Below are 56,508 nucleotides of genomic sequence, written 5' to 3'. Positions count from 1 at the left end.
CCGCAGGTGCCGGTCACGGCCTTTGTCGAACAGAGCCTGACGCGCTTCGTCGAAGCTTTTGCGAGACGGCCGGCAGGCTGACAACTGCGGCAGTGGCGTGCTCACCGGTCTGTCAAATCGCCGTGAGATGGCCGTGCGGTGGATGACGGCGGCGCAAGCTGGTCTTAGATGCTGATCCATGATCAGATTTGTCGCAGTCCTCGTTGCCCGCATCGCCACTTTGGCACTCGTCGTCTCGACGCTTGTCGGCTTGCCGGTCGCGGCTCAGACGCCATCGCCGATTTCGGCCTTGCTGGACGAACTGGCATCACGGTCAGAGCTTGATCCCCTGAAGACCGTGATCGTCGCCCGCGACGGCAAGATCGTCGCTGAGCGTGGTTACGGCCGCAACCGCGTGACGGACTCGACAAACATCAAGTCGGCGTCGAAATCGATCATCTCGGCGCTGGTCGGCATCGCCATCGACAAGCGGCTGCTCGAAGGTCCGGAGCAGAAGATCGCGCCGATCCTGAAGGCGGACCTGCCGGCCTCGCCTGATCCGCGCATCAACGACATCACCATAGGTCATTTGCTTTCGATGCAGGCCGGGCTCGGCCGTCTCTCGGGCCCGAACTATGGGCGATGGGTCGCCAGCCGGAACTGGGTGCGCATGGCGCTTGCCCAGCCCTTCGACGACGATCCGGGTGGTGAGATGCTCTATTCCACCGCCTCGACCCATCTGCTTTCGGCGATCCTGACGAAGGTCAGCGGCAAGTCGACCCTGGCGCTCGCGCGCGCGTGGCTGGGGCCGCTCGAGGGCTTCCGCATCGGGGCCTGGGATCGCGATCCGCAAGGCATCTACCTTGGCGGCAACCAGATGGCGATGAGCCCGCGCTCCCTGCTTGCCTTCGGCGAACTCTATCGCAATGGCGGCCGCACGGCGTCAGGCCAGCAACTGGTGCCGGAAGGGTGGGTCGCGGCCTCCTGGCAGCATCGAACCAATTCGCGCTTTTCCGGCGACGAGTACGGTTATGGCTGGTTCGAGCGCCAGATCGCCGGTGAAGAAGTGCATTTCGCCTGGGGTTATGGCGGCCAGATGCTCTACATCGTGCCGAACCTGGATCTGACGGTGGTGATGACATCGGCCGAAAGTGGGCCGTCGGCCCGCAACGGCTACCGCGACGCGCTGCATCTGGTGCTCGGCGAGATCATCACGAACGTAAAGGCCGATCCGGAAACGGACGGGTGACGCGGCTTCGGCGGCGCTGGCTCGACGCCGCTCCGCGCCAAGCCAGCAACGGCTCCACGACGCCGAGCAGGCATTCGATCGCAGCTTCATTCTTCAGCGCCGCCTCAGACGCTTCGAATTCCGCGAGTTCGATGCCGGCGATCTGCTCTTTCGGGATCGCCGCGAAGATGGCGCGCAAGGTCTGCGGATAGAGGCCATCGCCGATCGCATAGGCGGCCGGCACATGCTTCGGCTCGAGCACGTCCCAATCGACATGGATCCAGACCGGCGCATCGCCGATCAACGAAAGGATGACCTCCGGCGTCGCTTCTGTCGGCGAAAGGATGCACACGCCTGCCTGCCGCAGCAAATCCATCTCCGCGGGGTCGATGTCGCGCGCGCCGACGATGACGACCTTTGCCGGGTTCAGCCCGCTGCCGTGGCCGCTCTCCCAGAGCCCGCAGGCGGCAGCCAGCACCATGCCGCCGAGATAGCCGCTTTCGGTGGTCTGCGGCGTGTTGAAATCGCCATGGGCATCGAACCAGAGCAAGACCGCATCGGCGCGTTCCCGCGCGACGACCGGCAGTGTCGCAAGGCTGGCGGAGCAGGTATTGGCGATGAAAAGTGGTTTGTTGCCCCGCGCAAGTGTTGCGGCAATCGCCGCCTGCAAAGCGGCCAGGGTCTCCCCGGCCTCAGGCAGGCTTGCCGACCAGTCGTCTTCCTTTGCCGGTGACGGGCTGCCGATAACGGTCGGCTGCAGCCCGGTGCGCTTGCTCAGCGCTTCGGCCGTCAGGGCCGCCCCGGGGATAGCGCCGGGAGTTCTGTCGGCGATGCGTCCCTGGGAGATGAGGAGTTCGTAGGGCACGGGCATTCTCCTTGCATTTTCGGTGGGCGTTAACGCCGGTATTGGGCGCACCTGCAAAGCCCGCCTGTTTCAGCGTTTTCGAGGGGATCTGCGGGATTGGTTTGAAAGGGAAGCCTCGACGATATCGATATATCTATGTAGATATATCGATATCGCGCCGCGATCGCAATTTCATCGGGGCGAGCGTTGATGCCATTGCCGTGCACAGGGCGACGCGGGTCGCGGCGATCGCCAATGTCGCTCGGCCGTTTGGCGCGGCGCGGGCGCCGCGGAAATTTCAGAGGTGACAGGTGCTTGCCGCAATCTATGTCGCGGCAAGCGATTTCGTTTAAATCGGCAGCTGGTGCACTTAGCCGGCAAAGCCTTCAATGACGATCTTGCCCTTGGCAGCGCCGGTTTCGATGCGGCGATGCGCTTCGCGCAGGTTCGCCGCGTTGATCGGCGACAGCACCTCGGCAAGCGTCGTCTTCAGCCGTCTGGCATCGATCTCGTCGGCGACGAAGCTCAGCAGACGATGCTGTTCGATCATGTCGGGCGTCTGGTGCATCGGGCGGGCGAACATGAACTCCCAGTGCAGGCTCGCCGCCTTGGTCTTCATACCGGCCATCGGCATCGGCACGTCGGTGTTGTCGATCGAAACGATGCCGCCTTGCGGCCGGATCAGCTCGACAGCGTCGTCCCAGTGGCGCATGTCGTTGAAGATGGCGATGTGGTCGACATGGGGAAAGCCGAGCGCGCGGACCTGCGCGACCAGCGGTTCACGGTGGCTGACCACGTGGTCGGCGCCAAGTTCCTTGACCCAGGCGATGGTTTCCGGCCGCGAGGCGGTGGCGATGACGGTGAGGCCGGCGCGCTTTGCCAGCTGGATACCGATCGAGCCGACGCCGCCGGCGCCACCGACGATGAGGATCGACTGGCCGTGGTCGGCGCCGTCCCGGTCGATGCCGAGCCGGTCGAAGAAGGCCTCATAGGCGGTGATCGTCGTCAGCGGCAGGGCGGCCGCTTCCGCAAAGGACAGGCTCTTCGGCTTGCGCCCGACGATGCGCTCATCGACCAGTTGATATTGCTGGTTGGATCCCGATCGAGTCAGGTCGCCGGCGTAGTAGACGGCGTCGCCCGGCTGGAACAGCGTCACATCAGCACCGACGGCCTCGACCACGCCGCTTGCGTCCCAGCCGAGCACGCGCGGCGTTTCCTCGACCTTGTCCTTCGGCGCGCGCATTTTCACGTCGACGGGATTGACCGCGACGGCGCGGACCGCGACCAGGATATCATGCCCTTTGGGCTCCGGCTTCGGGAGCTCGACATCGAGGAAACTCTCCGGGTCGGAAACCGGGAGATAGCGGGTGAGGGCGACAGCTTTCATGAGTTGCTCCTTTGTGGGGTGAAGAGGTGTGATTGCCGCGGTCATGCCACGCGCTCGAGTGCCGGATAGCTAGAGTAGCCTTCGGCGCTGCCGCCGAAAAGCGTGGCCCCGTCGAAGCTTGCGAGCGGCAGCCCGTCTTTCAGTCGGCGTGGCAGGTCCGGATTGGCGATGAACGGGCGGCCGAAGGCGACGATGTCGGCAAGACCGGCGGCAAGGATCGCCTCGGCCTTCTCACGATCATAGCGGCCGGCGACGATGATGCGGCCGGAATAGGTGGCGCGTAGCTCGCGGCGGAAGTCGTCGGGGATGACGGGCGCATCGTCCCAGTCGGCTTCCACCAGATGGATATAGGCAAGGCCGATGCGGTCGATTTCGCCCGAGGCCCTCAGGATCGTTGGGATGATCTCGTCGTCCTTCATGTTGCGCTGGGTGATATAGGGCGACAGCCGGATGCCGACCCGGGAGGCGCCGATCTCGCCGGCGACCGCCTCGGCGACCTCGACCAGGAAGCGGATGCGGTTTTCGGCCGGGCCGCCATAGCGGTCGTCGCGCCGGTTGGACGAGCGGCGCAGGAACTGGTCGATCAGGTAGCCGTTGGCGCCATGGATCTCGACGCCGTCAAAGCCGGCTTCGATGGCGTTGGCCGCCGCCTGGCGGAAATCTTCGACGATGCCGGCGATCTCGCTCAGCTCCAAGGCGCGCGGCAAGGGGCTGTCGACCATCGCGCCGATGCCGGTTTCTGGATCGGCCACCCAGACCTTTGCGTCCGGCGAAATCGCAGACGGTGCGACCGGGCGTCCGCCGTCGTGGAAACTCTCATGGCTCATGCGGCCGACATGCCAGAGTTGCAGCATGATGCGGCCTCCGGCCCGGTGTACGGCGTCGGTGACGAGCCGCCAGCCAGCGATCTGCGCGGGAGAGTGGATGCCGGGTGTAAACGAGTAGCCCTGGCCCTGCGCCGAGATCTGGGTGGCCTCGGTGACGATGAGGCCGGCCGAGGCGCGCTGGGCATAGTACTCGGCCATCAGGGCGTTGGGCACATTGCCCGGCTGGCTGCTTCGCGCCCGCGTCATCGGCGCAAGCGCGATGCGGTTGGGTAGGGTCAAGGACCCGAGCGGGATCGGAGAAAAGAGCGATGGCATGGTGAGATCCTTTGTGAGGGGCAGTCGCATAGCGGCAGGGCCAAGCACGGGGAGGCACGTCAGTTGATCAGTGCGCCGCCTTCGATGTCGATGACCGAGCCGGTGACGAAGGGATTGTCGATGGCGAAGAGATAGCCGCTGGCGATATCTTCCGGTTGCCCGGCGCGGCCGGCAGGCAGTGTTGCAGCGGCGCGATCGAACATCGCGTCGCGCGCCTCGCCGGCCATGCCGGCATAGGCTTCCGTTCGCGTCAGGCCGGGGCTGACGACATTCACCCGCAGCGGTGCCAATTCCTTGGCCAGCACCTTGGCGGTTGCTTCGAGTGCCGCGTTCATCGCCGTCTTGACGACGGTGCCCGGCACCGTTCGGCGGGCGAGAAAACCCGAGGTGAAGGTGATCGTACCGCCGGGCCGAATGCTCTTGGCCGCCTCGCGGGCAAGCAGGATCGAGCCCCAGTACTTGACGTCGAAGGCGGCCTTGGCTGCTTCGAGGTCGATATCGACGACGGTGCCGCCCGGCGCCGAGGAGCCAGCCGTGACGATCAGGTGATCGAACGGACCGAGCTGTTGGAAATAGGCGGCCACTGCCGCGGCATCGGCAAGATCGAGACCGGTGGCGCGGCTGGCGATCTCTACCCGACCCGGGCGCTCGGCAAGCGCCTTGGCGACGGCGGCGCCGATACCGCTGGTGCCGCCGATGACGACGGAGACGGTGGTGTCAGTGAAAGTCATGGTCATTCTCCGGAGGAAGAGTGGGAAAGGGTTCGGAAAAGACGGCTTCGAGCAGCGGTCCGCCGGGCGCGCGCAGGAACAGCCGCCGCTCGCCGATGTCGGCAAGGTCCATCGTCGAATAGGGAATGGCGAGCCGGTCGAGCTTGGCGCGGAAGGCGGCGTAGCCTTCGAACCGGAAGCCGACATGATCGATCGCTTCGGCCGCACGCTCGAAGCCCACGCCACGGCTGCCGATGAGGTGGACGATCGGCTTGCCTCCGGCATAGAGCCAGCAGCCGGGGATTCGGCGGATAGCTGCCGGACGCTCGCCGACGGTCAGGTCGAAGACCGTCTCGAAGAACGCGCGTGTGGCGTCGATATCGGTGGTGCGGATGGTGACGTGGTCGATGTGCATCACGCGTCTCCTTTCGCCAGCAAATTTAGCGCTTGCGGCGCATCCGGATAATTGGCTTATTTCTAAAATTATATTTCGGAGAAAGCGAAAGATGCTGCTCGACAATCTGGCTCTGTTTCTTCTGATCGTCGAAAAGGGCGGGCTTTCCGCCGCCGGCCGCGAGAAGGGGTTGTCGCCAGCCTCCGTCTCCGAGCGGCTGGCAGCTCTCGAGGCCCACTATGGCGCTGCACTTCTGAAACGCACGACGCGGGCGATCAGTCTGACGGAGGAGGGCCGCCTACTGGTGGACGGCGCCCGCCGGCTGCTGGCGGAGGCCGACGAACTGGAGAGCGGCATCCGGTCGGGCACGCGCACGATCTCGGGGCCGATCCGGCTGAGCGCGCCTGAGGATATGGGGCGGCGCTACATCGTACCGATCCTCGATCGCTTTCTCGCGGAGCACCCCGATGTGACGGTGGATCTCAATCTCACCGACGGTTACCTCGACCTGGTCGGCCAGGGCATGGATTTCGCGATCCGGCACGGCGTGCTTGCCGACAGCACGCTGAGGTCTCGGTCGCTCGGGGAGAACCGGCGCGTCGTCTGTGCGGCGCCGTCCTATCTCGAAGCTATGGGCCGGCCGGAGCATCCCGACGATCTCTCCCGCCACGACTGCATCGTCATGCGCTTCGGCGCCAATCTCGACCGCGAATGGGCCTTTCAGGTGGATGGCAAGCCGCACAAGGTCATGGTGCGCGGGCGTCGCGTCGCCAATGACGGCGGACTGGTGGGGGCGTGGTGCAGGGCGGGGCACGGCATCGCCCTGAAGTCGGTGTGGGACATCGCCGAGGACCTGGCCTCCGGCGCGCTGGTCGAGCTTCTCAAGGATTTTGCGGTCGGCGAAACCGGATTGCAGATCGTCTATCCGCCGGCGAGCGTCCAGCCACGCCGGGTGCGGCTGTTGATCGAGCGGATCGCTTCGGAACTCGGTTCGATCGAGACTGTCCTGACGCGCATTGGAGACGCATAGGGCCGGCGCCACGTCCGCCCGTGGCCGCTGCCGACGTGGCGGTCGTGCAACAGTATCGCCCCCCGTTTTCCTATGCGGCATGCCAGCGCATTGCGGTCGCGCGTGGCTTCACTTATAAAACATGAGTAACGCATTCAACATAAGCGGGGGCGCACGGCGCCACCGCTGGTTCCGGCGGCGGCCGCGCGGCTCCCGCGATGGAGAGGCAGATTGATGACCGATGCGATGGTGCAGGGGCTCCACGAACGGGAAGAGGGCAGGATACGCCGTTTCTTCAGCCGCCGCCTCAGAAGTCGCGAGGATGCCGTCGACGCCACGCAGGAAACGTTCATGCGCATGCTGGAGGCATCGCGCTCGACGCTGATCGAGAACCCGCAAGCCTATCTGTTCCAGGTCGCGCGCTCCGTCGCGCGGGTCGCCGCCGAGCGCACCGCGCGCGAGCAGGCGCTGTTCGTTGCCGACGAGGACGGCAGGGAACATGCCGAAGACAGGCCGATCCAGGATCGCATCGTCAACGCCCGCCAGTGCCTTTTGATCATGGCGCGCACCATCGAGGGGCTTCCGAACCGTTGCCAGCAGGTCTTCATCCTCAGCCGCCTGCACGGCCTCAGCAACGGCGCGATTGCCGAGCAGCTCGGCATATCGAGAAACATGGTCGAAAAGCACATCATCCGGGCGCTGCTCGAATGCCGGAAAATACGCGCCGAAATTATTTTCTGAGCCGACATCAGGCAAAACCATCCATTCAACTCTAAGATGATGGGAGCGATTCTTTGGGACCGCCCGAAGGCATTTTCAGTTCGACCGGAAGACAGGAATGAGTGGCGATCGCCAGACAATCGATGACAGCGTTCTGCAAGCGGCTGCCGGCTGGGTTGCGCGACTGCAGTCCGAGGATGCGACCGTTATCGACCGCCAGGCATTCGAGCGCTGGCTCGACGACCATCCGGATCATCGGGCGGCCTACGAAGAACTGCGGGCATTGTGGAGCGATCTCGGCGAGGTACCGATCCCCGAAGGGCGGCTCGGGCAGTTGCGCGCACAGCGCCGCCGCCGCGTCGGTGGCTTTGTCGGGCTCTGTCTTGCCGCAGGCGTCGCGATCCTGTCGCTGGCGACGCCCTATGGCGCCCGTTGGCGCGCCGACTACTACACCGGTGTCGGCGAGGTCAGGCGCATCGCGCTGGAGGACGGGACGCAGGTGGATCTCAACACCGACACGGCGCTCGTCGTCCGATATGATCAGGGGCAAAGAAAGGTGCGGCTGCTGCGCGGCGAGGCGTTCTTTGCCGTCGCAAAAAATCCGCAGAGGCCCTTCGTGGTCGAAGACGGCTCGATCAGCGCGACGGCGCTCGGAACCCGCTACTCGGTTGGCGCGACGGGGGCGGACCGAGCGGCCGACGTTAAGGTGGAGGAGGGCCGTGTCGAAGTCGAGGCGGCCGGGCAGAAAGCCATCCTCGGCGCCGGCGAAGCGGCAACGATCGACCGGCAGGGTCGCCTCTTCCTGACGAAGACGGATGTTGCCGCCGGGACGGCCTGGCGCGACGGAAAGCTTGTCTTCTCCCGTCGGCCGCTCCGTGAGGTCCTTTCGACGCTCGAGCGCTACCGCCGCGGCCGGATCCTGCTCATCGACGAGAAGGCCGGCGCGCTCGAAGTGTCGGGCATCTTCGATCTGCACGATACCGACGACGCACTGAGCGTTCTCGAAGCCAGTCTGCCGCTCCGTGTCTTGCGGCTCTCGGGCCTCATGGTCCTCGTCCAGTCGCGTTAGGTTGACGCCGGCGGCAAGGCGGTTTCACGCCTTACAAGAATCTTTTCTGACAAAAATCGTCCGGTGACGTCAGGAGAACGCGCTCCCCACACTCTTAGTCAGCAGTGGCGGCGCTGCACCTGGTTCGAGGTGGCCCGCCCGGAGTTGGAGTAGGGGATCTCGGATGAGAATTTTGCAGGGTCGTGGATCGCGACGCCGGTCTTTTGCATGCTTGGCGCTCGCCAGTGTTTCTTTCATCGCCTGCGCGAGCGCAGTGCAGGCGCAGGCGACGGCGGCACCGTCCGCGATCACGGCGTCCAAAGCGATCTCCGTTCCCGCGGGCTCCCTTGAAACGGGCATTCTCAAGCTCGGCCGGCAGGCCGACCTGCGCCTGCTCTATCCGAGCGCGCTCACCAGCGGCAAGGTGACCAAGGGCGTTGAAGGCAGGCTCGCGACCGAGGCGGCGGTTGCGCAACTGCTCGACGGGACCGGGCTTCGCTTCCGCATCGTCAGCGCAACGACCGTGCAGATCTTCGATCCGGCGGACGCGACGATCACCACCGGCGCCGTCGTCAGGGATGGCGCAACGCAACTGGAAAAGATCACCGCGACCGGTGAGCGGACCGGCGCCGAAGGCATCGTCGAGACCGACGGCTACGTGGCGAAATCCGCTAGGATCGCCACCAAGACCGATACGCCGGTCATGCAGACGCCGCAGTCGATGTCGGTGATCAGCCAGAAACAGTTGCAGGACCTGAAGCCCCAGAACCTGATGGAAGCGCTGAATTATACACCCGGCGCCCGCGTCGGCCAGTACGGCGCCGAGCCGCGCTTCGATGCCTTCAAGGTGCGCGGCATCGACCTGACGCTGACCGGAATCTTCCGAGACGGCTTGCGCCAGATCGCAAGCCCCAACGGCCTGTTCCGGCTGGAGCCCTATGGCGTCGAGGCAATCGCCACGTTGCGCGGCCCGGCCGCCTCCATCTACGGCGCCAGCTCGTCTGGCGGTATCGTTGATATCGTCTCGAAACGCCCGACCAGCGACCCGCTGCGCGAGGTCGAGGTGCAATACGGTTCCTTCGGTCGCGTGCAGGGCGCCTTTGACGTTTCCGGACCGCTCGACGACGAAGGCACCATGCTCTACCGCATGACCGGTCTTGCGCGCGACGGCCGCACCGAGATCGAGGCGGTGAAGGACGACCGCCTGTTCATCGCACCCGCCTTCACCTGGCAGCCGGACGAGGGCACCAAGTTCACGCTGCTTGGCGAGTACATGGATTCGACCACCGGCGGCACCTGGGGCTACCTCAACCGCTACGGGCCGGACGGCAAGTCGATCGGCGCGATCCCGACCTATGGCGGCGACGCCCGCTTCAACGATTTCACCCAGAAGCAGGCGCGCATCGGCTACGAGCTGGAGCATGAGCTCACAGACAGCGTCACGCTCTTCCACAAGCTGCGCTACTCCGACATTTCGACGCGGCAGGAATGGGTGTTCGCCAAGTATCCGGGCCTGACCGTCGAGGACAACAGCGGCCTTGCCAGCGACACCTATCTGAAGTTCGACTTCGACACGGGTGCCGCTGCGCACCAGCTGATCGCCGGCATCGACTACAGCTACATGAAGTACACCTCGCAGCAGGGCAGCGGGCCGGATCTCTTCACCGACGACTTCACCTATGTGCCGAAGCTGACTTCGACCCAGAAGCAGTCGCAAAGCGGCATCGGCATCTACATCCAGGACCAGATCGAGTATGAGGCCTGGCGCCTGACGGCGGGCCTGCGCCACGACTGGGTGGACAACAAATATTCCGTCGACGGAAGGCGCTTCAACCGCGACGACAGCGAGACGACAGCGCGCGCCGCCCTTGGCTACGTGCTGCCGAATGGCATGATGCCCTATGTCAGCTACGGGACGGCCTTCGTTTCCAACCCGGGCGTGATCCTCAATCTAGGCGGCACCGATACGCCGGCGATGCCGACGCTCGGCAAGCAATGGGAGGCGGGCGTCAAGTACGAGATCCCCGGCCAGAACACGACGATTACGGCCGCGGTCTTCAACATCGACCAGGAAAACGCCACCGTCTACGAGACGTCATCGGGTCTCAACCTCCTGCGCCAGCTCGATCTGAAGTCACGCGGCTTCGAGCTCGAGGGCACGGCCTCGCTCGACAACGGCTGGAACTTCATCGCGTCCTATTCCTACAACGACGTCGAAATCACCAAGCTGACGTCGGAAACGCTCGGCAACCAGCTGAACTCCTCGCCCTACCACATGTTCTCGCTGTGGGCGGACTACGAGGTGCAGTCCGGACCGCTCGAAGGGCTCGGCGTCGGCGCAGGCTTGCGCTATGTCGGCTCGAGCTTCGGCGACAACGTCCACACGCCGGTCCTCAACAACCAGGCGCGCACATTTGTCGATGCTTCGGTGCGCTACGATCTTGGCGCTGCCAATCCGAACTTCGAGGGCGTGCGGCTTCAGCTCAATGCGACCAACCTCTTCGACGAAGTCGAGCAGCTTTGCACAACGGGCTTCTGCTACTTCGACGAAGGCCGCAAGGTCGTCGCCAGCCTGCGCTACCGCTTCTGATGGCGTCGGAAAAGGCAGTCCAGCCAAGGCCGTCGCCGGCCGCGATCTTCTTCGCGGTCGGTGGGCTCTATGTCGCGCAGAGCGTGATCGGCGGGCTGACGATGCTCGGCCTGCCGGCGGTCTTGCGGACGCAGGGCCTCCCGCTCGACCAGATCGGCCTCGTCTATCTGACGGTGCTGCCCTGGGCGCTGAAGTTCCTCTGGTCGCCGCAGGTGGAGCGTTTCCGCCTGCCGGTGGTCGGTCGCAACCGCTCGGCGGTCATCATTGTCGTCGGCGGCACGCTGTCGGCGCTGATGCTTACGGTTCTCGGGTTCATCGGCCCGGAGCGGCTCTTCCCCGTTCTCGCCTGCCTCGTGTTCATCGCGCTCTTCACCTCGACCGTCGACATCGCCTGCGACGGTTTTGCGGTCGAGACGCTCGCCGAAGAGCATCACGGTTGGGGCAATGCCGCCCAGGTCGGCGGCTCCTATGTCGGCTCGGCGATCGGTGCCGGCCTGTTCCTCGTGCTCGTCGATCGGCTCGGCTGGGCCCCGGCGGTGTGGATCATGGCCGCCGTCGTGCTGGGGCTCGGTCTGCCTTTCCTGCTCGGGCCCGGTTCGCGCCCGACGAACGAGGCGCGCAGCCACACTCCGTCGCTCAAGGCCGCGCTCGCCCGGCCGGAGGTGCGCAAAGGCCTTCTGCTCGCAGCGATCTATGTGTCCGCGCAGAAATGGGGCCTTGCCATGCTCGGCCCTTTCCTGATCGACTACGGGTTCGATCTCGCCTCTGTCGGTATGCTCAATGGTGTCGGCAGCATGCTCGTCGGCTTCGGTGGGGCCTTGTTCGGCGGTCTGCTCGTGCGCCTGTGCGGTACCGGTGCCGTGCTGATCGGCGCGCTGCTCCTGCAGGTGACGATGCTGGTCGCCTTCGCCTATGTCGGCGCCTCCGGGGATGTCTCGCGACCGCTGGTGATGACGCTTGCGGTTGCCAGTTCCTCCGGCGTCATGGCGATCGGCTTCGTCGCGCTCTATGCACAGTTCATGGGCTGGGCCGATCCGCGCCAGGCGGGCGTCGATTTCACTCTGTTCCAATGCATGGACAGCCTTGTCAGCATGGCCGGGGGCTTGGGCGCCGGCTGGATCGCCGAACGGTTCGGCTATTCCGCCTTCTTTATTTGCGCGGCAGGGGTTTCAACGGTTGCGGTGCCGTTGCTGGCGTTCCTCGTGCGGCCGCCGATGCGGGCCGACGCGCAGCGCGCCTTGCCCTGACGCCGGCGCTCCCTGATGTACACGGGCAAGGGACCGGTTAGGGCGCGGATGCACGTGCTGGCCGGTTGCGGAACTGTCGGCGATAGCTGGCTGGCGAGATGGAGAGGGCGCGGGTGAAATGCTGGCGGAAGGAGACGGTGGAGCCAAAACCCGCCATCTCCGCTACGTGATCAACCGAACAGGAGCCGGTCTCCAGCAGGCGCTGCGCCACCGCCAACCGCTGCGCCAGAAGCCATTGCGTGAACGTCGTTCCCGTCTTCTTGCGGAAGTGCCGGGTGAAGCTGCGGAGACTCATGCCGGCGTGATCGGCCAGCCGTTCGAGCGACAGTGGCTCGTCGAGATGTTCGATCGCCCAGGTAATCGTCGCTGAGAGCGGGTCGCCGCTGCCGGGGGCAGGGAGCGGCGCTTCGATATATTGCGCCTGGTCGCCGTGACGATGAGGTGCGACGACCAGCCGGCGGGCGATGCGGTTGGCGATCTCGGCGCCGTGGTCGTTGCGCACGATGTGCAGGCAGCAGTCGATCGCCGCGGCCGTTCCGGCGGACGTCAGGATATCGCCCTCGTCGAGATAGAGCGCGTTCCGGTTCAGCGCGACCTGCGGGTAGGCGCGCTCGAATTCGTCCGCCCAGGCCCAGTGCGTCGAGGCCGCCCGGCCGTCGAGCAGCCCGGCTTCGGCGAGCACGAAGGTGCCGAGGCAGAGGCCGACGAGCCGGGCGCCACGCGCGTGGGCGTCGCGCAAGGCCCCAAGCAGGCTTTCCGACGGACGGCTGCCCGCATCGTTCCAGGCCGGCACGATGATCGTGTCCGCTTCCCTCAGGCTCGCGAGATCGTGCTCCACCTCGATGCTGAAACCGGACATGGTGCGAACGGTACCGGTCTTTTCTCCGGCAACCACAAGCCGGTAACGTGGCGCGCCGAGCTTCAACAGGTCGTCGCCGAAGACGATGCAGGGCACCGAGAGGTGAAAGGGGCTGATGCCCTCGAAGGCGACGATGGCGACGGTGTGCATGTGCTGGCCGATACTCAAGCAATGAAGTTGGCCGGAACCTATCACATATTGTCATTCAGGCCACTTTCGTGATGAGGCCGCTTTGACGATCTTCGCGGGCGTCGAAACGCGAAAGGAACCTCCGATGACACAACACCCGACCATCCGTACGATTGCCGGTGCCGCTGCCCCCGCCAGCCTCGATCCCAGGAAGACGGCGCTGCTGGCGATCGACTTCCAGAACGAATATTTTGGCGGCCGCATGCCGATCCCCGATGGCGAAAAGGCGCTCGCCAATGCCAAGCGGTTGATACAGCGCGCCGATTCCGATGGGATGAAGGTCTATCACGTCAAGCATGTCACGCCGGCTGGCAGCCCGGTGTTTGCCGAGGACAGCGAGACTTCGGCGTTTCACCGGGACATTCAGCCCGCCGCCAACCATTCGGTGGTGCGCAAATCCTCCGTCAGCGTCTTTGCCAGCACGGATCTCGGCACCCAGTTGAGGCAGGCTGGCGTCGATACGCTCGTCATGTCAGGGCTGATGACCCATGCCTGCGTTGCCGGTGCAGCGCGTGATGCCGTGCCGCTCGGCTTCAACGTCATCGTCGCTTCGGATGCCTGCGCCACACGCGATCTCGATACGGGCGAAGGTGACATCGTTCCGCATGCGCTGCTGCATCGCGCATCGTTGGCGACGATCGATGACACCTTCGGCGATATCCTGACGACCGATCAGGTGCTGGCGCTGGCGCGCCGGTCCTGATTGAGCAGCGCAACCGGGTCTGTCTGGAGCGCGCTCTTCTGAGAGGTCGCATTCGGACAGAATGGGTCGCCCGACCTTGCTAGGCGGAACCGCGCAGCATGATCTCCGCGCTCAAGAGAATGCGCTCGTCCTCGGGGAAGGCGCCGCCGTCGTTGGTGGTTTCCCCGAGCTTGAACAAAAGCAGTTCGATCGCCAGACGACCGATCTCGTTGTAGTTCTGCGCCACCGTCGTCAGCGGCGGGCAGGTGTAGCGCGACAGCGGATGGTCGTCGTGGCCGGCGACGCGCAGATCCGCATCGGCGTCGCGCCCGACCTTGAGGCCCGACTGGAAGGCGGCGGCAATCACGCCGAAGGCGACGCGGTCGTTGGCGCAAAGCACCGTCCTGGTTGGAAAGCCGCCGGAGCCGAGGATGCGCAGCGTCTCGTCGAAGCCGAATTTTTCGAAATCCCAGGCGGCATTCGGCGTGGTTTCGACCAGTGCCGGCTCCATCTTCAGCTGCTGCATCGCTTCCAGATAGGCGTCGCGCCGGGCCATCGCGTTGTTGTTGACCGGCGGCATGCCGAAGTAGCAGGGCGGGCTGCCGGAGCGGCAAAGATAATCGACCATCAGCCGGAAGCTCTGGCGGTTGTCGGTGCCGACGAAGGAGGAGCTGTCATCGAGCGGCGAGTCCACATAGATCAGCGGAATGCTGGCGCCGAGCGCCGTCAGCGTCCGGTGGTGCGACTGCACGCCGAGCGGCGCGATGATGGCGCCGGCGACGTTCATCGACTTGAAGGTCTCGATCGCCCGCTCTTCCATTTCCGGCCGCCCGTCGGAGGAGAGCACGAAGGCAAGGAACCTTGCCTGGTTGGCGATGTGTTCGATCCGGCGCGTCAGCGCCATGTAGAAAGGGTCGGTCGAGTTCGGGACGATGACGCCGAGGATGTTGGTGCGGCGGCGGTTCAGGTTGACGGCGAAGATGTTCGGGCGAAAACCCGACTGCTTGATCGCAGCCTCTATGGCATCGCGGGTCTTCTTGCGGACCGAGCCTGGATCATTGAAGTATTTCGAGACCGTCGGGCGCGACAGGCCGACGAACTCCGAAAAATCCTCCATGGTCTTGATCTGTCTGTCCACGGTCGCTGTGCCCCATATTGTTTTGATTTCGTTTATAGGTTCATTTCGAGGGGATAGGCAGTACCGGCTCGCAAATATTCACCGAACAGAGGGCCGGGCGCTAAGCGCGGCAGGCCCTGAAGTAATCCTCGAGAACCCGATCGACGGCAGCAAGTGCCAGCGGTTTTGCTTGAGCCGCGACTTCACCGTCGCGCACGCGCTCGTAATTGCCGGGGAGATACTGGCTGATCAGCGTTTCCGCGATGACGACGCCGTCAAGCAGTGCCAGAAGTTCTTCGACGGCTGCCGCGACCTTCGGATGCGGCCAGTAATAGCGGATGCGGTCGCTATAGGAGAAGTGCCGCTGCAGCCGCTGGGCCTCCGCCGAGCCGTGGTAATACTTGCCCCAGTTGGCCGGCTCCTCGCGCATCACTTCCTCGGTGACGGCCGCCAGCGTCTGCTTGCGCGCCTCGGGGAAAAGGAAGGCGGCGATCTGGTCGAGGCCGTAGAGTGCCTCGCGAAAAGCGAAGGTCAGGCCCGGGCCGACCTTGAGAATGGCAAAGCCGTCGGAAACGAGATCGCGCAGCGCCTCTGGTGTCTGGTAGTCGGTCGAATGCGCTTCGAAGACGACGCCGTCGAGCTGTTTCAGGCTGGCGCTGAGCTTCGCCGCTTTCGCCCGGTCATAGGCGATCACGTTCTCGTTGCCGAACTCGACGCCCGGCTGGACCACTGCGCCGACGACACGTCCGAAGGCGTCGGCAGCGCCGGCCTTTTCAAACGCCTGGCGATGAATGGAGACGGTCTCGACCGCCGCCTCGGGTGCGGTGACTTCCAGCGTGTCGAGCTCTTCCAGTGCGCCGCCCGGAACCGGCACTTCGGTGCCGATGATGTAGACGGGAGCGGTGTGGTTTTCGCCGCGAATAGCGGCTTCGGCGGCAGCCGCCAGCCGCGCGGCGCGCTCCGCCGTCACCGCATCGGGCAGAGCCACCGGCTCGCCGGCGCAGCCCATGCTGGTATCGAGATGCAGCTTGGTGAAGCCAGCCTTGGCATAGGCTTCGATCATCGTCTCGGCCTTGGCCATGGCCTCTTCGGCCGCAAGGTGTTTCCACGGGTTGGGGCCGAGATGGTCGCCGCCAAGAATGATCTTTTCCTTCGGGAAGGCGACACGATCGGCGATCCCGGCGACGAAGCGGGTGAAATCGGCGGGCGTCATGCCGGTATAGCCGCCGTCCTGGTTGACCTGGTTGCAGGTCGCCTCGATCAAAAGCGCGGCATCTTCCTTCAGCGCCCGCAGCATGGCGGCTTCGATTACCAGCGGGTGGGCCGAGCAGACGGAGGGTATGCCGCGCGGGCCGGGGCGTTCGGACCAGCGGGCGATGTCGATCAGAAGGTTCTGTTGCATGGCGGTCAGCCCTTTTTCGCGGTGATGAAGGTTTCGAGATCGGCGCGCGTCGATGCGCCTTCCATAGGGCCGGAAATCATGACGGCGCGCGCGCCCGAGGCATTGGCGAATTCCAGTGCTTCAGCGGGCTTGGCTCCGTTCAGCCAGAAGGTGACGAAGGTCGCGCCGAAGCAGTCGCCGGCGCCGGTCGGGTCGATCTCCTCGACCGCAAAACCCGGATGCGAGAGCGTCGTTTCACGATCGAAATAGCTGGCGCCTTCGGCGCCGCGCTTGACGACGACGACCTTGATGCCGGTGGCGAGCAGTTCGGCAACGGCTTCCGCTTCGGTCTTTGCTTGCGTGAACAGGAAGAGTTCCTGTCCGCTCGGCAGGAAGACGTCGGTCTTGGCGAGCACCGCCTGCAGCGCCTCGCGCATGCCCGGGCTGTCGAGGATTTCCGGCCGCAGGTTCGGGTCGAAGGAGACGGTGCCGCCGGCCGATTTGACGATCTCGATTGCGGCGATGATGCTCTCGACCACGCTTGGAGCGTAGAGCGACGAGCCCATCACGTGCAGGTGGCTGCAAGTTCCGACCAGCGCCCGGGTCGCCTCGTCGAGCCGGATCGTGCCGCAGGCACTGTGGCGGATGTTGAAGACGAAGGCGCGGCTGCCGTCGGCGCGGTAGCGCACGAAGGCGCTGCCGGTGGTGCCGAGCGGATCGACCGCGATACCCGAGATGTCGACGCCATCGGCCTTGAGCCGATCAACGTTGACGTGGCCGAAATCGTCGTTGCCGACGCGCGAGATCATTGCCGCTGGCTGGCCGAGCTTGCCGACCTGGTCGATGAAGATCGCCGGCGCACCCGAGGGGTAGGGGCCGATCAAAGGGGTCGCCTGGCGAAAGCCGTCGCCCTTTTCGGTGGCGATGATCTCCACGAGAATTTCGCCGATCGTCAGTATCTTGTGCATGGGTATGTTCTCTTCGGAAAGATCAGCGCTTTGCCTGCTTGGCGCGGACGTCGAGCCAGACGGCGATCAGGATCACCAGGCCCTTGACGATGAGCTGGTAGAAGTAAGGGACCGACAGCATGTTCATGCCGTTGTTCATGACGCCGATGATGAGCGCGCCGATCAGCGTGCCGACCATGGTGCCGACGCCGCCGGCAAGCGAGGTGCCGCCGAGGACTGCCGCCGCGATTGCGTCGAGCTCGTAGCTCATGCCGGCATTGGTCTGGGCGGAGAACAGGCGGGAGGAGAGAAGCACGCCGCTGATCGCCGCCATCACGCCCGAGATCATGAAGATGGTGATCTTCAGCCGGTCGACCTTGATGCCGGAATAGACCGCTGCCTCGCGATTGCCGCCGGTGAGGTAGGCGCGGCGGCCGAAGCTCGTCTTGCTCAAAAGGATGTGGTTGACGAGGAAGAGCACGGCGACGACCCAGATGATGATCGGCAGGCCGAGGAAGCTTTCGGTACCGATGGCGGTCCAGGTCGAGTTCTCGATCATCGCCGGCGCGCCGTTGGTCGGCAGGCTGACCATGCCGCGGTAGATGCCCATGGTCGCGACGGTGACGATGAAGGATGGCAGCAGCAGCTTTGCCGTCAGTACGCCGTTCAGCATGCCCATCAGGGCGCCGGCAAGAAGCGTGATGGCGAGCGCCGGCGCGAAGCCGAGGCCGAAGGCGAAACATTGCGCGCCGACCATGCCCGCAACCGCAATGATCGAGCCGACCGAAAGGTCGATCTCACCAAGCAGGATCACCCAGGTCATGCCGAAGGCGGCGATCGCCACCACGGCCACCTGCTGCAGGATGTTCATGAAGTTGACGACCGACATGAAGCGCGGGTTGAGGAAGGAGAAGATGACGCAGAGCATCACCAACGACAAAAGGATGCCGCCATACTGTTTCAGGGCGCGCAGGAAGGCGGCCTGGAGTTCGGATTGCTGCGTCATGATTTAAATCCCGTTGCGTGCGCCATGATCGTTTCCGGGTTGAGTTCGGCGCCGGAAAGCGTTGCGCCGATGACGCCCTCGTGCATGACGACGACGCGGTCGCTCATTCCCAGCACTTCCGGCAGCTCGGAGGAGATCAGCAGGATCGCCGTCCCCTCGGCCGCCAGCTGGCGGATGATCTTGTAGATTTCGAACTTGGCGCCGACATCGACGCCGCGAGTGGGCTCGTCGAGGATCAGCACCTTGGGCCGGGTCAGCAGCCACTTGGCGAGCACGATCTTCTGCTGGTTGCCGCCGCTGAGCGAACCCGAGGGCGTGTCGAGCGAATGGGTCTTGATCGCCAGCCGGCCGACTTCCTGGGCTGCCGCCGTGCGTTCGGCGCGGCTGCGGGTGAAGCCGAGCGGGCCGGTGAAATCGGAGAGCGCCGCCATCGAGATGTTCCAGCCGACGCTGTGGCTGAGGACCAGGCCCTCTTCCTTGCGGTTTTCGGTGACGAAGCCGATGCCGCGGGCGATTGCCTCTGCCGGCGAGCGGAAGCGGACCGGTTGCCCCTCGAAGCGCACAGTGCCGGTCGCGGCCCTCATGCCGAAGAGCGCGTTCATCACCTCGGAGCGGCCGGAGCCGACGAGGCCGAAGAAGCCGAGGATTTCACCGGGCCGGATGTCGAAGGAGATGTTTTCGAACTCGCCGTCGCGGGTGAGGCCGTCGACGGAGAGAACCGGCGTGGCATCCGGCTTCTGCTCGTGTGCCGCTGGCGGATAGATTTCGTCCATGCGGCGGCCGACCATCAGCGCGATCAGCGTCTCGATGGTGACGTCGTCGCGATCATGGGTGGAGACATATTCACCGTCGCGGATGACCGTGATGTCGTCGCTGAGCCGCATGATCTCTTCCATGCGGTGCGAGATGTAGATGACCGCGACGCCACGGCTCTTCAGCCGCGCGATGATGTCGAAGAGGATCTCGGCTTCGCTGTCGCTGAGCGACGACGTCGGCTCGTCGAGAATGACGACTTTGGCCTCGTGGCTTAAGCCCTTGGCGATCTCGACCAGCTGGCGCTGGGCGATCGAGAGATTGCCGACCTTCTCGCTGACATCGATCGGCAGGCCGAGATCGGCGACGATCGCGCGGGCCCTGACGACCAGTTCCTTGTCGTTGATGAAGCCGAAGCGGCGTGGCTCGCGGGTGGCGAGAATGTTTTCGGCCACCGTCAGATTGCTGCAGAGGCTGAGTTCCTGGAAGACGATGGCAAGACCGAGTGCGGCGGCATCCTGCGGATTGCGCGGCTGGTAGGGGCGCCCATCGAGGGCGATTTCCCCCGAGGTCGCCTCGTGAACCCCTGCGAGGATCTTCATCAGCGTCGATTTGCCGGCGCCGTTTTCGCCGAGCAGCGTGTGCACCCGGCCGCGGCGAACCTTGAGGCGCATGCCCTTCAGCGCCGCGACCTGGCCGAAGGATTTGGTGACGTTGTCGATTTCGAGAATGGTATCGCTGGTCGAACCAAACATGGCGGCCTCCTTCAGGTCAGCCGAGAGCAGCGCCTCCGGCCAGAGGACGGAAACGGACCCTGATGGGTTGCCGCCGCCCCTGAGGTGAGGCGGCGGCTGTCCTGGGAGGACTTACTTCGCGGTGTAGACGCCGGGGACGATCGGCTGTTCGGCCGGCACGGTCTCGCCGGCGGCAACCTTGACGGCGGTGTCGACCGCCTGCTTGCCCATCTGGTCCGGGAACTGTTGGATGACGCCGACCATGACAGGGTTCGTGTCGACGGCGTCGCGCGCTTCCTTCATGCCGTCAAAGCCGATGACCTTGACCTGGGATTCGAGACCCGCAGCCTTGACCGCAACGGCAGCGGCAAGGGCGGCATCGTCGCCGAAGCCGAAGATGCCGGTGATATCAGGATTGGCCTGCAGCATGTTCTGGGCGGCGGCCAATGCTTCGGCGCGGGTGATGCCGGTCTGGATCGCGACGATTTCCATGTCCGGATGCTTGGCGATCGCTTCCTTGAAGCCGTTGACACGGTTTACCACCGACTGGACCGTCGGATAGTCGATGACGGCGACCTTGCCCTTGTTGTCGAGAACCTTGGCCATCAGCTCGCCGGCCTTGACGCCGCCGGTGAAGTTGTCGGTGCCGATATGCGACGTGACGGTCGCGCCATTGGCCGGAACGTCGACGGTGATCACCTTGATGCCGGCCTTCTCGGCTTTTTCGATCGCAGCGCGCACGCCCTGGCTGTCGACCGGCGAGATGACGATGACGTCGACGCCCTTGACGATGAAGTCTTCGACATCGGCGAGCTGCTTGTTCAGATCCTGGTTGGCGATCGAGACCTCGAGCTTGACGTTCTTGGCTTCAGCCTCGGCTTTCATCGCGTCGGCGAGCTCGATGTAGAACGGGTGCTGCTGGGTCAGAAGCGACGCGCCGATGCCGTCGGCAAAAGCCGAGGAGGCAAGGAGCGACAGCGCCGTGCCGGCGACGAGAGATTTCAGAATGCGGGACAAGTTCATGGTTTCCTCCCTGGAAACGGCGCGGGCCTTCTTGTGTCTCAGCCAAGCTGGCGAGGCCCTCCCACCGCCGTCTTGGTGAGGCCGTAAAAATCATAAAAGTTTTCGCGCGTCAACTTTTAAAAATACACGAACAAAATATTTGGAGCGCAGTGTGGAAATTTTTAGGTTGCGGCGGTCGTCCTTTCAGTCCTTTTGCGGGTGGCTTGTCTTTCCGCAGCCTTGCGCCAGATTTCATGACAAACGGCAAAGGAGACGAGCCATGGCTGAGACCGGCAAGACGGCGTTGGTCCACATTCTCGGGCGGGTGCAAGGCGTCAGCTTCAGGGTCTGGACGCGTGACGAGGCGCGCAAGCTCGGTCTGGTGGGATGGGTTCGAAACGAGGCGGACGGGTCGGTAGCCGCCTTGATCAGCGGCCCGGAGGACGCGGTCACCCTCATGCTCGAGCGCCTGCATGACGGGCCGCCGGCGGCATGGGTTTCAAAGGTGGTTGCCGAATTTGTCGAGCCGCCTGAGCACGTCGGTGACTTTCGCATCACCGAATAGGCCGGGATTGGTTTTTGGCGCCGGGTGGCGTTAGCCTGCCGAAACCGTTGACGGCCGGCCATAGGCGCGCAGGAACGTCTTTACCGCCCTGCGGGCGCTGATTTCCAGCTCTGCTTCGCTCGGCGTTTCACCGAAGAGCCCACCCATCTGCAGGTCGGCCTTGATCAGTGCGATGAACTGGCGCGCCGCGAGGTCGAAATCGTCGATTTCGAGCGGTGCGATGTGGGCAAGGCGCGCAAACAGCGCCGCCAGCGCCCGATCGGTCTTGCCGGGTCCTTGCTCCCGCCAGAACTGGAAGAGATGCGGATAGCGGTTGCCCTCGGTCGAGATCAGCTTCTGGATGAACTTGGCGTCCTGGTTGCAATTGCAGTTCTTGTTGAGGCGCACGGCAAATTCGGCCAGGTCTTCCTCGAGGTTATCGCCGTTTTCAGGAAAGGTCGCGAGGATGGAGAAAAGCACGCCGTTCACGCGATCCATGATGTCCTGGATCACCGCCATGAACAGCGTCTCTTTCTCGCGGTAGTGATTGTAGATGGTCTGACGCGAGACACCCGCCTCAATGGCGATTTCGTCGATGCTGGCGCCGGAAAAGCCTTCCCGACAGAAAACATCGGCCGCGGCCTCCAGGATCGAGAGGCGTTTCGCGAATTGCCCTTTCTGGGGGCGAGCGTCAGCCGAGGCCAAATCAAATTTCTTCATGGACCGAAGATAGGCGCCATTGACGATTTAGACAATGCTGTCTAATTTGACATGTGTGTCCAAATTAATGGACGGAATAGTCAGCGCAGGATGCGTATCCCCAACGTTCGATCCTGGCACGACGATGTCTTTGAGTTTCAATCCGGGCGGCAGCGATTTCGGCGCCGCGATTTCTGAAAGTTCATTGCCATGACAACGTCCTTCCTCCGCACGGCGATCGTGCTTGGCCTGATCTCGGCGATCGGCCCGTTTGCAATCGACATGTATCTGCCGGCCCTGCCGTCGATCGGCAAGGATCTGACGGCCGAAAACGGCGTGGTGCAGTTCAGCCTGCTGGCGTTCTTCATCTCCTTTGCCATCTCGCAGCTTGTCTATGGGCCCCTCTCCGATATCTGGGGCCGCAAGGCGCCGCTCTATCTCGGCATCGGCCTCTTCACCGTCGCCAGCATCGGCTGCGCGCTTTCGACCGACATCGAAACCCTGATCGCTTTCCGCTTCCTGCAAGGGATCGGCGGTGCCGCTGGCATGGTCATTCCGCGCGCCGTGGTGCGCGACATGCACACGGGCGTCCAGGCTGCGCGGCTGATGTCGATGCTGATGCTGGTCTTCAGCATTTCGCCGATCCTGGCGCCGCTTGCCGGCAGCGCCGTCATCGGCTTCTACGGTTGGCGCGGCGTGTTCTATGCGGTGACGATCGCCGCCTTCATCGGTCTGATCCTGCTCTCGACGCAATTGCAGGAAACCCGGCCGAAGAAGGATCGCGCCGACAGCAGTATCGCAAGTGCGCTTGCCGCCTATCGCCTGCTTCTCTCCGACCGCAATTTCCTGACGCTCACCTTCATCGGCGGCCTCGGCATTTCCGGGTTCCTGGTCTATCTCGCCAATTCGCCCTTCGTGCTGATCGACCATTATGGGCTGACGCCGACTGAGTACAGCATCGCCTTTTCGATCAATGCCGTGTCGTTCTTCGCTGTGTCGCAGGCGACCGGCTGGCTCGGCGAGCGCTTCGGCCTGGTGCGGGTCATGCATCTTGCCGTCGGCGCCTTCGCGCTGACCATGGTCACGATGTTCATCGTCATGAGCCTCGGCTTCAACCAGTTGCCTGTCATGGCCGCGTTCCTCTTCGTCGGCTATGGCGTGCTCGGCCTGGTTATCCCGACCTCGGCGGTGCTGGCGCTTGAAGACCACGGCGAGATCGCCGGCACGGCCTCGGCACTGATGGGTACGCTGCACTTTGTCACCGCCGCCGTCGCCATGGTGGTTGCGACTATCTTCTTCGACGGAACGGCCCTACCGATGGCCGGCGCGATCGCCGCTTGCGCCCTTGCCGCCTTCCTGCTGACGCAAGCAACGATCGGCCGCAGCCGGGTGGTCGCGGCAGAGTAGGCGCTGCTATTGCTGAACAAAGGCCGGCGAGGGCGTCCTCGCCGGCCTTTGTTGTCAGGTATGACCGAATGGACCGTCCTTAAAAATTCCAGTCCTCGTCCTCGGTCGCCACAGCCTTGCCGATAACGTAGGACGAACCGGAACCGGAGAAGAAGTCGTGGTTCTCGTCGGCATTCGGCGAAAGCGCCGAGAGAATGGCCGGGTTGACCTTGCAGGCTTCCGCCGGAAACAGCGCCTCGTAGCCGAGGTTCATCAGCGCCTTGTTGGCGTTGTAGTGCAGGAACTTCTTCACGTCTTCGGTCAGGCCGACGCCGTCATAGAGCGCCTCGGTGTATTTCGCTTCGTTGTCGTAGAGTTCGAGCAGCAAGTCGAAGGCGAAAACCTTGATCTCCTGGCGGCGTTCCTCGCTCAAGCGCTCCAGCGCGCGCTGGAACTTGTAGCCGATGTAATAGCCGTGCACCGCCTCGTCGCGAATGATCAGCCGGATCATGTCGGCGGTGTTGGTGAGCTTGGCGCGGCTCGACCAGTACATCGGCAGATAGAAGCCGGAATAGAACAGGAAGCTTTCGAGAAAGACGCTCGCGACCTTCTTCTTCAAGGGATCGCCGGAGGCATACTCCGCCATGATCAGCGCCGACTTCTTCTGCAGGAACTCGTTCTCTTCCGACCAGCGATAGGCGTCATCGACATCGGGTGTCAGGCAGAGCGTCGAGAAGATCGAGGAATAGGAGCGGGCATGCACCGCCTCCATGAAGGAGATGTTGGAAAGCACCGCCTCCTCATGTGGGGTGGCCGCATCTTCCATCAGTCGGACGGCGCCGACGCCGTTCTGGATCGTGTCGAGCAAGGTGAGGCCGGTGAAGACGCGGATGGTGAGTGTCTGCTCCTCCGGCTTCAGCGTTGCCCAGGAGGGAATGTCGTTGGAAAGCGGCACCTTCTCCGGCAGCCAGAAATTGCCGGTCAGACGGTTCCAGACCTCCAGGTCCTTGTCGTCTTCGATGCGGTTCCAGTTGATGGCGCGGATGCGGCTTGCGGGTTTGGTGTGCATGTTCATGTCGTTGAACCTTTGTGATCGTGTATGCCTCATCGCGCGGTGAGGGGGTGCCCCTCATCCGCCTGCCGGCACCTTCTCCCCGCTTGCGGGGAGAGGGCTAGGATGAGGGGCCGTTACTGGAATGCGAGGTTACAGCGCGCAGGAAACGCAGCCCTGGACCTGCGTACCCTCGAGCGCCATCTGCCGAAGGCGGATGTAGTAGATGGTCTTGATGCCCTTCTTCCAGGCATGGATCTGAGCACGGTTGATGTCGCGGGTCGTTGCCGTGTCGCGGAAGAACAGGGTCAGCGACAGGCCCTGGTCGACGTGCTGGGTGGCGGCCGCATAGGTGTCGATGATCTTCTCCGGCCCGATCTCGTAGGCGTCCTGGTAATATTCGAGATTGTCGTTGGTCATGAAGGCGGCCGGATAGTAGACGCGGCCGATCTTGCCTTCCTTGCGGATCTCGATCTTCGAGACGATCGGATGGATCGAGGAAGTGGAGTGGTTGATGTAGGAGATCGAACCGGTCGGCGGCACGGCCTGGAGGTTCTGGTTGTAAAGGCCGCCAGCTATCACCGCCCGTTTCAACTCCAGCCAGTCTTCCTGAGTCGGGATCGAGATGCCGGCTTCCTCGAACAGGCCCTTCACCTTTTCGGTCGCCGGCAGCCATTCGGCTTCGGTGTATTTGTCGAAATAATCACCCGACGCGTATTTCGAGTTTTCGAAGCCGGCGAAGTTCTTGCCCTTCTCGACCGCCAGCCGGTTCGACGCGCGGATGGCGTGATAGGTCACCGTGTAGAAATAGATGTTGGTGAAATCGATGCCTTCCTCGGAGCCGTAGTAGATGCGCTCGCGGGCGAGATAGCCGTGCAGGTTCATCTGCCCGAGGCCGATCGCGTGGCTGTCGTCGTTGCCCTTTTCGATCGAGGGCACGGACGAGATGTGGCTCATTTCGGAGACGGCGGTGAGGGCGCGGATCGAGGTCTCGATCGTCTGGCCGAAATCCGGGCTGTCCATCGCAGCCGCAATGTTCAGCGAACCGAGATTGCAGGAGATATCCTTGCCCATGTGCTTGTAGGAGAGGTCGTCGTTGAACGCGCTCGCCTCGCTCACCTGCAGGATTTCCGAGCAGAGATTGCTCATGGTGATGCGCCCGGCGATCGGGTTTGCCCGGTTCACCGTGTCCTCGAACATGATGTAGGGATAACCGCTTTCGAACTGGATCTCGGCGATGATCTGGAAGAAGTCGCGCGCCTTGATCTTGCGCTTGCGGATGCGGGCATCCTCGACCATCTCGCGGTACTTCTCGGTCACCGAAATCTCGGTGAGGGGCACGCCATAGACCTGCTCCACGTCATAGGGTGAGAACAGATACATGTCCTCGTTGTTGCGGGCGAGCTCGAAGGTGATGTCGGGGATGACGACGCCGAGCGACAGCGTCTTGATGCGGATCTTCTCGTCGGCGTTTTCGCGCTTGGTATCGAGGAAGCGCATGATGTCGGGGTGGTGGGCGTGCAGGTAGACAGCACCGGCTCCCTGGCGCGCGCCGAGTTGGTTGGCGTAAGAGAAACTGTCTTCGAGCAGCTTCATGACCGGGATGACGCCGGATGACTGGTTCTCGATCTGCTTGATCGGCGCGCCCATCTCGCGGATGTTGGTGAGCGACAGCGCCACGCCGCCACCGCGCTTGGAAAGCTGCAGCGCCGAATTGATGGCGCGGCCGATACTCTCCATGTTGTCCTCGATCCGGAGCAAAAAGCAGGAGACGAGCTCGCCGCGGCTCTTCTTGCCGGCGTTGAGGAAAGTCGGCGTTGCCGGCTGGAAGCGGCCGGAGATGATCTCGTCGACGAGATCGCGGGCAAGCCCCTCGTTGCCGCGCGCCAAGGCCATCGCCACCATGCAGACACGGTCTTCGTAGCGTTCCAGGTAGCGCTTTCCGTCGAAGGTCTTCAGCGTATAGGACGTGTAGTATTTGAACGCCCCGAGGAAGGTCGGAAAGCGGAACTTCTTTGAATAGGCATGATCGTAGAGATCGCGCACGAAGTTGAAGGAATACTGGTCCAGCACTTCCTGCTCGTAATAGCCCTCGGTCACCAGATAATCGAGTTTTTCCCGGAGGTTATGGAAGAACACCGTGTTCTGATTGACGTGCTGGAGGAAGTACTGTTTCGCCGCCTGCCGGTCCTTGTCGAGCTGGATCCGTCCCTCTTCGTCATAGAGGTTCAGCATTGCGTTCAGCGCATGATAGTCGAGCGCTGCTTCCGTCGCCTTTAAGGGGCGTTCGAGTGTCGTGACGTCCAAAATCGTTCCATCCCGTTTTTGACATTGGCGACGTCCTCGTCGGTCCCGAGCAGCTCGAACCGGTAGAGATAGGGTACCCGGCACTTGGCCGAAATCACGTCGCCGGCGATCCCGTAGGTCGCGCCGAAATTGCTGTTGCCCGCTGCGATCACGCCGCGGATGTGAGAGCGGTTGCCCGCGTCGTTCAAGAAGCGGATGACCTGCTTCGGCACCGCCCCGCGGCCATCGTCGCCGCAATAGGTCGGCACGACCAGCACATAGGGCTCTGTGACCGTAAGTGCGTCCATACCTTCCCTGAGCGGTATGCGGGCGGCGCGAAGGCCGAGCTTTTCGACGAAGCGATGGGTGTTTTCCGAGCGACTGGAAAAATAGACGATCAGGCCCATCGCCCGCGTCCTTCAGGAAAGCGCGCTGATCATGTCCGGGCGGAAACCCGCCCAATGCCGCTCGCCGGCGACGACGACCGGGACCTGCCGATAGCCAAGACCCTGCACCAGCGCGAATGCATCGGAATCCTCGGAGATATCGACGATGCGATAATCGATGCCTTGGCGGTCGAGCGCACGGGTTGTGGCGGTGCATTGGACGCAGGCTGGTTTGCTGTAGACGGTGATCGACATGGGTTCCTCGTGAGGGTCTGGCAAATGGGCGCAAAAAGTCGTCGGATCGCGCGAACGCGAACCGTGGTGTTGGCGATTGGACACGAAACATCGCTCCCCGGTCGACTCGACCGGAGTTGACGTCGTCAAGCTGGCCCAAGGTCGGTTACGCAACCGGGCCGGCTCGTTTTGGTCGGGCGCTCAGGAATTCCGCGGATGCGGGTTTTCAAGGCGCGGCCTTTCGATCAGGCGCGCAACAACGCGCACCCGTCCGCAGAAGGTGGATCTGAACTGGAAGAAACTGGCATGACTTCACCCCGAAGCTTTCGACGGGCTGCCGGGGAGACGTCGAGACGATCGGGCAGGCTCATCCTGCCACGCACTCAACCCCTCCGGACACCCCGCCCGTGGACGTTTGGTGATCGAGGCAGGTCTCCTGGCTTACGGGTCAAAGCTTCCATCCCGACCTTCCCGAGGCCTCATGCCTCAGTGGTCCAAATCCGGACAGTCGCTCGCCGTCTACAGTTGCGGGGGCAGCTACGGCATAGCCTCAGCGGAAACCCGCCGGCGCACCGTATTCCCGTCTTAGCTCCCAATCCTTGCGAATCGGAAGAACCTCGAACACTAGATATAGTAGTTCATCGCAAATCTGCGTCAATAGGTTCCGTATGTGGAAGGCGGGGGTAGGAGGGTGGTTTCTTTTGCAGTGTGGATAACGGGGAGTAAACAGCCGGTTGGCACCAAGGTTGTGGATAGGGCGCCCCTGGTGCGGACGCCCCATTCCATCAAGCAGCGAAAGCGGCCACGGGCCGGTTGTCCTCGTCGACGGCGACCATAGCGAACGTTCCGGTAACAGTCCGCTGTCGCAGACCGGTGAGGAGCTCTTCCGACCAGAGTTCGACCTCGACGGTGGCTGAACTGCGACCCGTCCGCACAATGCGGGCGATGGGTTCGATGATCGAACCGATCATGATCCGGTGCTTGAAGTCCATACCGGTGCAGGAGGCAAGGACGGTCGCCCGGCGGCTCCGGCGCGTCGCGACGACGAATGCGGCCTTCGTCATATGCGCGAGGGCGTTGCCACCGCATATGGCGCCAAAGCTGTTGGCCTGGCCGGGAAAGACGATGTCGACCATGCGTAGGGTGCCCGCCTCTTCGGGCGTGTCCGTTGCCACATCGAGCGGCGGCAGCATCCAATCCGTTTCATCGGCACGGGGCATCGCGACCATGGTGAAGGTGCCCCTGCTGCAAAGGGCGCGGCCGCCGGTGGCGATATCTTCCGCGATCATCTCGACCTCGACCACCATCGAGCGGTGCCCGACACGAACCGGACGGCCGCTGAAGCAGACGATCTGACCGATGCGCGCTGGCGCACGAAAATCGATGCGGTCGCAGGATGCGGTGACGAAGGGAACGCGCCCGTGACGGGTGGCGACGATGAAAGCGATCCGGTCCATCGACGCGAGGGCGGCGCCACCAAAGAGCGTGCCATGGTGATTGGTATCGCCTGGAAAAACGATGTCGATCAGGGTTTGTGGCGCCGGGGTTTCCCCCGGCGCCGTCGTGACTTCGTGCTGCCCCGTCATGCTTTGACGGCTTCGCGCGTATCGGCGGCAAAAGCCGCTCGAAGCGAGCGGGCGGCGGCGACCATGTTAACGAGCGCCGGCCGCGTCTCTTCCCAGCGCCTGGTCTTCAGTCCGCAATCGGGATTGACCCAGATCTGGTCCGGCGTGAGGCCCTCGGTCGCTTTTTCGATGAGATGCACCATTTCCTCGACGCCGGGCACGCGTGGTGAATGGATGTCGTAGACGCCCGGGCCGATCTCGTTCGGATAGGCCTCGTCGGTGAAGGCGCCGAGCAGTTCCATCTTCGATCGCGACGTCTCGATCGACATGACGTCGGCGTCCATCGCCGCGATTGCGGCCATGATGTCGTTGAACTCGGAGTAGCACATATGGGTGTGGATCTGGGTCGCATCGCCCACCCCGGCTGCACTGAGACGGAAGCACTCCACCGCCCAGTCGAGATAGGCCTTGCGATCGGCATTTCGCAGCGGCAGGCCTTCGCGCAGTGCCGGTTCGTCGATCTGGATGATGGCGATGCCGGCCGCCTCGAGATCCGACACTTCATCGCGCAGTGCTAGCGCGATCTGCCGGCACACCACGGAACGTGGCAGGTCGTCACGAACGAAGGACCACAGCAGCATGGTGACCGGACCCGTCAGCATGCCCTTGACCGGGCGATCGGTCAGCGACTGCGCGAAGGTCGCCCACTCGACCGTCATCGGGTTTGGTCGCGAAACGTCGCCGAAGATAACAGGCGGACGCACGCAGCGCGATCCGTAGCTCTGCACCCAGCCGCTCTGGGTGAAGGCGTAGCCCGAGAGCTGCTCGCCAAAATACTGCACCATGTCGTTGCGCTCGAACTCGCCGTGAACGAGTACGTCGATGCCGACCTCTTCCTGCCAGCGCACCGCCACTTCGGTCTCTCGGCGAAGATAGGCGGTGTAGTCGACATAGCTGAGTTCGCCTTTCGCATGCAGTGAACGGGCCTGCCGAACCTCCGATGTCTGTGGGAAGGATCCGATCGTCGTTGTCGGGAAGAGCGGCAATGACAGCTTCTTCGCCTGCAGTGCCCGGCGGCCCGCGAACGGGGACTGCCGCTCGCTGTCCGCATCCGTCAGCGCTTTCAAGCGCCCGGCGACCAGAGGATCATGGATCCTGAGTGAGGTGAGCCTCGCCTGGGCGGACGCGATCGAGGCGGCGAAAACGTGCTCGGAAATGGCAAGCCCCGGCTCGAAGGCGCTGGCAAGCAGGCTGAGTTCGTCGAGTTTCTGCGTACCGAAGGCGAGCCAGGAGGAAAGTTCCGGATCAAGCGCACGCTCCAGCTCGAGATCGATCGGCACGTGCAGGAGTGAGCATGAAGGTGCGAGCTCGATGCGGTCGCGGCCGTGGGCCGAAGTCAGAGGCTGCAGCCGGCGGAACAGGCTGGCTAGATCGGTCCGCCAGATGTTGCGGCCGTCGATGACCCCGAGCGATAGGACCCGGTCCGCCGGAGCCGATTGGATGAGCGTGTCGATCTGCTGCGGCGCGCGCACGAGATCGACATGCAGTCCATCGACCGGCAGCGCCAACGCCGTTGCCGTGTTGTCGCCGATCGAGCCGAAATAGGTCGCCAGCATGATCTTGAGTCCGGGCACGTCGGTGTCGAACGTGCGATAGGCGAGGTCGAGGGCGCGACGATCCTTGTCCGCGAGATCGAGCGCCAGGCAAGGCTCGTCGATCTGAACCCAATCGGCGCCGGCGTCAGCAAGCTCCGCCAGGACCCTCACGTAAACGGGCAGGAGCCGTTCGATCAGATCGACCGGATCGAAGTCGCCGCCCTTCGATTTGCCGAGCTTCAGCAGTGTCACCGGGCCGATGAGCACCGGGCGTGTGCGATAGCCGAGGGCTTGAGCTTCTTGGAAGGCTTCCAGCGGCCGATTGTGGGTGAGCTCGAAGCGCTGATCCCTGTCGAACTCGGGCACCATGTAGTGATAGTTGGTGTCGAACCACTTTGTCATTTCGAGCGCGGGAGTGCCGCTGCTGCTTCCCGAATGGGTGCAGCCGGCGGCGCAGGGCGTTCCGGCCGAGCCGCGCGCCATGGCAAAATAGGTGTCGAGATCGACCGGGCCGCCCGTCCAGCCATAGGCCGGCGGGATTGCGCCGACAAGCACGGCGGTATCGAGCACGTGGTCGTAGAAGGAGAAGTCGTTGGAGGGGATGATGTCGATGCCGCGCGTTTTCTGCGCGGCCCAGTTTTCAGCGCGGAGCTTGGCTCCGGTATCGAGAAGTTCGCCGCGGCTGGCCTTTCCGGCCCAATAGCGTTCGAGCGCGAATTTCAATTCGCGACGGCGGCCGATGCGCGGGAAACCGAGATTGGCAGTCTTGATGGTCATTTCCTTACCCCGAAGGTTATGGGCAAGGCTTGAATGCGACGCAGCCGCGGCGCGAGAGCGATCCCGCGTCCTCAACGCGCCTCATCGGACACCCCGCCCGTGGACGTTGTTCATCGCGGCAGGTCTCCTGGCTTGCGGGTCGTCGCGGACCGTTCCGTCTTCCCGAGGCGTCTCCCTCAGTGACATCTTCGAACGGCCGCTCTCCGCTTACAGTTGCGGGGGCAGCTCCGGCATGGGCGCTTGTCTGGCGCCGCACCGAATTCCCTCTTAGCTCCGTCCCTCCAAAGGCGGGCGAAGAACCACGATGGGGCGACAATGCCCTGTCCCGAGCTTTTCGTCAATCGCATAAAGAAATGCTTATGTCTTTATTCTCTCCCGCCGCCGCCCGCGGCGAGACGGTGGCAGGACGAGGTCTTTCCATTGCTTTCCGCTCACGGGACGGTTGCGGTTTGGTCGAAGCGACCTCCTCCGGCCACTGCCACGGATGCGCCGCGTCGCCGACCCGCGCGCGGATATGCTCTTGATCTCGCGTCAGGCCGATATCCCGGAGTTGGAACTCGTTGAACGTGTCGATGGCAACCGGAGCGCTGAGGGTCTTATCGGCCCAGTTCAGGACATGGTAAATCGTTGATCGCACTGCGCTAAGCATTGCTATCCTCACTTCTCTCAAGGGCGTGTGTTCGCGAAAAAAGTGAGGGTTTTTGCCGTTTCGCGCAAAGCGATTTCTCGCATGCTGGCATAAAGAATGCTTATCTCAGTTCCATGAGCAAGATTCCTCCCATGAGTGCGGTGCGCGCCTTTGAGGCCGCCGCCAGGCACCTGAGTTTCACCCGCGCCGCCGAAGAGCTCGGCATGACGCAGGCGGCCGTCAGTTATCAGATCCGGCTGTTGGAAGATCGCATCGGCGCGCCGCTGTTCGTCCGGCTTCCGCGCGAGGTGCGATTGACCGGCGCCGGGCGGCAGCTAGCGCCGAAGGTGACCGAAGCGATCGATCTCTTAGGGGCGGCCTTCTCGGAGATCGCCGACAAGACCGAGCATCACCTGCACATCTCGGTGCTGCCAACCGTCGTGTCGAGCTGGCTCGGTCAGCGCCTCGCGTCGTTTCAGACCGCGCATCCCAACATCAGCATCAGGGTGCACATGTCGACCGAGTTGGTCGATTTCAAACGTGACGCCATCGATCTCGCGGTGCGCAGCGGCGCCGGCGACTGGCCGGGCAACGATGTCTTTCCCTTGTTTCCGCTCGATTACGTGCCTGTCTGCACGCCATCCTTCCTGGAAAAGCACCAGCTCAAGGAGCCCGCGGACGTTCTGAGAGTCCGGCGTTTCGGCAACGCCAGCTGGTGGCGGCGGTGGATGATCGAAACCGGCGTCGAGCCGCCGGCAAGCAATGGCACCGAATTGATCTTCGACGTGCAGGCGATGGATGTCGCCACAATCCTTGCGGATCACGGCATTGCGATTGCCGTCTCGACCTTCCTGATGGATGAACTGAAGAGCGGCAGGCTCATCCGGCCGTTCGAGCATGTGGTGCGCGACGGCCGCGCCTATTGGCTCGTCTATCCGCAAAGCACCAGGCGGCAGAAGAAGATCCAGGCCTTTCGCAACTGGGTCGTCGCCGAGGCCGATGCGTCGAACGCCATGCTTTCGACCGTGATGGAGCAATCCTGTCCGGCGTCGCGTCGGACCTACCGCGGCGCAATGTAGAGACACAACGGGGCCTACTCGGCCCGTCGGTCTTCTGAAGATGACGCTTTCATGGAGAAACTGAAAATCAGCTGAGAACGGCTGTTACCAAACTGACATGGCGGCTCCCTAAAGACTGCGGCCAACCGCAGAGAAGGGAAGTATCAGCCCTCCGACGCGGATACCGCACGCCATCGTCGGAGGCCCGTTTCCATGAAAATCGTCCAGATCAGCGACACCCATCTCAGCCCCGCCAAAAGCCACTTCAATGGCAATTGGGAACCGGTTCGCGCCTGGATCGAGGCGGTAAAACCCGATCTCGTCATCCACACCGGCGACGTCACCATCGATGGTGCCGACCACGAGGACGACATCACCTTCTCGCTCGATCTGATCGGCCAGCTCTCGATGCCGGTGCTGATCGTTCCCGGCAATCACGATGTCGGCCATCTGCCGGGTTCGCACCAGCCGGTGGATCCAGTTCGGCTTGCCCGCTGGCGCCGGCTCGCCGGTCCGGACTACTGGGGCCGCGACCATGGCGACTGGCGGCTGCTCGGCCTCAACAGCCTGCTGATCGGCTTCGAGGACGAAGAAGAAGACAGGCAGTTTGCCTGGCTGGAGGAACAGTTGCTCAGCCGCGACGGCCGCCGGGTGGCCGTCTTTGCCCACAAGCCGCTTTTCGTTGACGATCCGCAGGAAGGCGACACCGGCTACTGGGGCATCCGTCCGCGCCAGCGCCAACGCCTGTTTGATCTTTTCGCCGAAGCCGAGGTGGCGCTCCATGCAAGCGGCCACCTGCACTGGGCCTGGTCGGGCAAGCACGCCGGGACGTCTCTCGTCTGGGCGCCGCCGACCTCCTTCATCATTGATACGCTGGAACGGCCGATGCCGGGCGAGCGGCTGGTCGGCGCCGTCGTACACGAGTTTAGCGACGTCAACGTCAAAAGCGAGATCATCGCGGTGCCGGGACTGACCAGCCACCTGCTCGATCCGATCGTCGAAGAGGTCTACCCGCTGGCGGCCAAGAAGACGGTCCGTGTGGAGGCGGCGCAATGAGCGTGCTTTCGCTAGAGGGTATCACCAAGTCCTATGGCGGCAACGCGATCCTGAAGGGGGTTAGCCTGCAGGCGGAGGCGGGTGAGTTCATCGCGCTCGTTGGTCCTTCCGGCTGCGGCAAGAGCACGCTGTTGCGCATCGTCGCTGGTCTCGATCATGGCGACGGCGGCGAGATCGTCATCGGCGGCCGCAGTGTCGCGCGCATGGCGGCGGCCGATCGCAATGTCGCGATGGTCTTCCAGTCCTATGCCCTCTATCCGCACCTGACGACGGGCGAGAACATCGCCGTGCCGCTTGCGATGCGGCGGCTGACGGCGGCGCAGCGCCTGCCTGTGATCGGCAATCTGATGCCGGGGCAGAAGCAGATCCGCAGCGATATCCAGCGCCAGGTCAAGGAAATGGCGCTGGCGCTGAAGATCGATCACCTGCTCGACCGCAAGCCCGGCCAGATGTCCGGCGGCCAGCGCCAGCGCGTGGCGCTCGCCCGCGCCATGGTGCGTCGACCGGCCGTCTTCCTGATGGACGAGCCGCTCTCCAATCTCGATGCCAACCTGCGCGTCCATGCCCGCGGCGAGATCGTCGATCTCCACCGCCGCGCCGGCGTGCCGACGCTCTATGTCACCCACGACCAGTCGGAAGCGCTGTCGATGGCGGATCGAGTGGCGGTGATGATCGGCGGCAATCTCTTGCAACTGGCGACCCCGAAGGAGATCTACGACAACCCCTCCCATATCGAGGTCGCACGCTTCCTCGGCCAGCCGAAGATCAACGTGCTGGAGACCCGCACGGATACGGCGAGCATCGTGCGCTTCGGCGATCTGGTGCTTCTGGCAAGCCGCGGACAGGCGCCGGATGCTTCAGTGAAGCTCGCAATCCGCCCGGAATTCGTGCGCTTCCATGCGGCAAGCGCCGGCCGGTTGAGCGCGCGGGTCGAGCGTATGGAGTTCCTCGGCTCTGAGGTAATCGTTCACGCCCGCCTCGATGCGATCGGCGAGGTGGTCACTGCCAAGTCAGCACCTGCCGAGGCCGCGGCGCTCGCGATCGGTCAGCCCGTTGACGTCGAGTTCATGCCGGAACGGGCGATGCTGTTCGACGGCGAGGGCACCCGGCTGCCAGCCGAGCGGGTCGCTATCGCCGCGACGCTGGAGAAGATCCATGGCTAAGGCGGGTTCCAATCGGGATACGGCGGCAGGGGCGGCGGATTTCGTGGATACCGCCCTCTGCCCTGCCGGGCATCTCCCCCACAAGGGGGGAGATCGGCTGGAGGCAATGCCTCAGCATTCATCTCTGCGAGACGGCGCCCAGCCGGCGCAGCGGCTGCGGACCCAGACGGCGATCGGTGCCGCGACCACCGATCCCGATCGCCGCGAGGCCCGCATTGCCTGGCTGCTAGCGCTGCCGGCCATCACGCTGCTCGTCCTCTTCATCCTTTTACCGACCGCGGCGGTGATCGTTCTCGGTTTCACCGATTTCGAGCTCGGCTACGGCAGCTTCCGCTTTGTCGGCTTCGAGAACTATGCCGAACTCTTCAGCGACCGCACCTTCCGCCGCTCGCTCTGGAACACCACCATCTACACCGCGATCGTCACACCGGTTTCGATCGTGCTGGCGCTGGCAATCGCCATGCTGATCGAGGCGGAAACCAAGGGCCGGGCGTTCTTCCGCACGGTCTATTTCCTGCCGGTGGCCTCGCTGCTCGTCGCCATGGCGACGGTCTGGCAGTTCCTGTTTCACCCGACCATCGGCCCGATCAACACCTTCTTGGCCGTTTTCGGCATTGCCGGCCCCAACTGGCTCGGGGCCTCCGGCACGGTGCTCTATGGTCTGTCGATCATCGGCATCTGGCAGTCGGTCGGCTTCAACATGGTGCTGTTCCTTGCCGGTCTCACCGCCATCCCGCGCGAGCTCTATGCCGCAGCGGAAGTCGACGGCGCCAAGACCTGGTTCGATCGTTTCCGGCTGGTGACCTGGCCGATGCTCGGGCCGACGACGCTGTTCGTCACCACCATCAGCATCATCAACTCAGTGAAGGTGTTCGAGACGGTGAAGACGCTGACCGAGGGCGGTCCGAACAAGGCGTCGGAGGTGCTGCTCTTCACCATCTACCAGGAGGGCTTCGTCTATCTGCGCGTCGGCTATGCCTCGGCCATGACCGTCGTCTTCCTCGCCATCCTCGTCGTCCTGATGTTCCTGCAGTACCGCGTGCTCGACCGGAAGGTTCACTACGCATGACCAACACCATCTCCGTCACCCGCCTCATTCGCCTCGCCGTTCTCTCGTTTGGCGCGCTCATCTTCCTCGCGCCCTACATCTTCATGGTCTCGACCGCCGGCAAGGCTCAGAGCGAGATCTTCTCCTCGTCGCTGTCGCTGATCCCTGAGCAGTGGTCCTATATCGAGAACTTTTCCAAGGCGCTGTCGCGCGTCTCGATGACGACCCTGCTCTTCAACGGCGTTGTCGTCTGCGCGCTGATCTTCGTCATCCAGATCGTCGTCGCCATCCCTTGCGCCTATGCCATGGCGAAGCTGAAGTTTCGGGCGGCCCGCACCATGATGGTGCTGGTCATGCTCGGCCTCCTGGTGCCGATCCACGCAACCGCGCTGCCCATTTACGTGGCCTTCGACAGGTTGTCGGTGCTGAACAGCTACGCAGCGCTAGTGGCGCCGTTCTCGATCTCGGTGTTCGCGATCTTCCTGTTCCTGCAGTTTTTCCGCGCCATGCCCGACGATCTGATCCATGCGGCACGCCTCGACGGTATGTCTGAAGCCGGCATCGTCGCGCGCGTCATCGTGCCAAACGCCTGGCCGGCGATCACCGCCTTTGCAATCTTCTCGGTCGTCGCCCACTGGAACGATCTCTTCTGGCCGCTGATCGTCGTCACCAACCAGGACTATGCGACCCCGCCACTCGGCCTTCTCTACTTCCGCGCCGCGGAAGCCGGCGACGACTACGGCGCGCTGATGGCCGCGACCCTCATCATCACCCTTCCCCTCGTGACCGCGTTTCTGCTGGCGCAGAAGCGCTTTGTCGAGGGCATCACCATGACCGGTCTCAAAGGCTGAACGGTCCAACCTGGAGCGCAACCCATGACACATCTGAGACAGCTTTTCACCGCGGCTGCCGCATCGCTGATCCTCGCAGTCCCCGCCAACGCCGAGACCCAGCTGACGGTGCATTATCCGATGCCCGGCTTCTTCAAGGACGTGATGGATACGATCTCGAAGAAGTTCATGGACGAAAACCCGGATATCAAGATCACCTTCGCCAATCCGTCGGCGACTTATGAGGAAGGCATCCAGACGATCATGCGTCAGGCCGGAACGGCCGAGATGCCCGATCTCACCTTCATCGGCCTCAACCGCCTGCGCATGGTCAACGAGCGCGACGTCCCCGTTGATCTCGGCCCGTTCATCGCCAAGGACGGCAACATGGCCGAGCAGGGCTTTTCCGAAAACATCCTGAAGCTCGCCCAGGTGGGCGGCAAGCAGGTGGGCCTTGCCTTCGCCACCTCCAACCCGATCATGTATTACAACGCCGATCTCGTGCGCAAAGCCGGCGGCGACCCGGAAAACCCGCCGAAGACCTGGGACGAGGTCATTGCGCTTGGGGGCAAGATCAAGGCGCTTGGCGACGGCAACGAGGGCATCGATTTCCGCTGGCAGGGCGATGACTGGATGTTCTCCGCGCTGCTCTTCGGCGCCGGCGGCGAGATGCTGAGCGAAGACGAAAGCAAGGTTGCCTTCAACGGTCCCGAAGGTGAGAAGGCCGTCGAAGTGCTGGACCGCATGGTCAAGGAAGGCGGTCTGCCGGTTTTGACCAAGCAGGCCGGCGAGCAGGCCTTCGTTGCCGGCAAGGTCGGTTTCGCCTTCCAGACGACGGGCGCGCTGCGCAACACCATCAAGAATGTCGGCGACAAGTTCGACCTGCGCACTGCCCATATCCCGCTCATCGACCCGGCAAAGGGCAAGCTGCCGACCGGCGGCAACGCCGTCGTTATCCTGACGCGCGACGTCGAAAAGCAGGAAGCCGCCTGGAAGTTCGCGAAGTTCGCAGCCGGCCCCTATGGCGCCTCGGTTGTCGTTCCCGGCACCGGCTATGTGCCGAACAACGAGCTGGCCGCCAAGTCGCCTGAGTATCTCGCCAACTTCTACAAGGAAAACCCGCTGTTCCGCGCGGGTCTCGAGCAGATGGCGCTGATGCGCCCCTGGTATGCCTTCCCCGGTAGCAACGGGGTGAAGGTGACGCAGACGATCGTGGAGAACCTGTCGCGCATCGTCGAGCAGCAGGCCACGCCGAAGGAGGCGCTGGACGAGGCCGCGGCCGAAGTCGAAAGCCTGCTGCCGCGCAGCTGATCCTGTAACCAAATCGATCGACGCCGCCCCGAAGGAAACTTCGAGGCGGTGTTTTCGTGTTTGCTCACGCGAGCTGGCGAACAGTCCCGCCTGCGTAGAGTCGGCAGTCGAGATTGAGATGGCGGCAGCCCGACGCATTCTCGGCCATATCGAGCAACAGCGCCGCCGCTGCGAGCCCCATGTCGCCGTCGGGCATCGAGATGGTGGTGAGTGTTGGCGTCATCAGCCGGCCAAGCGCGATGCCGTCGAAGCCGGCGACGGAGACATCGTCAGGCACGGAAAGGCCTTCACGCCGCAGCGCTGCTATCACGCCGAGCGCCAGCAGATCGTTGGAAGCGATGATTGCGGTCGGGCGGTGCTGCGCAAGAACCGTCGCGAGGTCGAGGTTTTCATAGCCGTCGACGAAGGGGATCTCGACCGCCTCCATCGGCCGGGCGCCGGCTTCCTGCATAGCGGCCAAATAGCCGTCATAGCGCAGGCGCGCCCGGTCGGATGAACGGAAGTGGCCGGAGACGACGAGGATGCGGCGGTGACCATGGTCGAGGATGTGGCGGGTGAGATCGAAACCGGCCCGGTAATTGTCGACGGTGACGGCGGCAGCGAAGCGTGCGACCGGCCGGTTGTTGAGAAGCACCGTCGGCGGCAGCGCCGCCGAAAGCGCCTCGCTGGTCTTGGCGTCGCAGAGCGTCAGGATCAGACCGGTCGGCCGCTGTTCGAGCAGCGAGCGCACGGCGCGCGCCTCGAGTGCGGGATCATAATTGGATTGGGCGATCAGCACGCCATGGTTCGCCGCCTGCAAACGGTGCTGGATGCCGCCGAGCGAGGCGGCAAACACCGGGTTGGTGACGCTTGGCACCAGCACGCCGACGACGGGCTGGCTGCGGTTGGTGGCGCGTCCCGTGGCCGGCGACGGCCGGTAGCCGAGTTCGGCCGCCGCCCGGCGCACGCGACGCACCATCTCGTCGCTGACGGGACCTTCGCCCTTGAGCGCCCGCGATACGGTTGCCAGCGAGCAGCCGGCATGAAAGGCGATCTGTTGCAGGGTAACCATGATCGCGCTCTAACGGGTCTGCGTGACAGCTGATTGAAGGACCGGCCCCGAGGTTTTCCACGCCGCACGTGAATTATTATTCATGCTGTGAATTATATTGACAGAAGCTGAGTCCGCGGCTTAAATCGCAATCGTCGGAAGTCGAGGAGGAGTTCCGGCGAACTCATACATTCAGCGGCCGCAAACAAACGGCCCTATCGGTTTTTGGGAGGGGCTTCGGCCTCGAGGAGGACGCGTGCGCAAATTTCTCAGCACGACCGCTCTGGCGGTCATTGCAGCTTCGTTTTGGGCAGGTTCGGCAAGCGCCGAAACGGCGAACCCGTTTCGCTGCCAGCCCGGCGAAAAATACGTCATGAACGTCATGGTATCCGGCGTCGAATACTGGTTCCCGGTCTATGAAATGTTCAAACAGGCCGGCCAGCAGTTCGGCTGCGAGACCGAATATACCGGCACGCCGGAATATGACGTCAACAAGCAGATCGCCACTTTCGACCAGGCGCTTGCCCAGAACCCGGCCGGCATCCTGGTGCACCCGATGAACTCCGATCCGTTCATCGAGCCGATCAACCGGGCGATCGATCAGGGCACGGCAGTCGTCACCTTCGCTGCGGACTCGCCGCTGTCGAAGCGCGTCTCCTTCATCACCTCGGACAACACCCGCGAAGGCATCTATGCCGCCGACGCGATCGCCGAGAAGATGGGCGGCAAGGGCGAATATGCCGTTCTTGAAAACCCCGGCCAGGACAACCACGACAAGCGCATTACCGCCTTCGTCAATCGCATGGCCGAGAAGTGGCCCGACATGAAACTCGTCGGTCGCGCCGCCTCGAACCAGGATCCGAACAAGGCCTATCAGGGTCTGATGAGCCTCATCCAGGCCAATCCGAACCTCGGCGCCGTGTTCATGCCGGAAGCCAACTCCGCGATCGGTGCGGCCCAGGCCAGCAAGGAAAGCGGCGGCAAGGTCCTCGTCATGTGCGCCGACGTCAACGCCAACATCCTCGACATGATCAAGGCCGGCGAAGTCTTCGGTTCGATCAACCCGAACCAGGGCATGCAGGGCTATATGGGCTTCATGCTCCTGTGGATGGCCAAGCACCCGGAACTGATCGACCCGATGAACGACGCCAAGCGTTCCGGCTTCAACCCGATGAGCATCCCCTTCGTCGACAACGGCCTTTCGATCGTTACCGCCGAAAATGCCGATGACTTCTACTGGGACAAGTACCTGAAGCGTCGTGGCACCAAGGGCATCGACGAGTAAGATTGTGAATTGGCTGCCCGGTCGTTTCCGGGCAGCCAGGACTGCGGGTGGAGGACAGCATGACAGCACAACCGGTTCTGGAGGTCCGGCGCGTCACCAAGCATTTCGGTGCGGTGAAGGCGCTGACGGAGGTGGATTTTCGCCTCGAGCGGGGAGAGATCCACGCACTCTGCGGCGAAAACGGCGCAGGCAAATCCACGCTGATGAACATCATTGCCGGTGTGCTGCAGCCGAATGACGGCGAGGTGCTGGTGGATGGAGCGTCCGTGAAAATCGCCTCGCCGGCGACCGCCCAGACGCTCGGCATCGGCCTCGTCCACCAGGAAATCGCGCTCTGCCCGGATGCGACGGTGGCGGAAAACATGTTCATGGCGGCCACCAACCGCCGGCGCTCGCCGCTGATGAATTACGGCGCGCTCGAACGCGAAGCCCAGGTAGTGATGAACCGGCTGGCGCCGATCGACGTCCGCCGCAAGGTCGCCGACCTCGCCATTTCCAGCCAGCAGCTGGTCGAGATTGCCAAGGCGCTGACGCTCGACTGCCGCGTACTGATCCTCGATGAGCCGACCGCGGCGCTGACGGAAGCAGAAGCGCAGGCGCTGTTCGCCATCATCCGCGACCTGAAGGCCGCGGGCATATCGATCATCTATATCAGCCACCGCATGGCCGAGATTTTTTCGCTCTGCGACCGCGTCACCGTGTTTCGTGATGGCCGCCATGTGGTCACCGAGAAGATCGCCGACGTGACTGCTGACGATGTCGTGCGCCGCATGGTCGGCCGCGAGATCAGCCAGCTCTATCCGCAAAAGCAGGCGCCGGAGGCGCGGACGGACGAGACCATTCTCTCTGTGCGTGGCTTGAGCGATGACGACCGCATCGACACCGTTTCCTTCGATCTGAAGCGGGGCGAAATTCTTGGCATCGGCGGTCTGATCGGCTCCGGTCGTACCGAGATCGCCGAAGCGATCTGCGGTCTGAGGGCCAAGTCGAAGGGCGACATTACGCTGCGCGGAAAGCCGCAGCGCATCGGCAACTACCGCGACGCGGTCGATGCCGGCATCGTCTATCTCTCGGAGGATCGCAAGGGCTCCGGCGTCTTCGTCGACCTGTCGATCGCGCAGAATATTTCGGTGCTTGATCTGAAGACGCTGACCGGGCCGCTCGGATTGCTGAATTCCAGGGCCGAGGCCGATCTCGCCCGCGATTTCGTCCGCCGGCTCGGCGTGCGCATGGGCGGCATCGATATGCCGGTCTCGTCGCTCTCGGGCGGCAACCAGCAGAAGGTGGCGATTGCCAAGCAGCTCGCCGTTCGCCCGCAAGTGATCCTGATGGACGAGCCGACGCGCGGCATCGATGTCGGCGCCAAATCCGAAATCCACCGGCTGCTGCGCGAGCTTGCAGAAACCGGCATCGGCATTGTCGTGATCTCGTCGGAACTGCCGGAGCTGCTCGGGCTTTGCGACCGGGTTCTGGTCGTGCGCGAAGGCGCGATCGCCGGCGAGCTTGATGACAGAGAAATGAGCGAGGAGGCGGTGATCCGCCTGGCCTCAGGCGTGACGCAAACGGCCGAGGCTGGCCGGATGGTGGATCATGTCGCCTGAAAGAACTGATAGAGCCGGGGAGGCGGAAATGGCTGTTGATACGATGGTTGCAACGCATGCGCAGGCGCCCGCCTGGAAACGCATCGGCACGATGCGTGAGGCGGGGCTGATCGCGATCATCCTGGCGCTCGGTATCATCATGAGCTTTGCCTCGCCGCATTTTCTCACCTTCGGCAACATGCGCGCCATGCTGATGAGCTTTTCGGTCGAAGGCATCGTCGTCGTCGGCATGACGATCCTGCTCATTGTCGGCGGCATCGACCTCGCCGTCGGCTCGGTCGTCTGCTTTGCCATGGTGCTGGCCGGTTCGCTGTTTCTCGCCGGTGTCGATCCCTGGACGGCCTCGCTGGTCGGCATCCTCGCCAGCAGCATGATCGGCATGATCATGGGCTTCTTCGTCACCGTCGTCGGGCTCAATCATTTCATCACGTCGCTGGCGGCGATGGTGATCGTGCGCGGCCTCTGCCTCGTCATCACCAAGGGCACGCCGCTGTCGCTCTTCACGCTGCCGGCGTCGTTCAAGGCGGTCGGGCAGGGCACGTTCCACGGCGTGCCCTATGTCATCCTGATCTTCGTCGCCGTCGTCGTGCTCTTCGACTTCCTGCTGCGCCGGGCGACCGCCTTCCGCAAGGTCTTCTATACCGGCAGCAACGAGAAGGCGGCGCTCTATTCGGGCATCAAGACCAAGCAGGTGAAGTTCTGGGTTACGGTGCTTTGCTCGACGCTCGCAGGTGTCGCCGGCGTCATCTACATGTCGCGCTTCGGCGCCGCGACGCCCACCTTCGGGGTCGGTATGGAGCTCAACATCATCGCTGCGGCGGTCATCGGCGGCGCCTCGCTCAACGGTGGCTCGGGCACCATCCTCGGCGCCATCCTCGGTATCGCTCTTCTCTCGGTCGTCACCAGCTCGTTGATCCTGCTCGACGTCTCCGTCTATTGGCAGGACATGATCAAGGGGTGCATTCTCTTGGCTGCCGTTTCCATCGACCACCTGCTGCACAAGCGGAAGGCAGCCTGACCATGCCGATTGCCAAACCCATTTTGTCCCAGGCCTCAAGTGCGCGAGAAGAACTCGTCGTCGCGCGGCAGATGCACCAGGCGCTCGTCCTGCATTTCCTCGAAGGACTGACCCAGTCGCAGATCGCCGATCGGCTCGGCATCTCGCAGCCGACCGTTAACCGGCTGATCAAGCGCGGCCGTCAGCTTGGCCTGGTAGAGATCAAGATCAAGTCGCCGATCGAGCCCTTGGTCGACATGGAAGAGCAGTTGCTTGCGATCGGCGGCATCCGCCGGGCGATCGTCGTGCCGACCGTTTCCGACAATCAGCAGACCGCACTCCAGGCGGTCGGCGAGGCGGCAGCCCGGCTGCTGCTCGAGGAGATCGGCGATGGCGACACGATCTGCATCACCGGCGGCAAGGGTGTCAGTGCCGTCGTCGCGGGGCTGCAGGCGCCGCGCCGCTTCGATGTCGAGGTTATCCCCGGCACCGGCTGCGTCCAGGGCAAGCACTATACGGATGTGAACCACGTCTCGACGATGATGGCCGACCGGCTCGGCGGGCGGTCTTTCCAGATCCACGCGCCGCTCTTTGCCGACAGTGCCGCCGAGCGGGCGATGCTGATCAACATGCGCTCGGTGGCGGATGTCTTCGGGAGGGCGCGCGAAGCGAAGGTGGCGGTGGTCGGCATCGGTTCGATCCTTTCGGACGATTCGAGCTACTACGACCTGCATCCGTCTTCGAGCACCGACCGAGCGGCAATCGAGCGCTCTGGCGCAAGCTGCGAACTTCTCGCCCATCTGCTCGATGATGAGGGACGTGTCTGTGACTACAGCCTCAACCGGTCGCTGGTGTCACTGACGCTCGAGGAGTTCGCCTCGATCCCGACGAAGATCGGCGTGGCAAGTGGACCGAACAAGGCCGGACCGATCCTCAGCGTCATGCGGGGACACCACCTCGACACGCTGGTGACGGACGAGGCGACCGGCGAGCGCGTGCTCGCCATGGCAAGCGAAAAGGGACTTCTGGCATGAGCGGGGATCAATTGATGCGGGAGATCGGCCGATCGGGCGTGAAGGCTTCGGCCGTCGGGCTCGGCACCTGGGCGATCGGCGGCTGGATGTGGGGCGGCACGGACGAGCGGGAGTCGATTGCCGCGATCCAGGCTTCGCTCGACGCCGGTGTGACGCTGATCGATACGGCGCCGGCCTATGGCCTCGGCCGCTCGGAAGAGATCGTCGGCAAGGCATTGGCCGGACGCCGCGACAAGGCAATCATCGCCACCAAGTGCGGGCTCGTGTGGCATACGGACAAGGGCAAGCACTTCTTCGACCAGGACGGCAAGCCGGTGCACCGCTACCTCGGCCGAGATGCGATCCATCACGAGGTCGAGCAGAGCCTGAAGCGGCTCGACACCGATTACATCGACCTCTACATCACCCATTGGCAGGACCCGACGACGCCAATCGAGGAGACCATGGCCGCGCTCGAAGAGTTGCGCCAGGCGGGCAAGATCCGGGCGATCGGCGCCAGCAATGTCGGCCGTAGCGAACTGGAACAGTACATCGCGATCGGGGGGCTCGACGCGATCCAGGAACGCTTCAGCATGATCGATCGCGAGATCGAGTCGGAGCTTCTGCCGCTGACGCGGCGCAACGGCGTCGCCACGCTCAGCTACTCTTCGTTGGCGCTCGGCCTTCTCTCCGGCGGCATCGGACCGGAGCGGGTGTTTTCAGGCGACGACCAGCGGCGCGACAATCCGCGCTTCTCGGTCGGCAACCGCGAAAAGGTCGCGGCCTTTGCCAAGGCCATCCAGCCGGTCGCAGAAAAGCATGGCGCGACAATCGCCCAGATCGTCATTGCCTGGACGCTCTGCCAGGAGGGCGTGACTTTCGCGCTCTGCGGCGCACGCAATCCGGCGCAAGCGCTCGACAATGCAAGGGCCGGGACGATCCGGCTCGATCACGATGATCTCGCGGGGATCGACGCGGCCATCGCGGCGACGCTCGTCAACATGGACAGCTAACGGACTGCCATCATGAACCGGGAAGAGATTTTCAACGGGCTCCCCAAGAGCCCGAAGGTGGACGTGTGCGTCCTCGGCGGCGGCATCAACGGCCTCAGCGTCTTTCGTGAACTGGCGCTGCAGGGGGTGAACGTGCTGCTCGTCGAGAAGCACGACTACTGTTCGGGCGCGAGTGCGGCGCTGTCACGCATGGTGCATGGCGGTCTTCGCTATCTCGAAAATGGCGAGTTCAGCCTGGTCAGGGAATCGCTGGTCGAACGCGATCGGCTGCTGAAGAACGCGCCGCATTACGTGGCGCCGCTGCCCACGACCGTGCCGATCTTCGACATCTTCTCGGGCCTTGCCAATGGCGCGGTTCGCTTCCTGGGATTGACGCGGCGGCCAAGCCGCCGTGGCGCCGTCGCCGTCAAGATGGGCCTTGGCATCTATGATTTCCTGACGCGCAAGCGGGCGCTGATGCCGAAGCATGCCTTCCGCGGGCGGCGCACGACGCTTGCACGCTGGCCGGCGCTCAATCCCGACATCAAGAGTTCCGCGACCTATTACGACGCCTGGGTCAGCCAGCCGGAACGTCTCGGAATCGAGCTGTTGAAGGATGGGCTTGCCGCCGGTTCTCACGCGCAGGCGCTGAACTACGCCGAACTGACGCTGGCCGCACCCGGACGCTACGAACTGAAGGACGATGTCACCGGCGCGGTCGCTGCGATCGAGCCCGGCCTCATCATCAACGCCACCGGCGGCTGGATCGATATCGCCAACGGCGCACTGTTTCCCGCAACGTCGAAACCGGCCCCGTTGATGGGCGGCACCAAGGGCTCGCATCTGATCATCGACAATGCCCAACTCATGGAAGCGCTTAACGGCCACATGATCTATTACGAGAACGAGGATGGCCGCATCTGCATCCTCTTTCCATATCTCGGCAAGGTGCTGGTGGGCTCGACGGACATTCGTGTCGATGATCCCGAAACCGTGCGCTGCGAAGCCGACGAGCGCGACTACATCCTGCAGTCGCTCGCCTTCGTCCTGCCAGACATCCGGATCAGGCCGGAAGAGGTGGTGTTCCAGTTCTCGGGCGTACGGCCGCTGCCGGCGAGCCAGGACAGCTTCACCGGTCGCATCCCGCGCGACCATTTCTGCACCTTCGTGGAGGGTGTTGAGGGCGGTCCGCCGGTGCTCTGCATGATCGGCGGCAAATGGACGACGTTCCGCTCCTTCGGCGAAATGGCGGCCGACCTCACCCTGGAACGGCTCGCAAAACAGCGCCATGTCAGCACCGGAGAACGTGCCATCGGTGGCGGGCAAGACTATCCCTCCGATCGCGACCGATGGGTCGATGATGTTGCGGCAGCCACCGGGCTTTCGCGGGAGCGCATGCAAGTGCTTTTCGTCCGCTATGGAACGGGCGCGCGAGACGTTGCCGATCTCATCGCCGCCGGCGCTGACCATGCCTTGCCGCATCCGGATTACTCCGCGCGCGAGCTGCAATACCTGATCCGCAGCGAAGCCGTCGAACATCTCGAGGACCTGCTGCTGCGCCGCACGACGCTTGCAATCACCGGCGAGCTCTCGCTCGACATGGTGGATGCGGTGCTCGCCGTGCTTGCCATCGAAAAGCAATGGTTGCCGCCGCGTGTCGCGGTCGAGCGTAAGCGATTTCTTGCCCTTCTCGTCGAGCGCCATGGCGTCGACGAGGAAACCCTATCCGTACGGAACGAACAAAGGAGTGCATTATGCGAAACAACAGCAAGGTCCGGATGAACCGTCTGTTCGGCGGTGGACGTTGCCTCGACGTCGCGATCGATCATGGCGTCTGCAACGAACCCTCCTTCCTCAATGGTCTTGAAGACATGTCAGCCGTGGTCAAGGCGCTGGTCGCGGCCGCACCGGATGCGATCCAGATGAATTTTGGCCAGGCGGATCTGTTGCAGGAGGTGCCGGGCAAGGACAAGCCGGCGTTGGTCATGCGTCTCGACATGGGCAACCCCTATAACCGCATCCGCCACCGGCACATGTGGGCCGTGTTGCAGAACGAGGCCGAACCGTTGATCGGCGCGCTGGCGATGGACGCGGCCTGCGTCGTCGTCAACCTCTTCATGCTGCCGGACGAGCCCGATCTCTTCCGCCAATGCGTCGCCAACATCTCGCGCGTGCGGGCCGATTGCGACAAGTACGGCATGCCGTTGATGATCGAGCCCTTGGTGATGCAGCCGGTGACCGAGCATGGCGGCTACATGGTCGATGGCGATGCCGAGAAGATCGTGACGCTGACCCGGCTTGCGCGCGAGATGGGCGCTGACATCGTCAAGGCGGACCCGACCACCAATGCCGAGGATTTCCACCGGGTCGTCGAGGCTGCGCGCTGCCCGGTTCTCGTGCGTGGCGGCGGCAAGGAGGACTTGCGCAACGTCTTCGACAAGTCGGCGGCCTTGATGCGTCAGGGCGCAATGGGCATGGTCTATGGGCGCAACATCTACCAGCACGCCAATCCGAGCGCCGTTGTGCGCGGCCTGATGGCGATCATCCATGAGGATGTAAGCGGCGAAGAAGCATACGCGCTCTACCAGCGCGGTTGAAATCGCTCAGCCGGAACCGCTTCACCAGCGATGCTCCGGCGCAAGAGGAACGCTGCCGCTGTGAGGACACCGGCGGCGTTCCGGCAAATGGATTAAGGACCTTGGGGAGGGGTTCGGCAATGGGTAAGTATCTGCTCGGGATCGACGCCGGGAACACCGTGATCAAGACGGTACTTTTCGATCGTGACGGCAACGAGATCGCGATGGCCGCGGAAGAAGGGCACAGCCATGTGCCGATGCCCGGCCATGTCGAGCGTGGGCTTGGCGAACTGTGGAGCCATGCCAAGGTGGTGATCCGCGCCTGCATCGAGCGCGCCGGCATCGATGCCAGCGAGATCGCGGCGATCGGTTGCGCCGGGCACGGCAACGGTCTCTACGCGCTCGATCGAGACGGAGAACCGCTTGTCGGCATACAGTCGCTCGACACTCGCGCCGCCGGCCTCGTCGAGGAGTGGCAGGCCGCAGGCGTCGGCGAGCGAACCTATCCGATCGCCGGGCAGAAGCCCTGGCCATCACAAACGCCGACCCTGCTTGCCTGGCTGAAGCGCCATCGGCCTGAGCAGTTTGAAAAAGTCGGCACGGTGTTTCTCTGCAAGGACTTCGTGATCAATCGCCTGACCGGCGCGCGCGTCAGCGACGTCTCGGACATGAGCGGCGCGGGCCTGCTCGATGTCGCCGGTAGGCGTTACGATGCGGCATTAATGAAGGCCTATGGCCTCGGCGAAGACATGGACCTGCTGCCCGATCTCGCCGAAAGCGCCGATATCGTCGGACGCGTTACCGAGGAAGCGGCGGCGCAGACGGGTCTGGCTGCCGGCACACCCGTTGTCGGTGGGCTCTTCGACGTGGTCGCTTCGGCAATCGGCTCGGGCGTCACCCGCACCGGTGCTGCCTCGATCATCGCCGGCACCTGGAGCATCAACCAGGTGATCATCGACCAGCCTGATCTCTCACGCCCGCTCTTCATGTCCTCGACCTTCGATCGCAAGCGCTACATGGCGATCGAGGCGAGTGCCACGTCGGCGGCCAATCTGGAATGGCTGGTGCGCGAGCTCTTCCCGCACGACGGCAAGGATGGCCGGTCGCCCTTCGATCTCTGCTGCCAGCTGGCAGCCGAGGTCACGCCGGCCTCTGATGACCCGCTCTACCATCCGTTTCTCTATGGCGCTCAGCAGGACGGCAACGCGCGCGCCGGCTTCTACGGCGTCGCCGGCTGGCACGGCAAGGGCCATCTGGTCCGCGCCGTGCTTGAAGGCGTCGCCTTCGGCCATCGCCAACATATCGCGGCGTTGCGCGCGGCTGGGGCTCGCTTCGAGGAGGCGGTGCTTTCGGGTGGCGGATCGCGCAGCCTGATCTGGCCGCAGATCTTCGCTGACGTGCTTGACGTGCCGGTGACGGTCGCCCGTTCACGCGAGACCGGCGCGCTCGGCGCCGCGATTACGGCTGGCGCCGGCATCGGCCTTTTCGCCGATATCTCCGCCGGTGCTGCGGCGATGGTCAAGACCGAGCGCCACTACCGTCCAAACCCTGCACTTGCCGCGCATTATGACAGGCGCTTTGCGCTTTACGGCGAGATCGCCGCTGCCATGGCGCCGATCTGGCGCCGGCTTGCAACGCCCGAGCGATCGGCGCGGGAAGCGGCGGAGTGATCAGGGCAGGGGCATCGGTCTGTCGGGGCGCTGCTGGGAGGAACGTTGCCGCGCCGCCGCAAACCGTCGGACCCGTCAGAAACGCATGTTGATGCCGGCCTTGATGACGTGGCTGTTGATGTCTTTCTCGCTGGAGCCTGAGCTCGTGTGGGTGCGGACATCGGGCGTCGTGATGTAGTTGTATTCGAGCTTGGCGGAGAGGCCGCCGGCAAAGGCCTGTTCCACGCCGGCGCCGAGCAGATAGCCGCCCTTGAAGCCGACGTCGTTACGCACGTCGCCGCCCTTCTTGTAGCTGGTCATGGCGTAACCGGCCGTGCCGTAGACGAGCGTCTGGTCGAAGGTGAGACCCGCCTTCGCCTTGATGGCGCCGCGCCATTTCTCCTTGAGCTTGCCGCCGTTGACCTTGTGCTCGGTGTCGCCGAGATAGGAGCCTTCGATTTCCGCCCCGACGATGCCGGGGCCGGCCTGCATGTTGTAGCCGGCCTGGACGCCGAGCGCGACGCCGTTGCGGTCGGCGAACGGGTTGGGGCTGCCGGTAAAGCCAAGGCCGCCATGGGCACCGACATAGGCGCCGCTCCAGCTGAAGGCCGGCGGGTCCTGATAGGTGGGGGCGGAGAAATCAGCCGCCTGGGACGGCTGTGCGCCGCAGAGGGCGAGAAGGGTAAGACCCGACCAGATGGAAAACTTGCTGGACTGCCGCATTTTCTTGCTCCGTGCATAGGAAACGCGCCTTGATGGCGCTTGCGTCCTCCCATGCGCGCTTCACCTTTGGGGTGGGATGGCGATGTTTGGACGGTACACGGCCTTTGTCGGCCCCACGGATTGCATCAACATTGCGCAACTTATCTAAGTTGCTGATTTTGTTGTTAGTTAACTGTTAACCATACGCCGACTGAGGAAAATCCTAGCCGGCAGGCAAGGTGATGCGGAAGCAGGCGCCGCCCTTGGGATCATCGACCACCGAGATGTGACCCTTGTGGCGGCCGATGATCTCGCTGACCAGATGCAAGCCGAGGCCGGCGCCATGGTCCCGCGGCTGCAGGCGATGGAAGGGCTCGAAGATCCGGGCCCGTTCCCGTTCCGGAATGCCGGGACCTTCGTCGGTAACCTCGATCACGCCGCCGCGCTCCACCCGGATCGTGATCAGGCCGCCGGCGTGTTCGATGGCGTTGCGCACGAGGTTGGTGACCGCCCGCTCGATGGCGCCGGTATCGCCGCGCACGACGACGCGCTCCGTGCCCGGAGCGAAGGAAAGGTCGCAGCCGGCCGAAAGCGCAAGCGGGGCGAGGTCGGCCGTCACGTCGCGGCAGAGCGAAACCAGGTCGAGCTGCCCGAAATCCGTGCCGTCGCGATCGATGCGTTCGAGGTCGAGCAACTGTTCGGCAAGCCCGGCAATGCGATTGGAATCGATCAGCAGGCGGTTCCTGAGCGGGCCGGCCTCCATGCTTTCCAGGCGCGTGTGCAGGATCGCAACCGGGGTTCGAAGCTCGTGTGCCGCGTCGAGGATAAAGCGCTGGCGGCGCTCGTACCCCTCATCGAGCCGCTGCAGTGCGCCGTTGAACGCCTCAACGAGCGGTCGCACTTCGCCGGGGATGCGATGATCGGGCAGCCGGGCACCGCGGCGCTCGACATCGATCGTCTTTGCCTGGTCGACAACTTCGGCAAGACCGGCAAAGGCGCGCCTTACGATGATCGGGATCGCGAAGGCCGGGATCAGCACCACGATCAAGACGATCGGCAAAAGCAGAAGGTTTGCCAGGATGAACACCGCGAAGGACGCGCTCCAGAGCCGCCCTCCGCCGGCAAGCACCGTATAGGTGCCGTTGTCCGTGGTTACCGAGCGCACGATCGACGAGAGAGTATAGGGCTCGACGCTGTCACGCATATCGCCAAAGGCGATGCGGTCGAGGTGCTCGCCAATGCTGCGATAGGCGTCCGGCACCGGTCCGCTGCGGATCATGTCACCGCGTTCGTTGCGTGCGACGAACCAGAAATCGGCGGACTCGGCCCGCATGGCAAGCAGTTGCGGCGTCTCAACCAGCGTCAGTCCACCGGCGGGATCCGGCCGGATTGCCCCGGCCGCGATCGACGCGGCGTCGGCGTCGAGGAACTTGCCGCCGAGATCGGCGCGCGTCAGCAAGGCCATGAAGCCGGCGATGACCGCCATCAACAGCAGCACCTGAAAGGTCAGGATCTGCCAGATCAGACGCTTCTTCAGCGAGTTGGTGGAAGCGTTCGTCATGGAGAGGGTCTCAGAAGGTAGCCAACGCCGCGGATGCTGTGAATTTCAACGCCGGCACCGGTTTCCGAGAGCTTGCGGCGCAACCGCGAAACATGCGCGTCGAGAGAATTGGACTGGATCTCGTCGTCATAGCCATAGACGGATTCCTCCAGAGTCGAACGCTGCACCGTGCGCCCCTGCCGGCGCGCCAAAGCCTCCAGCACCAGCAGCTCCCGCCGCGGCAGGTCCAGCACCCGGCCGTCGACACGAGCCTGCCTGCCCTCGAAATCGAAGATCAGCTGGCCGATGCGGGCGGTGATCGGCGCAATATCAGGTGAACGTCGCATCAGGGCACGGATGCGCGCCAGCAATTCCTCCACGGCGAACGGCTTGGCGAGATAGTCGTCGGCGCCCATGTCGAGCCCCCTGACCCGTTCGTCGATGGCGCTGCGCGCCGTCAGCACGATTACCGGGATTCCCGATCGTAGCGCACGCACCCGCGGGATCAGCGACAGGCCATCGCCGTCGGGCAGTTGCCGGTCGAGGATGATGCCGTCGTGAACCTGGTTGGCCAGCGCCGCCATCGCATGGTCGATCGACGGTGCATGGTCGAGGATCATGTCATAGCGGCTGAGTGCGGCACTGAGTGCTGCCGCCATTTCCAGCTCATCCTCGACAAGGAGCAGGCGCATTGAATATCTCCGAATCCGATAGGCGTGTCTCGTTCACGTCTGGTGGACGAGGATTGCAACAACGTTGCGGCCTTTCGCTGCCTTTCTAGCGGCGAGAACGGGAGCCCGGCAATGCAGAGCGGCCGGGGCTTACCGTATTCGGATGGGACGGAGAGAATAGCCGCGCATTTGCGGGGCGAGCGATCGGACAAGAGCCCTCAAAAATCGCCTTGCGCGGCAGCGCCGGGCGGGCGCTGCCGCGCAAGGCGCAGACCGTCAAACGATGTGTCGCTGCGCAAGGGTACGCAGCGGCACGGACCGGCCAAATGACGGAGGTCGGGCGACGGCCATGATCCGCTGGAACGCATCATAGGCCGCAAGCACCGTTTCCTTCTGAGCCTCATGGCCGGCAATGAAGGCATCGCCGTAGATTGTCTCATCCGGGTACTCGGTGATCAGCGTCAGCGGTGCCGTGTGGCGGTCGTCGACGGAGATCATGCAGGGGAAGCCGTTGATGATGCGGAAACCGGTCTCGCCGGCATGCGTCTCGTAAAGCGCGATCTGGGCGTCGTTGTAGGCGAGCAGGCCCGGAACGGCCGCAAGCCGCTCGGTGACTTCCGCGATCAGCTGTTCGGCGCGCGCTTCCCATTCGGCGTGGTGGCGCATGATCAGGAAGAAGCCCTTGGGCAGGGTCCACATGGCAAAACCGCGCGGCACGTAGCCCGAAAGCGGCCGCGTCCACTCATGCGAGGGATAGCCGTGCAGGTTGACGTGCAGCTGCGCGCCGGTCAGCCGCTCGGCCTCCTTACGGATCTCGCGCTCGTTGAGTGCTGCACCGGTGCGGTATTCGAGATCGTCGCCAAGGGCGGTGTAGCGGGCGGCATGGTGCATGTGCAGCGGGTTGTCGACGCGCAGCCGCTGGTGCACGGCATAGCCGTCGGGGTTTTCGAGCGGCGAGATGGTGAAGTGGCTACCGGTGCGGGCGGCGAGCGCCTGGGCGGCGCGGAGCACGCCGACGATGCCGGTCGTCTCGTTCGGATGCTGTCCGCCGCTGATCATGACCGGCGCATCGCTTCCCTTGTGATAGCGGGCCTTCACCGGCCGGCCGGCACGCGACCTGGCCTCGAAGGGCTGGCCGTCGATCGCGGCGAGTTCGGCATGGATCTGCGCCACCGCCAGCGGTGCCTCGGCGGTGTCGAGCGGCAGGGTTTCGCCTTCGACATCCGTCGCCTGCAGCGGCCGCGCCTTGACGACGACGGTGGGCTTGCCGACGCCGAAGACGATCTCCGGCACGATCTGGCCGGGCTTCAGGCCGCGGTCGCCGAGCGGGCGACCGGACTTCTTCTGGAAGACTTCGAGCAGCGAGAAATAGAAGTCCTCGTGCAGCGCTTCGCGAAGGCTGATGACTTCCTCGCCGACGGGCAGGCGGAAGTCGGTGATCGGCAGGGTCACGCGGATGTTGAGCTCTTCGAAATAGGGCTCGCTGTCACCCCAGGCATGATCGGAGATCGCCTGCATCGTGCCGGCAAAAAGCCGCTCATAGTCGGTATCGAGGTGGCATTCGCGATGCTTGTCGCAGCCCTCGTCGAGGCGGATCCAGCCGGTCGGCGACAAAAGCGTCTCGCCGATGAAATCGGTGTGGATGCGGTTCGGTGCGAATACGGCGTGGTTTTCCTGGCGCCCGTCACGGAAGGTAAGCGTGACGTCATAGATGAATGCCTTGGCGCTGCCTGCCTCGAAGCGGATCTCGGCATCGCCGACGAGGGCTGCGAGCGGATAGGCTTCGAGCAGGAAACGGTTCTGAGGCGCGCCCTCATGCTGGGGATAGCGGACGACGACGCTTGCGAGGGCTGCGCGATCCACTTCTTCCAGGAAGAAATGCAACAGCGGCTTGTAGGCGCTCCTGAGCGCCGCCTTGACGCCGAAGCTTGCAAGCTTCTGTTCGGCAGCCTTGCGGCTGGCAGCATCGTCGAACAACCAGGCTTCGAGCTTGGTTCCGCGGGCGGCCTCCTTGCCGTAGGTGGTCAGAAGCGTGTCGAGGGTGCGCTCGAAGGCGCCTTCGAAAATCGTCGTCATCGTGAAGTTCTACCGGTTGGGTCGAGGCTGTCACGCAGCCAGTCGCCGAGAAGATTGAGGCCGAGAACGGTGAGCAGGATCGCAAGGCCCGGGAAGACGCTGACCCACCAGGCGTTCTGCAGGTAGGTGCGGCCGTCGGCCAGCATGCCGCCCCAGCTCGGGATCAGCGGATCGACGCCGAGGCCGAGGAAGGTGAGGCTGCTTTCGAGCAGGATGTTGTTGGCGACGTTGAGCGTCATCAGCACGATCACCGGGCCGATCAGGTTCGGCAACAGGTGCTGGAACAGGATCCTGTAATCGCGAACGCCGATGGCTCGGGCCGACTGGATGAACTCGCGCTCGCGCAGAGACAGGACCGAGCCGCGCACGAGACGCGCATATTGCACCCACTGCGAGACGATCAGCAGGATGATGGTATTGCCGAGCCCACCGCCGACGATGGCGATGAAGGTGATCGCCAGCAGGATGAAGGGGAGCGCCAGCTGCACATCGGCAAAGCGCATGACGAGCATGTCCCAGAAGCCGCGATAGTAGCCGGAGACAAGCCCCATGACCACGCCGACGACGACGGCGCCGGCAACCGACGTCAGGCCGACGAGCAGCGAGATCTTGCCGCCGGCAACCACGCGAGCCAGCACGTCGCGGCCAAGCGGGTCGGTGCCGAGCGGATGGGCCCAATTGACAAAGGGCGGCGTCAGCCGCGCCATCAGGTCGATCTTGTCGACGCCGCCGGGAAAGAGCACGCCAGAGAAGAGAACGGCGAGGCAGATGCCGCCGGTGAGCAGCGCTCCGAGGATGAATTCGAGGTTGCGGAAGCGGGCGAAGCGGGTGCTGGAAGCCTTTGACGACATCGGCTCACTCCGTCCGGATGCGCGGATCGACGAGGCCATAGGCGATGTCGACCAGAAGATTGACGAACACGATCATTAGCGAAAGCACGGTTATGACCGCCTGAAGCACGGGGTAATCGCGCGACGCGACCGCGTCGAAGGCGAGCGTGCCCATGCCCGGCCAGTTGAACACCAGCTCGACGACGACGATGCCGCCGAGCAGGCCGCCGAACTGCAGGCCGAAATAGGTGATCAGCGGGATCGCGCAGTTACGAAGTGCGTGCTTGTAGAGCACCTTGCTTTCGCTGAGGCCCTTGGCGCGCGCGACCATGATGTATTGCGACTGCAAGGTTTCCAGCATCGCGGTGCGCACCAGGCGCACATTGGTCGCCGTCAGGATGATGCCCATGGTCAGCGCCGGCATGATGAAGCTTGCAAAACCGTCCATGCCGCTTGGCGGCAGCCATTTGAGGACGATCGAGAACAACAGGACCAGCATGATCGCAAGCCAGAAGTTCGGGAAGGAAAGCCCAACGAGCGACAGAATGCGGATTGTCTGGTCGGCCCACTTGCCGCGGGCGACGGCGGCGCGGATGCCGAGCGGAATGGAAATCGCGATCGAGACGATCAGCGAGGCGAAGGCGAGCAGCATGGTCGCCGGCAGCGCAGAGGCGATCAGCTGCGAAACAGGCGTACCGCCCATGAAGGAGCGGCCGAAATCGAGCCTGAACATGCCCGTGATGAAATCGGCATATTGCGCCAGGAAAGGCTGGTTAAGGCCGAGCCCCTCGCGGATGCGCACGAGGTCGGCCTCGGTGACGCTGCCAGCGCCCTGCGCCAGCATTAGCGCGGGGTCACCGGTGAACCGGATGGCATAGGAGACGGTCAGTGTCACGACGAACACGACGAAGACCGCCTGCAGAAAACGTTTGATCAGAAATCCGGCCAAGTGACCCGCCCT

General features: G+C 63.7%; 51 protein-coding genes and 2 riboswitches (1 of these 53 running past the window's edge). Of the genes, 24 read left to right on the top strand and 27 right to left on the bottom strand.

Annotation, left to right across the window (positions count from 1 at the left end; genetic code table 11):
* A protein-coding gene (locus IB277_RS25250) for a TetR/AcrR family transcriptional regulator (protein ID WP_060581071.1) crosses the window boundary here: on the top strand, positions 1-81 show its end. 492 nt of this gene lie to the left of the window's left edge; the window shows 81 of its 573 coding nt (coding positions 493-573); the start codon falls outside the window, past its left edge; the stop codon is at positions 79-81.
* 97 nt (positions 82-178) lie between these two features.
* Positions 179-1,228: a serine hydrolase gene (locus IB277_RS25245; protein ID WP_060581070.1), complete on the top strand. Its 1,050-nt coding sequence runs from the start codon at positions 179-181 to the stop codon at positions 1,226-1,228.
* On the opposite strand, the gene IB277_RS25240 is transcribed toward IB277_RS25245, so the two are convergent.
* From IB277_RS25240 to IB277_RS25220, 5 genes are all read right to left on the bottom strand, one after another.
* Entirely contained in the window at positions 1,191-2,072 is an 882-nt protein-coding gene (locus IB277_RS25240; protein WP_063894886.1) for an arginase family protein, read from the bottom strand. The two genes, IB277_RS25245 and IB277_RS25240, sit on opposite strands and share 38 nt — an antisense overlap.
* A gap of 349 nt (positions 2,073-2,421) precedes the next feature.
* Positions 2,422-3,438, bottom strand: a complete 1,017-nt coding sequence (locus IB277_RS25235; protein ID WP_060581068.1) for a zinc-binding alcohol dehydrogenase family protein — start codon at positions 3,436-3,438, stop codon at positions 2,422-2,424.
* 41 nt (positions 3,439-3,479) lie between these two features.
* On the bottom strand, positions 3,480-4,580 hold the full coding sequence (locus IB277_RS25230) for an alkene reductase (protein ID WP_060581084.1): 1,101 nt from the start codon (positions 4,578-4,580) through the stop codon (positions 3,480-3,482).
* Between the two features lie 59 nt (positions 4,581-4,639).
* Positions 4,640-5,311 (bottom strand): SDR family oxidoreductase, encoded by a 672-nt coding sequence (locus tag IB277_RS25225; protein ID WP_060581067.1) that lies wholly within the window; start codon positions 5,309-5,311, stop codon positions 4,640-4,642.
* A complete protein-coding gene (locus IB277_RS25220) occupies positions 5,298-5,705 on the bottom strand; it encodes a glyoxalase (protein WP_060581066.1) in 408 nt (135 codons plus the stop codon). Before IB277_RS25220 ends, IB277_RS25225 begins: the two co-directional genes overlap by 14 nt.
* A gap of 91 nt (positions 5,706-5,796) precedes the next feature.
* Here IB277_RS25220 and IB277_RS25215 point away from each other — a divergent pair, with 91 nt between their 5' ends.
* From IB277_RS25215 to IB277_RS25195, 5 genes are all read left to right on the top strand, one after another.
* The gene (locus tag IB277_RS25215) at positions 5,797-6,714 is read left to right on the top strand and encodes a LysR family transcriptional regulator (RefSeq protein WP_060601783.1); all 918 of its coding nucleotides are present in this window, start codon (positions 5,797-5,799) and stop codon (positions 6,712-6,714) included.
* 213 nt (positions 6,715-6,927) lie between these two features.
* Positions 6,928-7,434, top strand: coding sequence for a sigma-70 family RNA polymerase sigma factor (locus tag IB277_RS25210; RefSeq protein ID WP_060601781.1), 507 nt, complete (start codon positions 6,928-6,930; stop codon positions 7,432-7,434).
* 97 nt (positions 7,435-7,531) lie between these two features.
* Entirely contained in the window at positions 7,532-8,482 is a 951-nt protein-coding gene (locus tag IB277_RS25205) for a FecR family protein (protein ID WP_060601778.1), read from the top strand.
* Between the two features lie 253 nt (positions 8,483-8,735).
* Complete coding sequence (locus IB277_RS25200; protein WP_371813673.1) at positions 8,736-11,051, top strand: TonB-dependent siderophore receptor; 2,316 nt, start codon at positions 8,736-8,738, stop codon at positions 11,049-11,051.
* Positions 11,051-12,298 carry an MFS transporter gene (locus IB277_RS25195; RefSeq protein ID WP_112976647.1) on the top strand — a complete coding sequence of 416 codons (1,248 nt, stop codon included), beginning with the start codon at positions 11,051-11,053 and terminating at the stop codon, positions 12,296-12,298. The genes IB277_RS25200 and IB277_RS25195 overlap by 1 nt, the downstream gene beginning before the upstream one ends.
* Positions 12,299-12,335: 37 nt before the next feature.
* Here IB277_RS25195 and IB277_RS25190 read toward each other — a convergent pair whose 3' ends face one another.
* A complete protein-coding gene (locus tag IB277_RS25190; RefSeq protein WP_112976648.1) occupies positions 12,336-13,307 on the bottom strand; it encodes a GlxA family transcriptional regulator in 972 nt (323 codons plus the stop codon).
* A gap of 124 nt (positions 13,308-13,431) precedes the next feature.
* Here IB277_RS25190 and IB277_RS25185 point away from each other — a divergent pair, with 124 nt between their 5' ends.
* Positions 13,432-14,049 (top strand): cysteine hydrolase family protein, encoded by a 618-nt coding sequence (locus IB277_RS25185; protein ID WP_112976672.1) that lies wholly within the window; start codon positions 13,432-13,434, stop codon positions 14,047-14,049.
* Between the two features lie 79 nt (positions 14,050-14,128).
* Here the strand turns inward: IB277_RS25185 and IB277_RS25180 are convergent, their stop codons facing one another.
* The 6 genes from IB277_RS25180 to IB277_RS25155 form a co-directional block, all read right to left on the bottom strand.
* Complete coding sequence (locus tag IB277_RS25180; RefSeq protein WP_192372011.1) at positions 14,129-15,145, bottom strand: LacI family DNA-binding transcriptional regulator; 1,017 nt, start codon at positions 15,143-15,145, stop codon at positions 14,129-14,131.
* 121 nt (positions 15,146-15,266) lie between these two features.
* A complete protein-coding gene (locus IB277_RS25175; protein ID WP_192372009.1) occupies positions 15,267-16,547 on the bottom strand; it encodes a D-tagatose-bisphosphate aldolase, class II, non-catalytic subunit in 1,281 nt (426 codons plus the stop codon).
* A gap of 5 nt (positions 16,548-16,552) precedes the next feature.
* On the bottom strand, positions 16,553-17,494 hold the full coding sequence (locus tag IB277_RS25170) for a sugar kinase (RefSeq protein WP_112985513.1): 942 nt from the start codon (positions 17,492-17,494) through the stop codon (positions 16,553-16,555).
* Positions 17,495-17,516: 22 nt separating this feature from the next.
* A complete protein-coding gene (locus IB277_RS25165) occupies positions 17,517-18,479 on the bottom strand; it encodes an ABC transporter permease (RefSeq protein ID WP_034805523.1) in 963 nt (320 codons plus the stop codon).
* Positions 18,476-19,987 carry a sugar ABC transporter ATP-binding protein gene (locus IB277_RS25160; RefSeq protein ID WP_060644614.1) on the bottom strand — a complete coding sequence of 504 codons (1,512 nt, stop codon included), beginning with the start codon at positions 19,985-19,987 and terminating at the stop codon, positions 18,476-18,478. The genes IB277_RS25165 and IB277_RS25160 overlap by 4 nt, the downstream gene beginning before the upstream one ends.
* A 111-nt stretch (positions 19,988-20,098) precedes the next feature.
* Positions 20,099-20,989, bottom strand: coding sequence for a substrate-binding domain-containing protein (locus IB277_RS25155; RefSeq protein ID WP_112985511.1), 891 nt, complete (start codon positions 20,987-20,989; stop codon positions 20,099-20,101).
* A 259-nt stretch (positions 20,990-21,248) separates the two neighbouring features.
* Here IB277_RS25155 and IB277_RS25150 point away from each other — a divergent pair, with 259 nt between their 5' ends.
* Entirely contained in the window at positions 21,249-21,533 is a 285-nt protein-coding gene (locus tag IB277_RS25150; RefSeq protein WP_060521945.1) for an acylphosphatase, read from the top strand.
* A 30-nt stretch (positions 21,534-21,563) separates the two neighbouring features.
* Here IB277_RS25150 and IB277_RS25145 read toward each other — a convergent pair whose 3' ends face one another.
* Entirely contained in the window at positions 21,564-22,232 is a 669-nt protein-coding gene (locus IB277_RS25145) for a TetR/AcrR family transcriptional regulator (protein ID WP_192372008.1), read from the bottom strand.
* Between the two features lie 189 nt (positions 22,233-22,421).
* Here IB277_RS25145 and IB277_RS25140 point away from each other — a divergent pair, with 189 nt between their 5' ends.
* Positions 22,422-23,618, top strand: a complete 1,197-nt coding sequence (locus IB277_RS25140; protein ID WP_060521947.1) for a multidrug effflux MFS transporter — start codon at positions 22,422-22,424, stop codon at positions 23,616-23,618.
* A 79-nt stretch (positions 23,619-23,697) separates the two neighbouring features.
* On the opposite strand, the gene nrdF is transcribed toward IB277_RS25140, so the two are convergent.
* From nrdF to IB277_RS25105, 7 genes are all read right to left on the bottom strand, one after another.
* A complete protein-coding gene (gene nrdF / locus IB277_RS25135) occupies positions 23,698-24,672 on the bottom strand; it encodes a class 1b ribonucleoside-diphosphate reductase subunit beta (protein WP_060601753.1) in 975 nt (324 codons plus the stop codon).
* Between the two features lie 129 nt (positions 24,673-24,801).
* The gene (gene nrdE, locus IB277_RS25130; RefSeq protein WP_060601750.1) at positions 24,802-26,955 is read right to left on the bottom strand and encodes a class 1b ribonucleoside-diphosphate reductase subunit alpha; all 2,154 of its coding nucleotides are present in this window, start codon (positions 26,953-26,955) and stop codon (positions 24,802-24,804) included.
* Positions 26,925-27,341 (bottom strand): class Ib ribonucleoside-diphosphate reductase assembly flavoprotein NrdI, encoded by a 417-nt coding sequence (gene nrdI, locus IB277_RS25125; RefSeq protein ID WP_192372007.1) that lies wholly within the window; start codon positions 27,339-27,341, stop codon positions 26,925-26,927. The genes nrdE and nrdI overlap by 31 nt, the downstream gene beginning before the upstream one ends.
* A gap of 12 nt (positions 27,342-27,353) precedes the next feature.
* The gene (nrdH, locus tag IB277_RS25120; protein WP_034805557.1) at positions 27,354-27,575 is read right to left on the bottom strand and encodes a glutaredoxin-like protein NrdH; all 222 of its coding nucleotides are present in this window, start codon (positions 27,573-27,575) and stop codon (positions 27,354-27,356) included.
* Between the two features lie 387 nt (positions 27,576-27,962).
* Positions 27,963-28,189: riboswitch (cobalamin riboswitch) on the bottom strand.
* A gap of 150 nt (positions 28,190-28,339) precedes the next feature.
* Positions 28,340-29,140, bottom strand: a complete 801-nt coding sequence (locus IB277_RS25115) for an acyl-CoA thioesterase (protein WP_192372006.1) — start codon at positions 29,138-29,140, stop codon at positions 28,340-28,342.
* The gene (metE, locus tag IB277_RS25110; protein WP_192372005.1) at positions 29,137-31,491 is read right to left on the bottom strand and encodes a 5-methyltetrahydropteroyltriglutamate--homocysteine S-methyltransferase; all 2,355 of its coding nucleotides are present in this window, start codon (positions 31,489-31,491) and stop codon (positions 29,137-29,139) included. The genes IB277_RS25115 and metE overlap by 4 nt, the downstream gene beginning before the upstream one ends.
* Positions 31,492-31,590: 99 nt before the next feature.
* Positions 31,591-31,810, bottom strand: a riboswitch (cobalamin riboswitch).
* Between the two features lie 18 nt (positions 31,811-31,828).
* Positions 31,829-32,140: a hypothetical protein gene (locus IB277_RS25105; RefSeq protein WP_192372004.1), complete on the bottom strand. Its 312-nt coding sequence runs from the start codon at positions 32,138-32,140 to the stop codon at positions 31,829-31,831.
* A gap of 131 nt (positions 32,141-32,271) precedes the next feature.
* On the opposite strand from IB277_RS25105, the gene IB277_RS25100 reads away from it, so the two are divergent.
* The 6 genes from IB277_RS25100 (at position 32,272) to IB277_RS25075 (ending at position 38,585) form a co-directional block, all read left to right on the top strand.
* Positions 32,272-33,198: a LysR substrate-binding domain-containing protein gene (locus tag IB277_RS25100; RefSeq protein WP_192372003.1), complete on the top strand. Its 927-nt coding sequence runs from the start codon at positions 32,272-32,274 to the stop codon at positions 33,196-33,198.
* A 192-nt stretch (positions 33,199-33,390) separates the two neighbouring features.
* Complete coding sequence (locus IB277_RS25095; protein ID WP_110818803.1) at positions 33,391-34,233, top strand: metallophosphoesterase; 843 nt, start codon at positions 33,391-33,393, stop codon at positions 34,231-34,233.
* The gene (locus tag IB277_RS25090; protein ID WP_110818802.1) at positions 34,230-35,396 is read left to right on the top strand and encodes an ABC transporter ATP-binding protein; all 1,167 of its coding nucleotides are present in this window, start codon (positions 34,230-34,232) and stop codon (positions 35,394-35,396) included. The genes IB277_RS25095 and IB277_RS25090 overlap by 4 nt, the downstream gene beginning before the upstream one ends.
* Positions 35,389-36,465 carry a carbohydrate ABC transporter permease gene (locus IB277_RS25085; protein WP_244497343.1) on the top strand — a complete coding sequence of 359 codons (1,077 nt, stop codon included), beginning with the start codon at positions 35,389-35,391 and terminating at the stop codon, positions 36,463-36,465. The genes IB277_RS25090 and IB277_RS25085 overlap by 8 nt, the downstream gene beginning before the upstream one ends.
* The gene (locus IB277_RS25080) at positions 36,462-37,295 is read left to right on the top strand and encodes a carbohydrate ABC transporter permease (RefSeq protein WP_060521957.1); all 834 of its coding nucleotides are present in this window, start codon (positions 36,462-36,464) and stop codon (positions 37,293-37,295) included. Before IB277_RS25085 ends, IB277_RS25080 begins: the two co-directional genes overlap by 4 nt.
* Before the next feature lie 24 nt (positions 37,296-37,319).
* A complete protein-coding gene (locus tag IB277_RS25075; protein ID WP_192372002.1) occupies positions 37,320-38,585 on the top strand; it encodes an ABC transporter substrate-binding protein in 1,266 nt (421 codons plus the stop codon).
* Positions 38,586-38,649: 64 nt separating this feature from the next.
* On the opposite strand, the gene IB277_RS25070 is transcribed toward IB277_RS25075, so the two are convergent.
* Complete coding sequence (locus IB277_RS25070) at positions 38,650-39,636, bottom strand: LacI family DNA-binding transcriptional regulator (RefSeq protein ID WP_060581048.1); 987 nt, start codon at positions 39,634-39,636, stop codon at positions 38,650-38,652.
* A gap of 235 nt (positions 39,637-39,871) precedes the next feature.
* Here IB277_RS25070 and IB277_RS25065 point away from each other — a divergent pair, with 235 nt between their 5' ends.
* From IB277_RS25065 to IB277_RS25030, 8 genes are all read left to right on the top strand, one after another.
* Positions 39,872-40,900, top strand: a complete 1,029-nt coding sequence (locus IB277_RS25065) for a substrate-binding domain-containing protein (RefSeq protein WP_034805587.1) — start codon at positions 39,872-39,874, stop codon at positions 40,898-40,900.
* Between the two features lie 59 nt (positions 40,901-40,959).
* A complete protein-coding gene (locus IB277_RS25060) occupies positions 40,960-42,501 on the top strand; it encodes a sugar ABC transporter ATP-binding protein (protein ID WP_192372001.1) in 1,542 nt (513 codons plus the stop codon).
* 28 nt (positions 42,502-42,529) lie between these two features.
* On the top strand, positions 42,530-43,519 hold the full coding sequence (locus IB277_RS25055; protein ID WP_060521961.1) for an ABC transporter permease: 990 nt from the start codon (positions 42,530-42,532) through the stop codon (positions 43,517-43,519).
* Between the two features lie 2 nt (positions 43,520-43,521).
* A complete protein-coding gene (locus IB277_RS25050) occupies positions 43,522-44,532 on the top strand; it encodes a sugar-binding transcriptional regulator (protein ID WP_034805596.1) in 1,011 nt (336 codons plus the stop codon).
* On the top strand, positions 44,529-45,524 hold the full coding sequence (locus IB277_RS25045) for an aldo/keto reductase (RefSeq protein WP_060581045.1): 996 nt from the start codon (positions 44,529-44,531) through the stop codon (positions 45,522-45,524). The genes IB277_RS25050 and IB277_RS25045 overlap by 4 nt, the downstream gene beginning before the upstream one ends.
* Before the next feature lie 12 nt (positions 45,525-45,536).
* Entirely contained in the window at positions 45,537-47,285 is a 1,749-nt protein-coding gene (locus IB277_RS25040) for a glycerol-3-phosphate dehydrogenase/oxidase (protein WP_060581044.1), read from the top strand.
* Complete coding sequence (locus tag IB277_RS25035) at positions 47,282-48,100, top strand: class I fructose-bisphosphate aldolase (protein ID WP_180316482.1); 819 nt, start codon at positions 47,282-47,284, stop codon at positions 48,098-48,100. The genes IB277_RS25040 and IB277_RS25035 overlap by 4 nt, the downstream gene beginning before the upstream one ends.
* A gap of 119 nt (positions 48,101-48,219) precedes the next feature.
* Positions 48,220-49,749: an FGGY-family carbohydrate kinase gene (locus IB277_RS25030; RefSeq protein ID WP_060581042.1), complete on the top strand. Its 1,530-nt coding sequence runs from the start codon at positions 48,220-48,222 to the stop codon at positions 49,747-49,749.
* Between the two features lie 75 nt (positions 49,750-49,824).
* On the opposite strand, the gene IB277_RS25025 is transcribed toward IB277_RS25030, so the two are convergent.
* The 6 genes from IB277_RS25025 to IB277_RS25000 all read right to left on the bottom strand — a co-directional run bounded on the left by IB277_RS25025 (position 49,825) and on the right by IB277_RS25000 (position 56,496).
* Positions 49,825-50,451: an outer membrane protein gene (locus tag IB277_RS25025; RefSeq protein ID WP_051659706.1), complete on the bottom strand. Its 627-nt coding sequence runs from the start codon at positions 50,449-50,451 to the stop codon at positions 49,825-49,827.
* Between the two features lie 202 nt (positions 50,452-50,653).
* Positions 50,654-51,991: a HAMP domain-containing sensor histidine kinase gene (locus tag IB277_RS25020; protein ID WP_060581041.1), complete on the bottom strand. Its 1,338-nt coding sequence runs from the start codon at positions 51,989-51,991 to the stop codon at positions 50,654-50,656.
* Entirely contained in the window at positions 51,988-52,662 is a 675-nt protein-coding gene (locus IB277_RS25015) for a response regulator transcription factor (protein ID WP_060521968.1), read from the bottom strand. The genes IB277_RS25020 and IB277_RS25015 overlap by 4 nt, the downstream gene beginning before the upstream one ends.
* Positions 52,663-52,917: 255 nt before the next feature.
* Positions 52,918-54,717 (bottom strand): peptidase M14, encoded by a 1,800-nt coding sequence (locus tag IB277_RS25010; protein WP_192372000.1) that lies wholly within the window; start codon positions 54,715-54,717, stop codon positions 52,918-52,920.
* The gene (locus tag IB277_RS25005; RefSeq protein WP_060644790.1) at positions 54,714-55,568 is read right to left on the bottom strand and encodes an ABC transporter permease; all 855 of its coding nucleotides are present in this window, start codon (positions 55,566-55,568) and stop codon (positions 54,714-54,716) included. Before IB277_RS25005 ends, IB277_RS25010 begins: the two co-directional genes overlap by 4 nt.
* Before the next feature lie 4 nt (positions 55,569-55,572).
* Complete coding sequence (locus tag IB277_RS25000) at positions 55,573-56,496, bottom strand: ABC transporter permease (RefSeq protein ID WP_034805623.1); 924 nt, start codon at positions 56,494-56,496, stop codon at positions 55,573-55,575.
* Between the last annotated feature and the right edge of the window lie 12 nt (positions 56,497-56,508).

The organism is Ensifer sp. ENS07 (assembly GCF_014852185.1).
GTDB classification, from domain to species: domain Bacteria; phylum Pseudomonadota; class Alphaproteobacteria; order Rhizobiales; family Rhizobiaceae; genus Ensifer; species Ensifer adhaerens.
Note: the sequence above shows the minus strand (reverse complement) of the source record. Positions and strands in the feature narration are given on the sequence as shown.

What these genes read in the sequence shown, in the direction of transcription:
- IB277_RS25245 (WP_060581070.1), top strand. Translation starts at nt 179, where the DNA reads ATGATCAGATTTGTCGCAGTCCTCGTTGCCCGCATCGCCACTTTGGCA.
- IB277_RS25235 (WP_060581068.1), bottom strand. Translation starts at nt 3,438, where the DNA reads ATGAAAGCTGTCGCCCTCACCCGCTATCTCCCGGTTTCCGACCCGGAG.
- IB277_RS25230 (WP_060581084.1), bottom strand. Translation starts at nt 4,580, where the DNA reads ATGCCATCGCTCTTTTCTCCGATCCCGCTCGGGTCCTTGACCCTACCC.
- IB277_RS25225 (WP_060581067.1), bottom strand. Translation starts at nt 5,311, where the DNA reads ATGACTTTCACTGACACCACCGTCTCCGTCGTCATCGGCGGCACCAGC.
- IB277_RS25220 (WP_060581066.1), bottom strand. Translation starts at nt 5,705, where the DNA reads ATGCACATCGACCACGTCACCATCCGCACCACCGATATCGACGCCACA.
- IB277_RS25215 (WP_060601783.1), top strand. Translation starts at nt 5,797, where the DNA reads ATGCTGCTCGACAATCTGGCTCTGTTTCTTCTGATCGTCGAAAAGGGC.
- IB277_RS25210 (WP_060601781.1), top strand. Translation starts at nt 6,928, where the DNA reads ATGACCGATGCGATGGTGCAGGGGCTCCACGAACGGGAAGAGGGCAGG.
- IB277_RS25205 (WP_060601778.1), top strand. Translation starts at nt 7,532, where the DNA reads ATGAGTGGCGATCGCCAGACAATCGATGACAGCGTTCTGCAAGCGGCT.
- IB277_RS25195 (WP_112976647.1), top strand. Translation starts at nt 11,051, where the DNA reads ATGGCGTCGGAAAAGGCAGTCCAGCCAAGGCCGTCGCCGGCCGCGATC.
- IB277_RS25190 (WP_112976648.1), bottom strand. Translation starts at nt 13,307, where the DNA reads ATGCACACCGTCGCCATCGTCGCCTTCGAGGGCATCAGCCCCTTTCAC.
- IB277_RS25185 (WP_112976672.1), top strand. Translation starts at nt 13,432, where the DNA reads ATGACACAACACCCGACCATCCGTACGATTGCCGGTGCCGCTGCCCCC.
- IB277_RS25180 (WP_192372011.1), bottom strand. Translation starts at nt 15,145, where the DNA reads ATGGAGGATTTTTCGGAGTTCGTCGGCCTGTCGCGCCCGACGGTCTCG.
- IB277_RS25175 (WP_192372009.1), bottom strand. Translation starts at nt 16,547, where the DNA reads ATGCAACAGAACCTTCTGATCGACATCGCCCGCTGGTCCGAACGCCCC.
- IB277_RS25170 (WP_112985513.1), bottom strand. Translation starts at nt 17,494, where the DNA reads ATGCACAAGATACTGACGATCGGCGAAATTCTCGTGGAGATCATCGCC.
- IB277_RS25165 (WP_034805523.1), bottom strand. Translation starts at nt 18,479, where the DNA reads ATGACGCAGCAATCCGAACTCCAGGCCGCCTTCCTGCGCGCCCTGAAA.
- IB277_RS25160 (WP_060644614.1), bottom strand. Translation starts at nt 19,987, where the DNA reads ATGTTTGGTTCGACCAGCGATACCATTCTCGAAATCGACAACGTCACC.
- IB277_RS25155 (WP_112985511.1), bottom strand. Translation starts at nt 20,989, where the DNA reads ATGAACTTGTCCCGCATTCTGAAATCTCTCGTCGCCGGCACGGCGCTG.
- IB277_RS25150 (WP_060521945.1), top strand. Translation starts at nt 21,249, where the DNA reads ATGGCTGAGACCGGCAAGACGGCGTTGGTCCACATTCTCGGGCGGGTG.
- IB277_RS25145 (WP_192372008.1), bottom strand. Translation starts at nt 22,232, where the DNA reads ATGAAGAAATTTGATTTGGCCTCGGCTGACGCTCGCCCCCAGAAAGGG.
- IB277_RS25140 (WP_060521947.1), top strand. Translation starts at nt 22,422, where the DNA reads ATGACAACGTCCTTCCTCCGCACGGCGATCGTGCTTGGCCTGATCTCG.
- nrdF (WP_060601753.1), bottom strand. Translation starts at nt 24,672, where the DNA reads ATGAACATGCACACCAAACCCGCAAGCCGCATCCGCGCCATCAACTGG.
- nrdI (WP_192372007.1), bottom strand. Translation starts at nt 27,341, where the DNA reads ATGGGCCTGATCGTCTATTTTTCCAGTCGCTCGGAAAACACCCATCGC.
- nrdH (WP_034805557.1), bottom strand. Translation starts at nt 27,575, where the DNA reads ATGTCGATCACCGTCTACAGCAAACCAGCCTGCGTCCAATGCACCGCC.
- IB277_RS25115 (WP_192372006.1), bottom strand. Translation starts at nt 29,140, where the DNA reads ATGACGGGGCAGCACGAAGTCACGACGGCGCCGGGGGAAACCCCGGCG.
- metE (WP_192372005.1), bottom strand. Translation starts at nt 31,491, where the DNA reads ATGACCATCAAGACTGCCAATCTCGGTTTCCCGCGCATCGGCCGCCGT.
- IB277_RS25105 (WP_192372004.1), bottom strand. Translation starts at nt 32,140, where the DNA reads ATGCTTAGCGCAGTGCGATCAACGATTTACCATGTCCTGAACTGGGCC.
- IB277_RS25100 (WP_192372003.1), top strand. Translation starts at nt 32,272, where the DNA reads ATGAGTGCGGTGCGCGCCTTTGAGGCCGCCGCCAGGCACCTGAGTTTC.
- IB277_RS25095 (WP_110818803.1), top strand. Translation starts at nt 33,391, where the DNA reads ATGAAAATCGTCCAGATCAGCGACACCCATCTCAGCCCCGCCAAAAGC.
- IB277_RS25090 (WP_110818802.1), top strand. Translation starts at nt 34,230, where the DNA reads ATGAGCGTGCTTTCGCTAGAGGGTATCACCAAGTCCTATGGCGGCAAC.
- IB277_RS25085 (WP_244497343.1), top strand. Translation starts at nt 35,389, where the DNA reads ATGGCTAAGGCGGGTTCCAATCGGGATACGGCGGCAGGGGCGGCGGAT.
- IB277_RS25080 (WP_060521957.1), top strand. Translation starts at nt 36,462, where the DNA reads ATGACCAACACCATCTCCGTCACCCGCCTCATTCGCCTCGCCGTTCTC.
- IB277_RS25075 (WP_192372002.1), top strand. Translation starts at nt 37,320, where the DNA reads ATGACACATCTGAGACAGCTTTTCACCGCGGCTGCCGCATCGCTGATC.
- IB277_RS25070 (WP_060581048.1), bottom strand. Translation starts at nt 39,636, where the DNA reads ATGGTTACCCTGCAACAGATCGCCTTTCATGCCGGCTGCTCGCTGGCA.
- IB277_RS25060 (WP_192372001.1), top strand. Translation starts at nt 40,960, where the DNA reads ATGACAGCACAACCGGTTCTGGAGGTCCGGCGCGTCACCAAGCATTTC.
- IB277_RS25055 (WP_060521961.1), top strand. Translation starts at nt 42,530, where the DNA reads ATGGCTGTTGATACGATGGTTGCAACGCATGCGCAGGCGCCCGCCTGG.
- IB277_RS25050 (WP_034805596.1), top strand. Translation starts at nt 43,522, where the DNA reads ATGCCGATTGCCAAACCCATTTTGTCCCAGGCCTCAAGTGCGCGAGAA.
- IB277_RS25045 (WP_060581045.1), top strand. Translation starts at nt 44,529, where the DNA reads ATGAGCGGGGATCAATTGATGCGGGAGATCGGCCGATCGGGCGTGAAG.
- IB277_RS25040 (WP_060581044.1), top strand. Translation starts at nt 45,537, where the DNA reads ATGAACCGGGAAGAGATTTTCAACGGGCTCCCCAAGAGCCCGAAGGTG.
- IB277_RS25035 (WP_180316482.1), top strand. Translation starts at nt 47,282, where the DNA reads ATGAACCGTCTGTTCGGCGGTGGACGTTGCCTCGACGTCGCGATCGAT.
- IB277_RS25030 (WP_060581042.1), top strand. Translation starts at nt 48,220, where the DNA reads ATGGGTAAGTATCTGCTCGGGATCGACGCCGGGAACACCGTGATCAAG.
- IB277_RS25025 (WP_051659706.1), bottom strand. Translation starts at nt 50,451, where the DNA reads ATGCGGCAGTCCAGCAAGTTTTCCATCTGGTCGGGTCTTACCCTTCTC.
- IB277_RS25020 (WP_060581041.1), bottom strand. Translation starts at nt 51,991, where the DNA reads ATGACGAACGCTTCCACCAACTCGCTGAAGAAGCGTCTGATCTGGCAG.
- IB277_RS25015 (WP_060521968.1), bottom strand. Translation starts at nt 52,662, where the DNA reads ATGCGCCTGCTCCTTGTCGAGGATGAGCTGGAAATGGCGGCAGCACTC.
- IB277_RS25010 (WP_192372000.1), bottom strand. Translation starts at nt 54,717, where the DNA reads ATGACGACGATTTTCGAAGGCGCCTTCGAGCGCACCCTCGACACGCTT.
- IB277_RS25005 (WP_060644790.1), bottom strand. Translation starts at nt 55,568, where the DNA reads ATGTCGTCAAAGGCTTCCAGCACCCGCTTCGCCCGCTTCCGCAACCTC.